This window comes from Exiguobacterium sp. NPDC077395 (assembly GCF_050269125.1).
GTDB lineage: Bacteria > Bacillota > Bacilli > Exiguobacteriales > Exiguobacteriaceae > Exiguobacterium > Exiguobacterium aestuarii_A.
The window spans coordinates 1-57671 of record NZ_JBNNHU010000002.1; the positions used below are offsets into that span (position 1 = coordinate 1).

Sequence of the window (57671 nt, forward strand, 5' to 3'; positions counted from 1 at the left end):
GATGACACATCCGGTATTAGCCCCGATTTCTCGTGGTTATCCCAGACCTATGGGCAGGTTCTTTACGTGTTACTCACCCGTCCGCCGCTCATTCCGCCGTCGTCCCCCCGAAGGGTTCAGACGGTTTCCTGCGCTCGACTTGCATGTATTAGGCACGCCGCCAGCGTTCGTCCTGAGCCAGGATCAAACTCTCCAAAGAATTTGATATAGCTCTTAGATTGACGAAGCTTGCGCTTCATTCAAAAATTGTAAAACTTATTTTTGCCTCATCGTTCAGTTTTCAAAGTTCGTCTGCCGCTCTTAGCGACTCATTTATAATAGCACCTGACTTTATATTCGTCAACTATAAAAATAAAGTTTTTTAAAAAAGAATAAATAAAGACGATTCCTCTCATTTTTAATGAAAGGAATCGCTAGTCTCTTCTTATTGAAACGCTACAATTTTCACTTCAGCCAAACGCGATAAATCATATTCAGTCTCATCCGTATCTTCTATAACGATAGGTCTCTCAATACGATTCGTATAGGCGTGAATCTTCCCACGCACTCCGCTACTCAATAAAACAGGTCGACCAATTTCATAAAATCCGAGCAACGTAGCGAGAAGCGACAAGGCCTCCTCGTCATAGGCTTTATTCTGCCACATATAGAAGTATGCTTCTTCTGGCGAAAGTGGTTTTCGAAACGTTCGTGGTGCGGTTAACTGACAGAATCGATCAGCGACAATAAATAAAGGAGACGCGGGATTCAACTCCCGCTCGGTCAGACGTTTTGGAAAACCGGATCCATCTAGACGTTCGTGATGCTCTGTGATTAATTGATAGACACGCCCTCGTAGCGTTTGATTACTTGGAAGCATCGCCGCCGAGACGAGTGGGTGTTGGTATAGTAGCTCCCGTTCCATTTTTGTGAAATAACGCATATGAGACCATTTTCGAATTTTAGCGTAACTCGCATCAGCGAAATAAGAAGCAATTCCGTAATCAAATTGAAGTTGATGCTCATCCCCTCGATATTTCGATAAGGCGCGTGCGACGAGTGCTCGATAAATCGCATGGTAGATGACATGGTTTTTTCGCAAAGGTTGATGCGTAAAAAAATGAACGACTGCTGAAAGCGGGAGTTCCTGACGAAATAGTTGATGAATGAATTCTAAACCCTCGTAAGGATTCGGGGCGATTCGCTCTTCCCACTGATTATAATGTTTCTCATATTGTAGAACCTGTTCGCAAAGAAGCTTTTCTTCTATAGAAGTGAAGATGAATTGTTCAACGGGTGCAACATCAATTGCTTCAATCTTTAAGAAACGGAGCAAACGTAGATGTTCATTTGTTAAATGAATTCCTGCCTCTAAGGAAGAAACGGGTGACAATAACGTCATACCAACATGTACAGCGGATAAGTTCAAACGCACGCGAATCCCTCCTATATATGAAAAAGGTCGAACGGAAACACCGTTCGACCTCTCGTCTTACTCATTCACATCAGACGATTCGTCGGCTTCAGGTGCTTCTACCTCAAACCCATTCTCCAAATCGACTGCTGATTCCTCTTCTAACTCATCTTTTTTCAATTTTGCGATAGTCGCTAGACGATCGCCATCTTCAATGTTCATCACTTTCACACCACGTGTGCTTCGACCCATCTGAGAGATGGTTTGCGAATCGATTCGAATCGCAACGCCGTGCTCAGTCATCAACATGATGTCATCATCTTCATCAACGACACGCATACCCACGACTGTTCCACGATCTGTCTTAATTCCAATGATTCCGGAACCGCCACGACCTTGTGTACGGAACTGCTCCATAGCCGTACGTTTCCCGAATCCTTTTTCAGTGATAATCAAGACGTCTTGCGTTGTGCGAACGATTTCCATTGAGACGACCAAATCATCGTCTTTCTTCAAACGAATCGCGCGCACACCACGTGCCGTACGTCCCATCGAGCGAACTTCTCCTTCGAGAGGGAAACGGATCGACATTCCTTGGCGTGTGACAATCAACATTTCATCATCGCTCTTCGCCAAGCGGACAGTGACGAGCTCATCTGTTTCATTCAAGCTGATGGCACGAAGACCGTTTTTGTTGATTCGAGCGTATGCCGAGAGTGGTGAACGCTTAATCAAACCTTCTTTTGTAATGAAGACAAGAGACAATTGCTCATCTGCCACTTCTTCTTCCGATTCATTTTGCGCATCTTCTGCCACCGTTTGGTTTGCCAGGTAACTGTTGAAATCGACAGGAATCATTGTTTCAACTTTTTCACCTTTATCAATTTGAAGCAAGTTAATGATCGGCATTCCTTTTGCGGTACGACTCATTTCAGGAATTTCATATCCTTTAAGACGGAAGACACGACCGAAGTTCGTAAAGAAGAGAATCGTATCGTGTGTCGATGCTGACAGCAAACGAAGTACGAAGTCTTCATCGTTCGTTCCCATACCTTGTTTCCCACGTCCACCCCGACGCTGTGCGCGGTATGAATCGGATGGAATTGACTTGATGTAACCTTCGCTCGTTAACGTGATCATCATGTCACGAACCGGGATTAAATCTTCATCCTCAAGTTCAACGATATCTGTACGAATCACCGTACGACGTGCGTCACCATACCGCTCTTTGATTTCAAGCAACTCGTTGCGAATGATGTCGAGAAGCAACTCCTCATCACCAAGAATCGCACGAAGTTCCTCGATCAACGCTTTCACTTCACGGTATTCGCCTTCGATTTTCTCACGCTCCAAACCAGTCAATCGTTGGAGACGCATATCTAAAATCGCTTGCGTTTGCTCAGTAGAAAGTCCAAAGCGAGCAATCAACTTCTCACGCGCCTCGTCACCAGTACGTGTACTACGAATGATGGCGATGACTTCATCCAAGTGATCAAGCGCAACACGAAGTCCCTCTAAGATGTGGGCACGTGCTTCCGCTTTATCCAAATCGAATTGCGTACGACGACGTACGACTTCTTTTTGGTGTTCGATGTAGTAATAGATGGCTTGTTTGATGTTCAACGTTTTCGGGCGACCGCCTACGAGGGCAAGCATGTTCACTCCGAACGTCGTCTGCATCGGCGTTTGCTTATACAAGTTGTTCAAGATGACACTCGCATTCGCATCCCGACGAACTTCGATGACGACCCGCATCCCGTTACGGTCGGATTCATCACGCAAGTCTGTGATTCCTTCGATTTTTTTATCACGTACCAAATCGGCAATTTTCTCAACGAGACGTGCCTTGTTGACTTGATATGGGATTTCATGAACGAGGATCCGTTCACGACCGTTTTTCAACGTTTCGATTTCGGCTTTCGCACGCATCGTAATCGATCCACGTCCCGTTTCATAGGCACGACGAATCCCGCTGCGTCCCAAAATCTCTCCCGCTGTCGGGAAGTCAGGGCCTGGGATGTGTTGCATCAATTCAGCAATCGTGATGTCCGGGTTATGAGTAAGAGCCAACACCCCATCGATGACTTCATTCAAGTTATGCGGAGGAACGTTCGTTGCCATCCCGACCGCAATCCCGCTCGTTCCGTTGACAAGGAAGTTCGGGAAGCGAGCCGGAAGAACAACCGGCTCTTTCTCTTCACCATCGAAGTTTGGTTGGTAATCGATTGTGTTTTTGCCAATGTCTCGTACGAGTTCCATCGCAATCTTAGACATACGTGCCTCGGTATAACGCATCGCAGCGGCCGAGTCGCCATCGACTGAACCGAAGTTCCCGTGACCGTCGACCAGTTCGTAACGATAACTGAAATCTTGAGCCATACGAACCATCGTTTCGTAAACGGCAGAGTCACCGTGTGGGTGATACTTACCGATCACGTCCCCGACGACACGCGCCGATTTCTTATGTGGCTTGTCCGCACGAATTCCGAGCTCGTTCATCGCATACAAAATACGACGGTGAACCGGCTTCAAACCATCTCGCACGTCCGGAAGGGCACGTGATACGATGACGCTCATCGCATAGTCCATGAACGACGTTCGCATCTCTTGGCTAATATTTATATCCTTGATATTTTCTTGTTCTGCCATTCGTTATTGCCTACCCTTCTTATTAAATATCGAGGTTCTTCACGTAATGGGCGTGAGATTGAATAAAGTCACGGCGTGGTTCGACGTTGTCACCCATGAGCGTTTCAAAAATCTCATCTGCCTCAATTGCATCTTGAAGATCGACGCGAAGCATCGAACGCGTTTCCGGGTTCATCGTCGTATTCCACAACTGTTCAGGATCCATCTCTCCAAGACCCTTGTAACGTTGAACGCTATAACGTGCGTTTTCAGGAAGTTGTGCAAGTGTAGCTTGTAACTCTCGCTCGTTTTGAACATAGATTGTTTCTTTACCGTGCTTCACACCATAGAGCGGTGGTTGCGCAATATAGACGTATCCACTCTCCACGAGTGGTCGCATGTAACGATAGAAGAACGTCAATAACAGCGTACGAATGTGCGCTCCATCGACATCGGCATCGGTCATGATGATCAGTTTATGGTAACGAGCTTTTGATAGATCAAACTCATCCGCAATCCCTGTTCCGAGAGCCGTGATAATCGTCCGAACTTCTTGGTTGGCTAAAATCTTATCAAGACGTGCTTTCTCGACGTTGATGATTTTCCCTCGAATCGGCAAGATTGCTTGGAAGTGACGGTCACGACCAGATTTTGCCGAACCACCCGCTGAGTCACCCTCAACGATGTATAGTTCAGATTTCGAAGCGTCTTTCGACGAACAGTCAGCCAATTTCCCTGGTAATGAACTGACTTCGAGAATACCTTTACGACGTGTCATCTCACGTGCGCGTTTCGCAGCAAGGCGTGCGCGTGCTGCCATCAATCCTTTGTCGACAATGAGACGACCGACTGATGGGTTCTCGAGCAAGAATTGTTCGAACGTGTCACTGAATAACGTATCTGTCGCCGTACGAGCATCGGCATTTCCAAGTTTCGTCTTCGTCTGTCCTTCAAACTGAGGTGCCGGGTGTTTGACGGAAACGATCGCCGTCAATCCTTCACGGACATCATCCCCAGAAAGACTTCCGTCGGCCTCTTTCATCAATCCGAATCGCTTCGCATAATCATTGATTGAACGTGTGAGTGCTGTCTTGAAACCAGTCTCGTGCGTCCCACCTTCATGTGTTGGGATGTTGTTCGTGAATGAGTAGATGTTACTTGCGAAACCTTCGTTGTATTGAAGGGCAATCTCTACCTCGATTCCATCTTTCGTTCCGTGCACATACACAGGCTCTTCATGAATCGATGCCTTCGAACGGTTCAAGTGCTCGACGTAAGACTTAATTCCGCCCTCGTAGTGATAATTGCGTTCAATCGTCTCATCGCTACGATCATCTTTTGCGACAATCCGTAACCCTTTATTTAAGAAAGCAAGCTCACGAAGACGTGTTGCTAGCAAATCAAAGTCATACTCGAGCGTTTCTTGGAAGATATCGCCGTCCGGGAAGAAGCGGACAGTCGTTCCTGTCGTATCTGTCGTTCCGACGATTTCAAGTTCGCCTTGTGGCACGCCACGTTTGAACGATTGATAATACACGTTGCCGTCGCGACGGACGAACACTTCAAGTTTTGTCGATAGTGCGTTAACAACCGACGCCCCTACACCGTGCAAACCACCTGAAACTTTGTATCCGCCACCGCCGAATTTGCCGCCGGCGTGCAATACCGTGAAAATAACTTCAACGGCAGGTCGACCTGTTTTCTTTTGAACGTCTACTGGAATCCCACGTCCGTTATCTTCGACAACGATGGAGTTTCCTGGCTCAACCGTCACTGTGATCGTGTCACAATAACCTGCAAGCGCCTCATCGATTGAGTTATCGACAATCTCCCATACTAAGTGGTGGAGACCGCGAGAGCTTGTGGAACCGATATACATCCCTGGACGTTTACGAACAGCCTCTAAGCCTTCAAGAACTTGAATCTGATCGGCGCCATACGCTTGTAATTCTTTTTCATTTTCATTACTCATCGGTTATTTTCACCTACTATACATGATTTGGTGTTCCTTCTTACCACGATTACACGGATTCTGTTTCGACTTCGCCTTGTTTCACGTGAAACACTTTGGCTTGTTGAATGGTTTCATGTGCGATTCCATCAATGTTTGTTGTCGTCAAAATCGTTTGTACTTTTCGTCCCATCGTATCGAGTAGATGGGTTTGGCGATGATCGTCAAGTTCAGATAACACATCGTCTAATAACAACAGAGGATATTCGCCCACTTCTTCATGAATCAATTCAATTTCAGCTAGCTTCAATGACAAGGCCGCCGTTCGTTGCTGACCTTGTGAACCGAACGTTTGAACGTTTCGATCGTTTACGTACAATTCAAAATCGTCACGATGCGGACCAAATAAGGTCACACCTCTTCTTCGTTCGTTCTCTCTTATTTTATCAAACTTTTGACGATACGTTTCAAACATCTGTTCTTTTGAGAAACGTTCTTTTTGGAACGTGTCAGAAACGTATTGAATCGTCAGTGTCTCTAACTCACGTGTGATCCCAGAATGAATCGGATTAGCCCATTTTTCGAGTTGATCGATGAAATGATAGCGTCTCATCACAATCTTCACGGCGAGTTCAATCAATTGGTCCGTCAATACTTCGAGTAACGTCTCGTCCCCCCCCTTTGTGGATAACTGCTTCAACAAGGCGTTTCGCTGTTTTAACGTCTTCAAATATTGATTGAGCTCATGTAAGTACACGGGACTGACCTGACCGATTTCCATATCTAAAAATCGCCGTCTCCCTTGTGGACTGCCTTTGACGATGGCTAAGTCTTCAGGGGCGAACAAGACGACGTTAAATGCGCCGACATAGTCACTGAGACGACGTTGTTCTAAATGATTGAGCTTTGCTTTTTTTCCTTTAGGAGAAAATGAGAGACTCTGCACCGATTCGCCGGTGCGTTTATGAATCCGTCCTTCGATACTTGCGGCATCAGCTTCCCAACCGATCAATTCTCGGTCTTGTGTCGTCCGATGCGATTTTGCGAGCGCAAGTACGTAAATCGATTCGAGAAGATTCGTTTTTCCTTGGGCATTCTCACCAATTAGAACATTCGTCTGTTCTGAGAAATCTAGCTCGAGGGTTTCGTAGTTGCGATAATTTTGCAATCGGATCGACTTTAAATGCACGTCAGTTTCCCTCGATTTGATATTCCCCGAAGCCTTCGACCTCGATTGTATCTCCATCTCTCAATTTACGACCACGGCGTTGGTCCTGCTCACCGTTCACTTTGATTAGGACATCTTCTAAAAAGAACTTTGCTTGTCCCCCACTTGAGATGATGTCTGCTAATTTTAAAAATTGTCCGAGCGTTACATACTCGGTTGTAATCGACACTTTTTCCATGTCGTCACTTCCTTTCTCACATGCTGATCTGAAAAAATCGCCATACATATTAGTTTATCGAAAATCGTCGAATAAGGCAAAAAGAGGGATGACAAGGTCAGACACCTCATCATCCCTATCCGCTGCTTACGATGTGCGGACTGGTAAAATCAGTTGAAGCACGCTATCTTGCTCTACCGGTCGTAGAATGAACGGTCGCATCGAACCCGTGAACTGGATTTCGATTTCAGATGCATCGAGCGCACGAAGCGCATCCATTACAAACTTAGAGTTGAAGGAAATTTTCAATTCTTCCCCTTCAAGCGATAAGATGCTGACACGCTCAGACACTTTACCGACTTCAGGCGAATGTGAAGATACTTCGACTGCTGTCGTATCTTCCGCGACAAATTTAATCACGTTGTTCCGGTCAGCACGTGCTAAGAGTGACGCACGGTCGATGGCTTGTAAGAATTCTTTCGCATTCATACGTACTGCTGTACGATATTCTTCCGGAATGAGGCGTGACGTGTCTGGGTACGCCCCGTCCAACAAACGCGAGAAGAATGAGATATTTTTCATGCGGAACAAGATCTGCTGGTCTGTCAGTACGATTTCAATCGGCAACTCTTCACGATCGAGCAATTTAGCGAGTTCGTTGAGCGAACGACCAGGGACGACGACATTTTGGAACGTCAAGTCGTTATCTGTCTCAAAACGAGCACGACGAAGCGCCAAGCGGTGGCTGTCTGTCGCTACACATGTAAGGAAGCCTTTCTCAGCAGAGAAGTTGACTCCTGTTAGAACAGGGCGTGTCTCTTGTGAGGAAACGGCGAAACTCGTCTGACGGATGATCGTCTTCAAGAGATCCGCTGGTAGATAGAAACGACGGTCGCTCGCAAGTTCTGGCAGGCGAGGATATTCGTCCGGATCGAGACCGTTCAAATGGAATTCTGCCTGGCCAGACTCAATTCGTGTCATGAAGTTTGGTGACACTTCGAGTGTGACTTCGTTCGTCGGCAACTTCTTCACGATTTCTCCTAAAAAGCGCGCATTTAATACGACACTTCCAGCACGCTGAATTTGAATGAGTTCGATTCCACCTTCTTCGATTGGGATCAAACGTTCAATCGAAATTTCAGTATCACTTCCTGTCAGTGTTAAACCGTCCGCATGAGCTTCAAGCTTTAAGCCTGTCAAAATTGGAATGGTTGTTCGTGAAGCCACAGCTTTTGATACATCTTGTACGGCTTGCATGAATACATCTCGTTGAATCGTTAAATGCATGTGGATAATTCCTCCTAAGGTGAAATGAGTCATTTACTAATAATAATAGTATTAATTAAGTCATAATAGTAATAAGGGCTGTGGATACTGGGGATAAGTCCCCTGAAGCATACGTATGAAGCCATTTCGCCTGTGAATAACTTGTGGATAACTAAGGTGGTTTATCCACAGGATATCCACAGAGAATCCATCATCAGTTAGACAGTGCTTTTTTCAACGTTTGAATCGTCTCTTGCATTTCCACATCGTTTTTCAGAAGCGTGCTAATTTTCTCATGTGCATGAATCACAGTCGTATGATCACGCCCTCCAAACTCTTCCCCGATTTTCGGTAATGAACTCTCCGTCATCTCACGAGATAGGTACATCGCGATTTGACGTGGGAATGCCAACGTTTTTGTGCGTTTTTTCGAGTTCAACTCTTCTACTTGAATGTTGAAGTGTTGACCGACGATTTCTTGAATGTCACGAATGACGATCTTCTTCGCTTCCTGGACCGGCATGATGTTATGAAGCGCTTCTGCTGCTACGTCTGGGTCAATCGGTCGCCCAACTAGTTTTGCGTAAGCGACAACGCGTGTCAATGCCCCTTCTAGCTCACGAATGTTCGTATCGATTTGATTCGCAATATAAAGCATGACCTCGTTTGAGATATCGAGACCTTCAGCAGTCGCCTTTTTACGGAGAATCGCAATTCGTGTCTCGAGGTCAGGTGGTGTGATATCCGTAATGAGTCCCCATTCGAAACGCGAACGTAGGCGATCTTCTAACGTCGGAATTTCTTTTGGTGGTCGGTCGCTTGAAATGACGATTTGTTTCTGATCATTGTGTAGCGCATTGAAAGTGTGGAAAAACTCTTCCTGCGTTTGTTCTTTTCCTGCTAAGAACTGAATATCATCAATCAGCAACACATCGATGTTCCGATAGCGATTACGGAACTCGCCTGTTTTATTGTCTCGAATAGAGTTGATGAATTCATTCGTAAACTTTTCAGAAGAGACGTACGCAATCCGAGCTCCTGGTTTTTGTCCTTTTACGTAATGACCAATCGCATGCATCAAATGCGTTTTCCCGAGTCCGACTCCCCCGTAAATGAATAGCGGGTTATATGCACGTGCCGGTGCTTCAGCGACAGCGAGTGATGCGGCGTGGGCAAATCGGTTCCCCGATCCGATGACAAACGTCTCGAAGATATATTTGTCATTCAGCTGTCCGAGATCCCCTTCCTCTTTTGAAGGTAATGGTAAAGGCTGTTCCCTTGTTTCCGTCATGGCAATGGATTCTTGTGACGATCCATCCGCTGGAGCATACTTGTGTGCTTGAGATTCTTCAATAAAATGAATTTCGAGCTTATTGTTTGTGATTTCTTCGACCGTATCTTGTAAAAGTGACAAGTACTGTCGCTCTAACCACGTAACGATAAAACTGGCCGGTGCCGACACAACGAGTGTCGTTCCCATCAGTGATATCCCTTCGGTTGATTTCAACCACATGTCAAAACTAGCTTTTGGAGTTCGTTCCTCTTCTTCAATCACAGATAAAACGTTTCTCCAAATCTCGCGAGCATTCTTCAATGAAAGACCTCCTTTACTCACATGTTTGGTAAAACTTATTCACACGATATACACATACACTATTCTATAGTAGAAACTAGGGTTATCCCCAAAGAACAAAAACTGTGGATAAAGTTATCCACATGGTGTTCATTATGGGGATAACACTTATCCACAGCCTGTGTATATCTCGGAATCACGAATTGTTCATCCACAAGTTTGTGCACATTCAGTTTAGCAAAATAAAATAGACGTGGCAATGCTTTTCGGTATTTATCCACAGACAAAGAAAAGTATCCACACCCACTTATCCACATGCTGTGTGTTTTGTGGATAAACTGTGGATATGTTGTGGATAAAGGGGTTTGGATAGAAAGGTCACTGAAAAAGTTATGCACAAAAGAGGAGGAAGTGAATTGAGAGAAAGTTTTTGTAAAAGAAGAAAATGAAAAAATAAAGAATTTAGACATGAAAAAAGAAGAGTTATTCACATATAAATGTGGATAACTTCGTGAATATGTGGATAAAATGGCTCAACATCGCTATTTATAAAGACCGTTTAAGAAATACGTAAAGGTTTCGTATCAATCTGGTTCCATACAAGCCGTTCTAGACAAAGCTGAATGATCCCAAATGATCCTTCTCAATCACGTGATCGACCTGATTCGAAAACCGTTCGAAAATACATTGACAATTGTTGATTCGATTTATATAATCTTAAAGACTGCCTTAAATGAAACTATAACTTGCTAATAGAGCGTTAATCTTGAGGAGGTGCTGTAACCATGAAACCAACTTTCAACCCTAACAACCGTAAGCGTAAGAAAGTTCACGGATTCCGTGCACGCATGGCGACTAAAAACGGTCGCAACATTCTTGCTGCTCGTCGTCGTAAAGGCCGTAAAGCCTTGACTGTATAATTTCGAATGAAGATTGCCCGGGGATCCTTTCCTCGGGCAATTTTTTAGTTTGTCACAGAAACGTAGCATTTCATGGATTCTCCCTCGTTCAAATGATGTGGATATGATATGATGTTAGTTGACGATTTTTGAAGCGAAGGATGGAGTGAGAATTTTGAAAAAAGAATACCGCCTGCAAAAGAATGAAGAGTTCCAAGCGGTGTTTCGCGAAGGACGCTCCGTGGCCAATCGTCAGTTTGTCGTCTACACGCTCAAAGCGGATCAAACGCATTTCAGAGTGGGTCTTTCTGTCAGCAAAAAGCTTGGAAATGCTGTAGAACGAAACCGCATGAAACGATTGATGCGTGAGTCGCTTCGCTTGCTTGAACCGAACGTTGCGCCGAATGATTATGTGATCATCGCTCGGAAGCCTGCGACCGCATTGACGCAGTCGGAAGTGACCGAGAGTTTGAAACACGTATTCAAACGAGCGAAGGTTTGGCAAAAACAAAGCCGGTGACCATGACAATCTGAATTTGTTCTCTCATATAATCAGAGTCTTATAAGATTGCCCGATCGACGTGTGCGTTAAAAAAGAATTGATAAAGAAAGCGTAGGAGGAACTATGAGCAAAAAGCTAAAATTAGGATTACTCGCTGCCATGACTGCGGTCATTATGCTGATGGCAGGCTGTGTGGATCCGTCTACCATCCAAGCCGAACCAATCACGGCTGACACAGAAGGTTTCTGGGCGAAGTACTTTGTATGGCCGCTCGCATGGCTCTTGAAGGAAGTTGCTTATTTAGTGGGTGGCCCATGGCAATATGGGATTTCAATCATCATCGCGACAATCATTGTTCGTTTGTTGATTCTCCCGCTCATGATCAAGCAGACGAAGAGTATGGGTGCGATGCAAGTCTTGCAACCGGAAATGTTGAAGCTTCGTGAGAAGTACAGCTCAAAAGACCAAGAAACACAACGTAAACTCCAAGAAGAGATGATGAAACTTTATCAAGAATACCAAATCAACCCGCTCGCAGGTTGTTTGCCAATCTTGATTCAAATGCCGATTCTCTTCGCGTTCTATGATGCGATTCGTCGTACTCCTGAGATTTTCGAAGCGGACTTCTTATGGTTCGACCTCGGTGCTCCGGACCCAACGTTCATCTTGCCGATTTTAGCGGCAATCTTGACGTTCGTTCAACAAAAAATCTCAATGGCGGGTCAAGAACAGAACCCACAATTGAAGATGATGCTTTACATCTTCCCGGTCATGATTTTCATCATGTCGATCAACCTTCCAGCCGCGCTCTCATTGTACTGGGTAGTCGGTTATATCATCTCAATCATCGTCACGATGGCAATCATGCTTCCGATGCGTGAGAAGATGAAGGTTGCAGCAGAAGCGAAAATCGCTGCGAAAGAAGCAGAGCGTGCGGCGCTTGCTGAAGAAGAGAAGAAAAACAAAAAGAAAAAACGTAAATAATCGTTAGGCTGGGTGTCATCTGACACTCAGCTTTTTTTGTGGGATTGTATGTCGAGAAGACGGGAATAATGAAAGAAACGGGTAAACGGAGGTGTGGAAACATGGAGGCATTTATTCATCGTGTAGAACGTTCGACGTTATGGCAAGCAATCATTTACTTTGTGCTCGGTGTTCTTATTCTACTGTACCCTCGATTTTTCTTTGATGTCATGGTGTACGTGATTGCCGGATACTTGGCGATCATGGGCATATGGATGATCTTTCAGGGAGTTCGCAGACGACAAGGCGGATTACCGCCAGCTTTCTTTATGGGTCTCATCTATTTGATTTTGGCAGCGGTCGTCTTTTTCTTCGCCGAGACGCTGGCTAGTCTACTCCCGATTTTAATCGGGGCGCTGTTTTTATTTGGAGGAATCATTCGCCTCATTCAGGCGCTCGGTTACCGTCAATCGATGGCGGGACGATGGCTCTGGTTTTTGATTGGCAGTCTATTGTGGATTGGTGTCGGGATTCTTATGCTGACGAATCCGTTCAGTAGCCTACTTGTCCTATTCCAGCTTTTCGGTGGAATCCTCATCGCCATTGCAATTCTAGAATTGTTCCTCTACTTCACGATTCGTTCGACGAAACGACAAGCACGTTACTAAAAAACAAACCGTCCTCTTTCAAAGGCGGTTTGTTTCTCGTTGAAGCAACTGTTCCATAAACGGTCCAAACACATTGTAGCCGGATAAGGATTGGAAGAAAGGGTGTTCTTCTTTAAGTCGCTCGATGTAGAATCGGGCGGCTTTTTCATGATTCGCTGGGGTCAATTGATTATAAAATGGATGTAGGTCGATTTCTTGTCGCTGCGTCATATCCTTTAAACCGAGGGAAGCCCGATCCGGTGTATGGTGAGCGGCTAACACATATGCAAAATGGACCATTCCTTGACGAAGCATTTCGGCTGCCCAAATTTCGTTACCGCGATTTCTTGATTTCGTATATTGGAAAAAGAACCAAACGGTGTCGAAGGCATGGTCACTGATTGCTGCTTCGTCTAACTGCAAGGAAGTGGCGTGTCTAGCAAGTCGCTGTTGTGGGTCGTAGATCACATGAATCGAGTCTTGATGGTTCAACGTATCTTGCGTGACCGTGAACAGGTCGAGGTGAAGAAAATCGTCGAATACGACGATGAGTTGTGGCGCAACGATGTGAATCTCATCTTTTAACAGAATCGGACGGTAGGCGTTTAAATGCTCGAGGCGTCTAGATAGAAAGGAGGCCTCCTCATCGGGGTGCACCATGACATAAAGGTCGATATCCGAATGTTCATCGGCTTCTCCCCTGCCGAAAGAGCCTTTCAAAAAAATTGCTTGAACTGCCTCATCCTGTTTTAATCGTTCCGTAATGAGTTGAATCGCTTCCTGTTGCTTCATGTTCATCCCTCTCGTCTCTGTCAATATATTCCTTTATTGTACGAAAATAATGATAGGAACTGCAACGACTTCATCGGCGGGTGAACTCTTTCGTTCAAGTCGAATATCGTGTATAGTAGGTTCGTTATGCATATGATAGAAGAAGATGGTTTAGGTTTGGAGGGAGAAAGATGCTAGAGTTTGACACGATTACAGCGATTTCGACGCCGATGGGTGAAGGTGCCATTGGAATCGTCCGATTATCAGGCGATTTGGCGGTCGAAACGGTGAACAATGTGTTTTCTGGAAAAGACTTAACACAGGTCGATTCACATACCATTCATTATGGAACATTAAAACGTCCTGATACGGGCGAAGTCGTAGATGAAGTCATGGTCAGTATCATGCGAGCACCAAAGACGTTTACACGAGAAGACGTCGTCGAAATCAATTGTCACGGAGGCGTCGTGGCGGTCAATCGTGTGCTAGAACTCATTCTCGACCAACCCGACATCCGCTTAGCAGAACCGGGCGAGTTCACGAAACGCGCCTTTTTAAATGGCCGCATCGATTTATCACAAGCCGAGGCGGTCATGGACTTGATTCGTGCGAAGACGGATCGGGCGATGAACGTGGCGATGTCTCAAATGGAAGGACGTTTGTCACGACTCGTTCGCGAATTGCGTCAACAGTTGCTTGAGACGATTGCGGCAGTCGAGGTCAATATTGACTATCCTGAGTATGACGCTGAAGAGATGACACAAGCAATCGTCGAAGAGAAGGCGGGCGAAGTCAAACGAATCTTAGAGCAATTGCTCGAGACGGCGCGACAAGGGAAAATCTTGCGCGAAGGTTTGGCGACGGCGATCATCGGGCGACCGAACGTCGGAAAATCCTCACTCATGAATACGCTCGTGCAGGAGACGAAAGCGATTGTCACGGAGATTGCCGGGACGACACGTGACACGATCGAGGAATATGTCAACGTGAAAGGTGTTCCGCTCAAGTTGGTGGACACCGCCGGTATTCGCGAGACAGAAGATATCGTTGAACGCATCGGCGTTGAAAAATCGAGGAAGGCGTTAGAAGCAGCGGACTTGGTCCTTCTCGTCTTAAACGGACATGAAGGGTTGACTGTCGAAGATGAGGCGTTGTTTGAGGCCGTCAAAGGGATGAATGCAATCATCATCATCAACAAGACAGACTTGCCACAAAACATGGATTCTTCTAAGCTAGAGAAACTAGCGGCAGGACGTCCAATCGTGGCGACGTCACTCTTACTAGATGAGGGAATCGATGCACTTGAAGCGGCGATTGCGAACCTCTTCTTTGCAAAAGGCGTCGAGTCACAAGATATGACATATATCTCAAACGCTCGACACATTCAATTAATCAAACGAACGATTGGTCAAATTGATGAGGCACTCGGTAGTGCTGTCATGAATATGCCAATCGATATGGTCCAAATCGATTTACGTCGGGCATGGGATACGCTCGGTGAAATCAATGGAGATACCGTACAAGAGAGCTTGATTGATCAGCTCTTTTCACAGTTTTGTCTTGGGAAATAATAAGGAGGAACAAATATGGCTTATACGGCAGGCGAATATGACGTAATCGTCATCGGGGCCGGACACGCAGGGATTGAAGCGGCACTCGCATCGGCTCGGATGGGTGCCAAAACAGCGATGCTGACGATGAACCCTGATATGGTCGGGTTCATGTATTGTAACCCGTCAATCGGTGGACCGGCGAAAGGGATTGTCGTACGTGAAATCGACGCACTCGGCGGAGAAATGGGTCGTGCGATTGATGCGACGTACATCCAAATGAAGATGCTCAACACGTCGAAAGGTCCAGCGGTACGTGCACTACGTGCACAGGCGGACAAATTCCAATATCAAAATCATATGAAGAAAGTGCTAGAAGACGAGCCGAATCTATTGCTTCGTCAGGCACTTGTTGAACGATTGCTCGTCGAAGACGGAGAAGTTCGTGGCGTGGTAACGAACACGGGTTCAGAATATCGCGCGAAAGCAGTCATCGTCACGACGGGAACGTTCATGCGTGGTCAAATCATCATCGGTGAATTGGCATACGAAAGTGGTCCAAACAACCAAATGCCATCGGTCGAGCTTTCAAAACATTTAGAAGAACTCGGCCTCGATTTAGTTCGATTCAAAACAGGGACACCGCCACGAATCGATGGGAAAACAATCGATTACTCGAAGACTGAGATTCAGCCTGGAGACGAGAATCCATCATTCTTCTCGTACACGTCGACTGACTTGAATCCAATTGAACAAATCCCTTGCTGGCTCACGTATACGAGTGAACGTACACATCAATTGATTGATGAGAACTTACACCGTTCACCGATGTATTCGGGTGCAATCAAAGGAACAGGACCACGTTACTGTCCATCGATTGAAGATAAAGTCGTCCGTTTCAATGACAAACCACGTCACCAAATCTTCTTAGAACCAGAAGGTCGCGATACGGAAGAAGTATACGTTCAAGGTTTCTCGACGAGTATGCCAGAAGACGTTCAACATCAGATGCTTCGGACGATTCCAGGTCTTGAAAAGTCAGAGATGATGCGTCCAGGTTATGCGATTGAGTACGATGCGGTCGTACCGACGCAACTTTGGCCGACTCTTGAAACAAAGGCAGTTCCAGGACTCTTTACAGCAGGGCAAATCAACGGGACGAGCGGCTACGAAGAAGCAGCTGGACAAGGAATCATGGCGGGAATCAACGCCGCATGCAAAGTGCTCGGTAAAGACCCTGTCATCCTTGACCGCTCTCAAGCATACATCGGTGTCTTAATCGATGACCTCGTGACGAAAGGAACGAACGAACCATATCGTCTCCTCACATCGCGTGCTGAGTATCGCCTCTTGTTGCGTCATGACAATGCAGATTTACGTCTCAGCGACATCGGGCATGAGATCGGCTTACTTTCAGAAGAACGCCATGCACATCTCAATGAGAAGCGTGAAGCGATTGAAAAAGAAGTGAAGCGACTTGCATCACTTGTCGTCAAACCGACGCCTGAAGTGAATGCGATGCTTGAATCGGTCGGTGCACACCCGCTGAAAGAAGCGACACATGCGAACATTTTGTTGAAGCGTCCAGAAGTGACGTATGAGGCGCTCATGACGGCCGTGCCATCTACGGACGAGTTATCGTTCGAAGTGAAAGAACAAGTCGAGATTCAAGTGAAGTATGAAGGTTATATCTCAAAACAACTCGAACAAGTCGAGAAGATGCGTCGCATGGAAGCAAAACGGATTCCAGAAAACTTGGATTACGATGCAATCGGCGGTCTTGCGACAGAAGCGAAACAAAAATTAAAACAAGTTCGTCCACTTTCGATCGGACAAGCATCACGAATCTCAGGTGTAAACCCTGCAGACGTGTCAATCTTGCTCGTCTATATCGAACAAGGACAATATGCGACGGTGGAGTGAAACGATGAACGAATCTCAATTTATTGAAGCGTTACGGGCGAAAGGGTTTGAACTGAACGAGACACAACTCGCTCAGTTCAAGCGCTATTTCGAGATGCTCGTTGAATGGAACGAAAAAATGAACTTGACGGCCATCACAGACAAAGAGGAAGTGTATTTGAAACACTTTTACGATTCGCTCAGCGCAGCGTTTCATTTCGATTTCACGAAAGTCGAAACGGTATGTGATGTCGGAGCGGGTGCCGGATTCCCGAGTCTCCCTCTCAAGATTTTATTCCCGCACTTACATGTCACGATCATCGATTCATTGAATAAGCGCATCACGTTCTTGAATGAATTGGCGCTCGCCCTTGGACTTGAAGGTGTCGCGTTCCATCATGGACGTGCCGAAGAGTTCGGGAAGAATAAAAAATTCCGTGAACAGTTTGATGTCGTCACAGCACGGGCGGTAGCCCGCATGACAGTGTTGGCTGAGTACTGCCTACCACTCGCAAAAGTAGGCGGAAACTTTGTCGCGCTGAAAGCAGCGAAAGTATCTGATGAGATGAAAGACGCCCAAAATGCGTTGGCTGTCCTTGGTGGGAAAGAAAAAGCAACACACCAGTTCCTATTGCCAGGAGAGATGAGTGAGCGTAATATCGTAGTTGTAGATAAACTACGAAAAACGCCCGGGAAATATCCGCGTAAGGCGGGGACACCGGCGAAAGAGCCACTTATCTGATGATGTCGTTTCACGTGAAACAAAAGCAGATTCCAGTGGTGGAGTCTGCTTATTTTTTTACATAAAAGGGGTGCCCGACGTTGAAGAATAGATTTGCGAAATTGTTCGGTGTGAATCGAAAAGACGAAGTTGCCGTGACGCAGATTGCAGAAGTTCGAGCGGACGACACGGTACAGGAGCTCTCGTTGTCACGATTGCGTCCGAACCGATATCAACCGCGTAAAGTATTCGAACCGGCTAAAATTGAAGAGTTGGCAACGACGATTTCGGAACACGGACTGCTTCAACCGATCGTGGTTCGTAAGGCAGACGGGGACTGCTATGAAATCATCGCCGGGGAGCGTCGTTTCCGAGCCGTTAAATCGCTCGGCTGGTCAGCGATTCCGGCAATCGTTCGCGATATGGATGATGATACGACGGCTGCGCTCGCCTTGATCGAAAACTTGCAACGGGAACAGTTGAGTCCGATTGAAGAAGCGGAGGCATACGACCGTTTACTCGCCTTGAATGGCTTGACGCAGGATGCGTTAGCGAAGAGTTTAGGGAAAAGCCAGTCTACGATTGCGAATAAGTTACGACTGTTGAAGTTGCCTGAAGACGTGAAACAGTCACTTCGCGATCGTCGCATCAATGAACGACACGCTCGTGCGCTGTTACCGTTAAAAGAAGAGGGACTACAGCTCCAAGTGCTCGTGGAAGTGTTGGAACAGGATTACAATGTTAAAGAGACGGAAGAACGAGTCGCCTTTTTGACAACGCCAATCGAAGAAGAAAAGCGTAAACCAAAAAAACAACGTCGCCGGACGAAAAGTTTTGCGCGCGATACGCGAATCGCCATCAATACGATTCGTGACTCGATCGATTTGATTGGGAAAACAGGGATTGATGTCCAAACTGAAGAAGTAGACGAAGAGGAATTTGTTGAAATTCGAATTCGCATCCCGAAAGCGCGGCCTCAAAAATGAGTCCGTGCTTTTTCATACGATGAAGGAGGTTTGTAGATGGAACGATTAGCATTAAAATTCATTCGCCCAAACCCGAACCAACCCCGGAAACAATTTGAGGTGGAGAAACTAGAAGAGTTGCGCCAGTCGATTGAACGGTATGGCGTTCTGCAGCCGATTGTCGTACGAAAAGCGACCGGCTACTATGAAATCATCGCTGGGGAAAGACGATTCCAAGCGGCAAAACTTGCCGGGAAAGAAGACATTCCCGCTCTAGTCGTCACGGCAGACTCGGATCGCGTCATGGAGTTGGCCTTGATTGAAAACATTCAGCGTGCCGACTTGAACGCCATCGAAGAAGCCGTCGCCTATGAACAATTGATGCAGACACTCGGCCTGACTCAACAACAATTGGCAGACCGGGTCGGGAAAAGCAGAAGTCATGTGACGAACAGTTTGCGTCTGCTTCGTCTACCGAGCGCGGTTCAGCACGCGGTCATGGTCGGCGATTTGACGATGGGTCATGCACGGGCGATTACAGGCATGAAATCAGAACAAGCGATGGAACAGATTGCAAAACGAGTGATTGCCGAACACTGGACGGTAAGACGGCTCGAGCGTTATTTACAAAAAGAGCGCACAGCAAAAAAGACGCTGAAGCAATCGAACGCGGATATCGAAGCGGTCGAAGCAGTGCTTGCAGAGCGTCTTCAAATGGATGTGTCGATTCGTCCTCGTCGAAAGGGAGGCGTGTTAGAACTAAAATACTTCTCACAAGACGATTTAGAACAACTCCTTACGTTGTTGTCGCCTCAAGACTTTGACTCGTCTCGTGATTGACGAAGTCTAGTGATCGCAGCCTCTTCGTGATGAAGGCGTCCGATGCGTGAATCGAAATCGACGAATCCTTCCGTGATGAAGCGTGCGAGTTCATAGACGAGATGGAGTCGTGTATTTTGAAGAATCATCATTTCCATAAAGCCACTGACGTTCACGACGGCTTTGATATTATAAGCGCCGACGGCAGGGAGTTCTTTTTGGACACCTGCACCGGGGGCGAGTGGTCCTTCTGAAAAGAAGACGTAACCGACGCTCGACAAACGTCCGAGACAGGCATCGATGGCAATGATGAGCGGTTGATGGAAGCGGGTTTGGATCTCATGTAACGTCTCCACTAAATTGAGTGCGTGTACGGGTTTCGTTAATGTACCGTATACGTGTAGGTTGCGGATGCGACGTTCTTCTAAAAACGTTCCGACGAGTGGACCAAGAGAATCACCGGTCGAACGATCCGAACCGATGCAAACAAGGACGATGGGGCGATGGGTTTCATTGACCAACTGTTCATGAAGCTGGTCCGCAAGTAATCTGGATCCACTCCGCTCAGTGTGTTCAATGAAGAAAGAGTATGGTTTATGAGGTTTTAGGCGAAACGGCATGAATCTCATCCTCTCTTCTGAGCTGCCTATTCCTAGTTGCAGTTAGGGGATTGATCTCGTATTAACCCATTCCCAAAAGTGGAAAACTTCTAAACTTCCGAATGCGGCGTTTGAGAAAAGTCGCGAAATATGTTTTGATGATTTAGAATCTACGACTTTTGAGGTGAAAAGATGGCTTCGCAAAATACAGAAAAAGATTTAAGCACGGTGGCAGACGAAACGATGGATAGCGTAAACCAATTCGTGGAGTACTTTAAAGATACAGACATGTGGATTGGTTTAGGGATCAAGCTCGCCGGTGTCGCGCTCATCATTCTTGGCTTATATATTGCAACAAGAATCTTGACGACGATGGTGGAGCGCGTATTTACGATTCGAAAAATAAAAGAACATGATATTGTCGCTCAGCGTCAAAACGAGACACTTTTGAAACTCGCACAAAATACGATCCGTTATGTGATCGGTTTGATTATGGTCCTGACAGTGCTCGGACAATTCGGCGTCAATATCGCCGGTTTAATCGCATCAGCCGGGGTAGCAGGTCTTGCCATCTCGTTCGGTGCGCAAAGTTTAGTGAAGGACGTCATTACAGGCGCGTTCATCATCTTTGAAAACCAATATAAAAATGGGGATTATGTCAGTTTGAATCAACAGGTCGAAGGAGTCGTCATCGAGGTCGGCATTCGCACTACGAAACTAAAAGGATTGAACGGACAAGTTTCTATCATTCCGAACGGACAGATCATGCAAGTGACGAACTACTCACTAGAAAATAGTGTGGCGGTTGTCGATGTCGGTGTCGCCTACGAAGAGGACATGGAACATGTCGAGTCGGCGATTAAAGAGATTGCGAAAGAAGTCGAGGCGAAGTATCATGACCTCTTCATTGAACCAATCACACTCGCAGGAGTACAGTCACTCGGGGCTTCAGAAGTCGTCTATCGCTTGATGGCAGAAGTACCACCGACTCAACATTTCGCAGCTGGACGAATTTTGCATAAAGAATTGAAGGCAGGATTCGACCAACGTGGTATTGAAATTCCATACCCACGTACGGTCATGTTGCCACCGAACCCAACTCCTAAAGGAGGAGAAGCAGAAAATGCACAGTAAAACTTATGCGTTGAACGATGTTGTGGAAATGAAAAAACCACATGCCTGCAAGACGAACCGCTGGCAAATCACACGTGTAGGGATGGACATTCGCATCAAATGTCAAGGTTGCGGAGCAAGTGTACTCATGCAACGCCGAGACTTTGATAAGCGATTCAAGAAAGTGCTTGAGCAAGGGAACGCCGCAGAATAAGCGGCGTTTTTCTTTAGGTTATGAACGTGAGTTGCGGTTTAATCGTGGACTATCTATAATTGTGAAGGATGTGACGGTGTGGTGTACTGAAGGTACCCACTCCACAGACGGCTTAACATTTCCCGGGAAACACCGGATGAGGAGGAACTACTAGTGGGATTAACAGCAGGAATTGTCGGATTACCAAACGTCGGGAAATCGACTTTGTTTAATGCGATTACACAAGCAGGAGTCGAAGCGGCTAACTATCCGTTCGCGACAATCGACCCGAACGTCGGAGTCGTTGAAGTACCAGATGCACGTCTTGATCGATTGACGGAACTCGTCAAACCGAAAAAGACGGTGCCAACAGCGTTTGAATTTACAGATATCGCTGGAATCGTTAAAGGTGCATCAAAAGGTGAAGGACTCGGAAACAAGTTCTTGGCGAACATTCGCGAAGTTGATGCAATTTGCCAAGTCGTTCGTTGCTTTGAGGACGAGAACATCACGCACGTTGCGGGACGCGTCTCACCGATTGACGACATCACGACGATCAATCTTGAATTGATCTTAGCTGACCTTGAACAAGTCGATAAACGAATCGCTCGCGTTCAAAAAATGGTAAAAGCAAAAGATAAAGGAGCGGTACAAGAGCTTGAAGCACTTGAAATCGTACGTGACGTTCTTGAGTCGGAGCGCCCGGCACGTGTCGCTGAATTAACGGACGACCAACTCGCCATCGTGAAACACTTCCAATTGTTGACGATGAAGCCGATGCTTTATGTGGCGAACGTGAGTGAAGACGAAGTGGCGGACGCGGACTCAAACGAGTACGTACAAGCGGTCCGTGACCATGCGGCAACAGAAGGGGCAAAAGTCATCGTCATCTGTGCACGTATCGAAGAAGAAATTTCAGAGCTCGAACCGGAAGAGCGCCTCGAATTCTTGCAAGATCTCGGTATCGAAGAGTCAGGACTCGATCAATTGATCCGTGCGGCGTATTCGACACTTGGTCTTGCGACATACTTCACGGCAGGTGAAAAAGAAGTTCGCGCTTGGACGTTCAAACAAGGGATGAAGGCCCCACAATGTGCCGGTGTCATTCACTCTGATTTCGAACGTGGATTCATTCGTGCTGAAGTTGTCGCGTATGAAGATCTTTCGGCAGCTGGCAACATGACGACAGTGAAAGAACAAGGGAAACTTCGCTCGGAAGGTAAAGAATATGTCTTCCAAGACGGCGACGTTGTCACATTCCGCTTCAACGTATAAGTTGATTTGCTGAAACGTGTTGTAAAAGTCAAGGAAGTTTGATAGTATATTATGACGTGAGTAAAACAATTGTTTGCTCCTTGCTCCTACAAACCGGTAGGAGCCGTTAGTCCAAGAGGAGGTGAAAGATAATGCGTAAATACGAACTTCTTTACATTATCCGTCCATCAGTTGATGAGGAAGCGAAGAAAGCTTTAATCGAGCGCTTCAACAACGTCATCACTGAAAACGGTGGTACTGTTGAAAAAACAACAGACATGGGTAAACGTCGTTTCGCTTATGAAATCAACAAGATGCGCGAAGGACACTACGTTCTTCTTAACATCGTTGCTGAACCTAAAGCGATCCAAGAAACAGAGCGTCTCATGAAGATCTCTGACGACGTTGTCCGTCAAATGACAACAAAAGACGAGCGTTAATCCTTAACGTCTCGTATCGTGAAAGGGGAGCTTGGAGATGATTAACCGAGTTGTGTTAGTTGGTCGATTGACTCGCGATCCGGAAATGCGTTACACGCAGAGCGGAATCGCCGTAACACGCCTTACTCTCGCTTGCGATCGTCCATTCGCTGGACAAGATGGGAAGCGCGAGACGGACTTTATTGATTGTGTCGTTTGGCGCAAACAAGCAGAGAACGTAGCACAATACTTGAAAAAGGGCAGCATGGCCGGCGTTGACGGTCGCCTTCAAATCAGTAGTTACGAAGGACAAGATGGCCAACGTCGTTACCGGGCAGAAGTAGTCGCCGACAGCGTACGCTTCCTTGAACCACGCGGAGCCTCAGGGCAACGTGAGCAAGCACCATCTGGAGATGTCTTCGGTGGTGGTGAATCAAGTGGATCAGGATGGGGCGCAGGAGCTGCTTCGACTTCATCTCAGTCCTCGAATTCGAATAAAGGTTTTGACGCAGATCCGTTCTCGGGTGGCGGCAAAATCGACTTGTCAGATGATGATTTGCCATTCTAATCATTGTTGACAATAAAAACTAACTTATAAAGGAGGTCTTCACATGGCACGTCGTCCAGGAGGTCGTCGTCGTCGTAAAGTATGTTTCTTTACGTCGAACAACATCACTCATATCGATTATAAAGACGTAGAATTGCTCAAACGCTTCGTTTCGGAGCGTGGTAAAATTCTTCCACGTCGTGTGACTGGTACTTCAGCGAAATACCAACGTCCACTTACTGTCGCTATCAAGCGCTCACGTCAAATGGCTTTGCTTCCATACGTTGCAGAGTAATGTTTGACGAACGGCTTATCCTTTTGGATAAGTCGTTTTTTTGTATTTCATCTCGTTTGTAAGTGTGTAAGTGAAACCGACGAATATGGTATGATAGAGCAGAAACCTTTACGATTCCATGGGTGAACATTACTCATTTTAGGAGGCATACATGCACAGTGGTGAAGCAATAACATCCGTGAAGAACCAATACGCGCGGCACATGATTCCATATGTGATTGGATTTCTTGTCTCGTTAGGATTGGCGTTCTACAGCATTGTGGCGGCAATCACCCTGTTTATGGGCACGCTGATCTTTTTCATCTATCAGCAAGTGACGATGCGACGGGAACGTAAAAATTGGGAACAGTATGTCCTCTCACTCTCTCATCAAATCGAAGAGGTCGGAAAAGAAGCGTTGACGACGATGCCGATTGGGATTTTAGTCTTCGATCAAGACCGACGCATCAGTTGGTATAACGAGCAATCACGATTGATCTTTGAACTCGATATGGCGATTGGTGTACCGCTTGATGCGCTCCATTCCGCATTCGATGAGTTGATTGAAGAGGAAGAGGATGAAGCCACGATTGAAGTGGGTGACCGCGTATATCGTGTTTTTTACAATCAAACACATCAAACGCTTTATTTGTTTGATATGACCGAAGAAGCAGAGATGGAACAAAAATATGTTCAAACGCAAACGGTCATTGGCATCTTGTATCTAGATAACTACGACGAGATGTCGACCGCGGTGGATGAGCAAGTACGAAGCGAAGTAAACCGTCGTGTGACGGTGCTTCTCAACCAATGGGCGCAACGGCATCACATCTACATGCGTCGTACGGCAGCAGACCGCTTTTTCCTCGTGATGAACGAGCGAACGTTATCTGAACTGGAGAATAATCGCTTCTCGATTTTAGACGAGGTGCGAGACGCGACGAAGGAACAAAGGATTCCGTTGACGTTATCGATTGGGGTTGGATGTGGAGAAACGACATTGACGGAGCTCGGCAACCTATCGCAGTCGAGTCTAGACCTTGGACTTGGTCGTGGTGGTGACCAGGCAGTCGTCAAACGTCATAACGGAAAAGTTCGTTTCTTTGGAGGGAAGACGAACCCGACGGAGAAACGGACGCGCGTCCGGGCACGTGTTATCTCGAACTCGATGCGTGATTTGATTCGGGAATCGAGCCGTGTTCTCGTCATGGGGCATAAAAACCCAGATATGGACTCGCTCGGGGCTTCCATCGGAATTATGAAGTTGGCTGAGTTTGTCGGACGTGAGGCGTACGTGGTGGTGCCGTCAGGTGAGACGAGCATCGGCATTCAGCGACTCGTTCAAGAGGTAGAAAACGATGACTCGTTATATAGCCAGTTCTTGACCGAATATGAAGCACAACCACTCATCGATGAACAGACGCTTCTCGTCGTCGTCGACACGCATCGTCCTTCACTTGTCATTTCAAAAGACATCCTGTATCGGGCGGAGCGTGTCGTTGTGATTGACCATCACCGACGTGGTGAAGAGTTTATCGAGGACCCGGTCCTTGTGTACATGGAACCTTATGCATCGTCGACGTGTGAGCTTGTCACAGAGCTGATTGAGTATCAGGCAGGAAGTCGCAAGCTTTCGATTCTAGAGGCGACGTCACTTCTTGCAGGAATTATGGTCGACACGAAAGGCTTTACGCTCCGTACAGGTTCACGTACGTTTGATGCGGCGTCCTACTTACGTATTCAAGGAGCTGACACGGTGCTCGTGCAACACTTTATGCGGCAAGACCTCGATGCCTATATCGAACAGTCACAGATTTTGAAAAACACCGAGATTTACGCAGATGGCATGGCGATCGCGGTCGCTTCTGACGATGAGGCCCATCACCAAGTATTGATTGCCCAGTCTGCAGACCAGTTGCTGAATATGGAAGGTGTCAAAGCCTCGTTCGTCATCGCGATTTTACCGGATGGACGAACCGGGATCAGTGCAAGGTCTCTCGGTGACGTCAACGTTCAAGTCATCATGGAAATGCTCGATGGTGGCGGACATTTGACGAATGCAGCGACACAACTCGAAATGAGTCGCGAACAAGCAAACGTCTTGTTAAAAGAAGCGATTGATCATTATATGACAGATGATACTGAAGGAGAGGAATTAGAATGAAAGTTATTTTGAAAGTAGATGTAAAAGGGCAAGGAAAAGCTGGAGAAGTGAAGAACGTGGCAGACGCTTACGCCAAAAACGTCTTGTTCAAGAAAAACTTGGCGGTTGAAGCGACACCTGGAAACCTAAAAGCGTTCGCGGCGAAAGAACGTCGTGCTGAAGAGGCTGCAGAAGAAGAGTTGAAAGAAGCGCAGCAACTGAAAGCAAAACTTGAAAAAGAGACGATCGCCGTCACGACAAAAGCCGGTGAAGGCGGTCGCGTGTTCGGATCGGTCACGAGCAAACAAATCGCGGATGCCCTCAAATCAATGGGCTACAAGATTGATAAGCGTAAAATTGAACTCGAGCACCCAATCAAGGCGCTCGGTTTCACGAAAGTGCCAGTGAAGTTGCACCATGACGTCGTTGCGACGTTGAATGTACATGTACAAGAAGCTTGAAGGTGAGGTAGAGACGGATGAGTGATGCGATTCAAGTCAATACACCACCACATAGCGTGGAAGCGGAGCAAGCCGTCTTAGGGGCGATCATCCTCGATTCGGACCGGTTGATCACGGCCTCAGAGCGGGTCGACCCGGACGACTTTTATCGCGTCAGCCACCAGCGCATCTTTGAAGCGATGTTAAAAATTAATGACCGGGGTGAGCTTGTCGACTTGGTCACGCTCAGTTCAGAGCTCCAGGCGCAAGGTATTTTAGATGAAATCGGCGGTCTCAACTATTTAGCGGAGGTCGCTGAATCCGTCCCGGCCATCGGGAACATCGGCTATTACTTGAATGTCGTCGATCAAAAAGCGGCACTTCGTCGTCTCATTCGAACGGCAACGAACATCGTTTCAGATGGTTATGAGCGTCAGGACGAGGTCGATTCTGTCCTCTCGGACGCGGAGCGGAACATTCTAAAAGTATCGCAACGGAAAGGGCAGTCCAGCTTCCACCCGATTGGTTCCGTTCTATCGGATGCCTATTCGACGATTGAAAAACTGCATCAGTCGAGCGGTGAGATTACCGGGATTGCCACAGGCTTCACGGATTTAGATAAGATGACGGCCGGTTTCCAACGAAACGATTTGATTATCGTGGCCGCTCGTCCATCTGTCGGGAAGACCGCGTTCGCCTTGAACATCTCGCAAAACGTTGCCGTTCGTACGGGCGAGAACGTCGCCATCTTCAGTTTAGAGATGGGGGCGGAACAGCTCGTCATGCGTATGTTGTGTGCAGAAGGAAATATCGATGCCCAGCGCCTCCGGACCGGACGTCTTGAAGCGGAAGACTGGGGTCGCTTATCACTTGCGATGTCATCGCTCTCACAAGCGGGCATCTACATCGACGATACGCCGGGTCTTCGCGTCAACGAGATTCGGGCGAAGTGTCGTCGCTTGAAGCAAGAGCATGGTCTCGGGATGATCATGATTGACTACTTGCAGCTCATCGTCGGGAACGGGAAACCGGGAGAGAACCGACAACAGGAAGTATCGGAAATCTCGCGTACGCTCAAAGCGATTGCGCGTGAACTTCAAGTACCTGTGATCGCCTTGTCACAGCTCTCGCGTGGGGTAGAGAGCCGTCAAGACAAGCGACCGATGATGTCGGATATCCGTGAATCGGGAGCGATTGAGCAGGATGCCGATATCGTAGCCTTCCTCTATCGTGATGACTATTACGATAAAGAGAGTGAGGACGCCAATACGATTGAAATCATCATTGCGAAACAACGTAACGGTCCGACCGGTACGGTCAAGCTCTCCTTCCGGAAAGAGTACAACAAGTTCGTCAATATGGAGACACAGGCCTTCGCACCACCGATGTAACGTCGGTGGTGTCTTTTTTTATATAGGTAAGTCGCAAAATAACGAACGAATCATTACATGTTATATAAAACGTTCGGTATTGGATTGACTTTCTCGCTTTTCAAGTGTACACTTACGGATGGTTTGAACAGAACGTTGATCAATAAGGAGGATTCATTATGTCATCAGTAGTCGTAGTGGGAACGCAGTGGGGCGATGAAGGGAAAGGGAAAATCACCGATTTCTTATCGAAACAAGCCGAAGTCGTCGCGCGTTATCAAGGGGGAGACAACGCTGGTCATACGATCGTCTTCAATGATACGAAATATAAACTTCACCTCATTCCGTCGGGTATCTTCTATTCGGATAAGACGTGTGTCATCGGGAACGGAATGGTCGTCAACCCGAAATCACTCGTGACCGAACTCGCTTACTTACATGAGCGCGGTGTGAGCACGGATAACCTTCGTATCTCGAACCGGGCGCACATCATCTTACCGTATCATCAGCTTCAGGATCGTTTAGAAGAAGATGCGAAAGGTGATGCGAAAGTCGGGACAACACTTAAAGGGATTGGTCCAGCATACATGGACAAAGCGGCGCGTATCGGGATTCGTATCGCAGATCTTCTCGACAAAGAAGTGTTCGCAGAGAAATTAAAGACTGTTCTCGAGTTGAAAAACCGCATGTTCGTGAAAATGTACGAGGTCGATCCAGTAGAATTTGATGATATTTTCGAAGAGTACTACGCGTATGGCCAACAGTTTGCGAAATACGTGTGTGATACATCTGTCGTCTTGAACGATTCACTCGACGAAGAGAAGAAAGTTCTCTTTGAAGGAGCACAAGGTGTCCTTCTCGATATCGACCACGGAACGTACCCGTTCGTCACATCGTCGAATGCGGCGTCAGGTGGCGTATCAAGTGGTGCCGGAATCGGTCCATCAAAAATCCATCACGTTGTCGGTGTCTGTAAAGCATATACGTCACGCGTCGGTGACGGTCCTTTCCCAACACAACTCGATGACGAGATCGGTCATACGATTCGTGAAGTCGGGAAAGAATACGGAACGACAACAGGTCGTCCACGTCGTGTCGGCTGGTTCGACTCGGTCGTCGTTCGTCACTCACGTCGTGTCAGCGGGATCACAGATCTTTGCCTCAACTCAATCGATGTATTGACAGGTCTTGAGACGCTCAAGATTTGTACATCGTATGAGTACGAAGGAAAGCATCTAGATGAATATCCTCCGAACTTCCGCGTCCTTGAGAAGTGTGTACCAGTATACGAAGAACTTCCTGGTTGGACGGAAGACATTACGGGCGTCCGTAACTTCGACGACCTTCCAGAAAACGCGAAACGTTACGTGCGTCGCATCGAAGAATTGACGGGTATTGAGTTATTGACCTTCTCGGTCGGACCGGCTCGTGAGCAGACGGTCATCTTGCGTGACATTTACGAAGCATAAGAAAGGAGAGCCATTGCGGCTCTCTTTTTCATTTCCACGGAAATGGACCACGCTTTCTAAGCTGTATAAAAAGAGTTACAATGTAGGCATGTACGTTTAATGATAAGAGGAGGACTCACTGAATGGATCGTACGATTTTAGTGGTAGATGACGAACAACCAATCGCAGATATATTGAAGTTTAAACTTGAAAAAGAAGGTTACCAAGTGCATGTCGCCTATGACGGCGAAGAAGCGCTCGTGAAAGTAGAAGAGATTCAACCGGATCTCATCTTACTCGACATCATGCTTCCACTCAAAGACGGCATGGAAGTATGCCGCGAGGTACGGAAGAAGTATGACATGCCGATCATCATGTTGACGGCAAAAGACTCAGAAATTGATAAAGTGCTCGGACTAGAGCTCGGTGCGGACGATTACGTCACGAAACCGTTTAGCTCACGTGAGTTGTTGGCTCGCGTCAAAGCGAACATGCGACGTCATGCGACGGCGCCTGCGCCTGAAGCAAAAGGGGCGAACGCGAACGATATCGTGATCGGCGACTTGACGATTCACCCGGATTCGTACATGGTGACGAAGCGGGAAGAGAAGATCGAGCTGACGCATCGCGAGTTCGAATTGATTCATTACCTCGCGCAAAACATCGGACAAGTGATGACGCGTGAGCATTTACTCCAAACGGTTTGGGGCTATGATTACTTCGGGGATGTTCGTACCGTGGATGTCACTGTGCGTCGCCTTCGTGAAAAAGTAGAGGACAACCCATCGACACCGACGTATATCATTACGCGTCGCGGGGTCGGGTATTATTTGAAGGCAGGAGAAGAAGATTAAACGATGAAACGGACGAACTTCTTTAAATCAATCCAGTGGAAGCTCGTCGTCATCTATGCGCTGCTCATTCTCGTTGCGATGCAAGTCATCGGCGTGTACTTTGTGCGTTCTTTGGAACGGCAATACATCAACAACTTCTCGCAGTCACTCGTCGACCGGGCGAACCTACTGAGCTATAACGTCAGTGAGGGGATCGCCGCGAACGAGAGTGACTCGACCACGGACCAGCAGTTGAACCAGTTACTGGATCAGCTGCTGTCTGACTTTACCGAGAGCACGACGCTAGCTGACGACATTCGAGAAGTCCAAATCATTGATACGAACAGTGTCGTACGGGCGACCTCGAACCAGAACAATCAAAGTCTCGTCGGACAACGGACGGCAAGTACGTTTATCCAGAAGTCATTCGCGACAGGCGGCGCCCAAGAGACGCTCGTCTATGAAGATTCGAATGACCGGATGCGCGTCGTCGCCGTTCCCGTCAAGTCAGAAGTAGACGGGACCACAATCGGCATGATCTACATCGAGGCATCGATGCAGTCTATCTATAACCAGATGGAACAAGTCATTCGAATCCTCGCAACCGGGACGGTCATTGCCTTGATCATCACATCCTTCCTCGGTATTTTGTTATCTCGAACGATTACACGACCGATTGCCGATATGCGTCGGCAAGCCGTCGAGATGCGAAAAGGGAACTTCTCGCGGAAAGTTAAAGTGTATTCGGATGATGAGGTCGGTCAACTCGCCTACGCGTTTAACGAATTGACGGACGAGTTGATGGAAGCGAATGCGACGACAGAAGCAGAGCGGCGTCGGTTGACGAGTGTCCTCGAAAACATGTCGGACGGTGTGGTTGCGACCGACCGTTCGTTACGGGTCATTTTAATGAACGATCAAGCTCGTGATATGATCGGGGTAGATGAAGAAGAGGCGATGGGCATGAACTTGCAGAGCCTCCTCGCGTTCGAAGAGGAAATTGTCATCCCTGAGGATGGGACGATGCCGGCGAAACTGATTGACCTCAGTACGGATGAGGAACTGTTCCTTGTTCGAGCTTATTTCTCACCGATTCAAAAACATAGTGGACCAATCACAGGTCTCATCGTCGTCTTGCATGACGTCACTGAACAAGAGCAAGTCGAACAAGATCGCCGTGAGTTCGTCGCAAACGTTAGTCACGAGTTGCGCACGCCGCTCACGACGATGCGTAGTTATTTGGAAGTCCTTGCGGAAGGGGCTTATCAGGATGATGAGTTGGCGCCGCGCTTCTTAGAGACGACGCAAAACGAGACAGAGCGAATGATTCGCCTCGTCAATGACTTGTTGCAACTCTCGAAGATGGACAGTAAAGAATATAAGATGCAGAAAGTGAAGTTCGACTTTGTGCAGTTCTTTAACGATATCATCGATCGTCATGAGATGACGAAAGGGGACGCGATTCAATTCCGTCGGAAGCTGATGAAACGTCGCGTGTACGTGCATGCCGACCAGGATAAGATGACCCAAGTGATCGATAACATCATCACGAACGCCATCAAGTTCTCACCAGAAGGCGGTACGATCACGTTTCGGACGATGCTTCGGGCGAAACGCCTCGTCATCGGCATCAAGGATGAAGGAGTCGGGATTCCGAAGTCGAACTTGAAGAAAATTTTCGAACGCTTCTATCGTGTCGATAAGGCGCGGGCGCGTAATATCGGTGGGACCGGACTCGGTCTATCGATTGCCAAAGAAGTCGTATCCGCTCACGGTGGAGACATCTGGGCAGAGAGTGAATTTGGCCGCGGTACGACGATTTACTTCACGATTCCGTTCGATACGATTGTGGAGGTGAATGATTGATGAAACGGTTTACGATTGCAAAGCCAGAACTGTGGAAGTCGTTCCTTTTGCTCACGTTAATCGTCACGTCGATTGTTCAAACCATCATTTTGTGGGATTATCATCCCACCTATCAGTCAGTCCAATCGGAGACGCAATTGACGACGGTGGATGAGTCGCTCCAACGCCGAGCGAATCAGGTCGTGATTCCGGTTCAAGCGGTCGTTCATGACAACAACGCCGTCTTCGCTTCGAAGAACACCCCGAAGCAGTTGATGCGGGTCATCCGGGATACGTTTGAAGCAAGTGAATTCAAACCGCTCGCCACGAAGAATGTCCCGAGCTTTTACACGGATATCAACGAAGGACTCGAATTGATTTTGCCGGAAGCCTACTATGCGGACACGCTCAGCTATATGCTTCCGGGCACGTACAGTCTGTCTGGGAAAATCCCGCAACGTGTGCTCATCTACATGGAAGACAATGCGTTTACCATCCGAACGATCATGAGTGACCAATCGATTTGGGAAGGGAAGCTGACGAAGGTCGGAAACGGTGACGTGAACAGTCTATTCCTAAAAAACTCGAGTCGGACGATGAAGCGAGTGACGTATACGGATGAGCGCGTGAACTATATCCCGGTCGTCGGACCGGAGATGAATGAGTTGTTCGCATATGACGTATCGTCGATTCAAATCGATGCGCGCCTCGACTGGATGCGGGACACATTCTTCCCAGGCGACCCGAACGTCCAAGAAGTCGACCCGGCGAGTTCAGTGGGGGCATTGACGAACGGTGTCAGCGTGGCGGAATATGACGCGAAGCTGAACGCGAGTCGCTATCGGAACTTATCGCGTAACAGCACCGAGCGGGAAACGGCACTCGGATTGGATTCGATCGTCGAATTCGTGAATTTCCACGGTGGATGGGTCGACGAGTCTTCTGAGAATCAAGGACTCTCGCTTCGTTTCGATGCCATCACACCGGCGAACAAAGGCTTTGAAACGACCGTATTCCGTTTTCATGTGAAAGGATTCCCGGTCTTTAGCCAGCGTGAGGCGTTTATCAACAATGACGCCATCGACTTATCCACATTGCGTGTGGAAAACGACGGGGCGCAAGTCCGGTCCATCACACGACATCACTTAGAGATTGACCGCTTGATCACAGTCGGCACGACGCAGCTGGCTGACGCGGACGAAGTACTCGGGACACTCATCAACTCTGGACGGTTTGAGAACGTGACTGAGATTCGAATTGGTTATGAAATTGAGTATAACGAGGATACGAGCCGATATGTGACGTTCTCGCCGAATTGGTTCGTACGTGAAGCGGGACGTTGGGTTCCGTACAACCAGTCAGAAGATTGGACAGAAAGGATGATGTATCGTGGATTGGAGTAAAGCGAAAACCATTTTAATCTTCGCCTTCCTCGCCTTGAACATCTATCTGTTGTTCCAATTGGTGACTGAGACATGGGCGACCGAAGTCGTGACGAACGACAACACGTCGATTGCACAAATTTTAGACCAACGAAACGTCGACCCGGCAAAACTGCCACGAATGGGTCGGGATATCGGCTATTTGACAGGGTCGTCTGAAGAGATGTCGGCCGCGATGATCACGAAAAATCGGGAGGCTCAACTGGCGACGACGCTCGACAATATGCAACTCGAAGTCGAGCTGAAACAGCCCGTGCCGCTCGATGCCAAAGATTTGCGAACGACGGCTTCGACGTTTGTTGCGGAATATGTTCCGTTTGGCGAAGAGTATGCCTACTGGCGATACGATGAAAAGACGAAACAAATCGCCTTCGTCCAAACGTTTGAAGACAACAAGATTTTCTCGGCACCTGAAGTCGAGGGAGATTCGGAGATGTATATCGGACCGTCCCTCATCTTGATTCAATTGAACGAGGAATATGAAGTGACGGATTATAAGCAACGTCATTTGAAAGACATCTCATCGAAACCGCAAGACGATCTCGTGTTAACGGCCAGTGAAGCCATCTCTCAACTCGCGTCACGGAAGTATTTCCAACCGAACCAGGAGATGCGGGCCATCAACACAGGGTTTTATAGCTTACCACTCGACAGCTCTGGCGGTTTGATTATCATGCCACCGCTCTGGTCGGTCGCGATCGACGATCATGTGTATTTCGTCAATGCCATCGATGGGACGGTAGAGCGCGTCGAGTTCGAAACGAAAGAATGAAAGGAGTGATGGTGTGAGTTTACAGTATAGTGTGTTAGCGAGCGGATCGACCGGGAACGCCCTCTATATCGAGACGGAACGGACGAAGCTGCTCGTCGATGCCGGATTGACCGGGAAAGCGATGCAACAACGCATCGAGGCCATCGGTCGGTCGTTTGATGGGATCGATGCACTGCTCGTCACCCATGAGCACTCCGACCATATTAAAGGTGTAGGGATATTAGCACGAAAGTATAACTTACCGATTTATGCGAATGCGAAGACGTGGGCAGCGATGGAATCACTCATCGGAAAGATTGACCCAGCTTTGAAGTTTCACATCGAGGTAGGGGACGTGAAGCAGTTCGGTGATATTGAAATCGAGACGTTCAACGTGAGTCACGATGCAGCAGACCCGATGTTTTATCAGTTTGCCCACGATGGGAAACGCTTAGCCCACATCACGGACACTGGTTACGTCTCGGACCGCATGAAAGGGGTCATCCGTGGGGCCGACGACTTCATCTTCGAGTCGAACCATGACGTCTCGATGCTCCAGATGGGGCGTTATCCGTGGAGCGTCAAACGACGAATCCTTGGCGATTATGGGCACGTCTCGAATGAGGATGCGGCGATTGCGATGAGCGAGGTCATCGGTGACCGGACGAAACGAATCTATTTGGCGCACTTAAGCAAGGACAACAACATGAAAGAGCTCGCGCAAATGAGCGTCTCGCAAACACTCGGCATGCGGGACGTCGACTTAGGTCGTATCAAATTGTGCGATACGGACCCAACAATCCCAACTTCGCTCGTTTCTTTATAAGGAAACTTGGGAAAAGACAGTTATCACACTGTCTTGAAGGGGGGACGCGTCGTGAACGAAGAGAGACACCATGAGTATGAACCTCAAGACGTCGAACCTGAAGCACACGAAGCAAAAGAAGAAAAACCGACGTATCCGTCTCGGAGTGAATGGCGTCCGAAGCAAGAAGAGCACGTACGCCACAAGCCGAGACCGAATATAAAACCGTTGTTACTCGGAGGGGTTGGCGGATTCTTAGGAGCGGCTTTGTTTTTTGTCACAGTGATGCTCTGGGATTCGCCGACCTCTCGTTTTGTGACGAACGAACTGACCCGGACCGAGCAAGCCGTGACCGTCACCGAATCTGACGTCACGACCGCTGTCCTCGGGGCGAAGACGTCCGTCGTCAGCATTACGAACATCCAGCGTGCCTTCACCTCGGACTCGCAGTGGGAGGCGGGCGCAGGCTCTGGCGTCATTTATAAAGTCGAAGGGAACACGGCGTATATCGTCACGAACTTCCACGTCATCGAAGAGGCGGACGAAATCAACATCGCTTTCTCCGACGGTCAGATTGCGTCAGCGACCATTTTAGGCGAGGACCCGCTCAACGATTTGGCGGTTGCGGAAGTCGAGTTGCCGGACAATATCGATGCGAAACCGATCGTGCTTGGCGATTCCACCGTGCTACAGGCCGGTGAGACCGTCATGGCCATCGGAAATCCGCTCGGTGTCTTCTCAAACTCGGTCACCCGTGGTATCGTCAGTGGTGTCGAACGGACGGTGCCGGTCGATACGAATAGCGACGGCTTGATGGATTACAACGCAGAAGTCATCCAGACCGACGCAGCGATCAACCCAGGAAATTCGGGCGGTGCCCTTATCAATGTTCGTGGGGAGCTCGTCGGGATCAATTCGATGAAAATCGCCGAAGCGAGCGTGGAAGGGGTCGGCTTCTCGATTCCGGTGAACGTGGCGCTACCGGTCATTGACATGTTAGAGCGTGACGGCAAAGTGACACGGGCCCAGCTCGGGGTCACGATTCAAGAAGTCATTGCCGTACCCGGTAACGTCCGGGAAGAATACGGCATCTCATTCGATCAAGAAGATGGTGTCTTCGTCGAAGAGGTGACACCAGGTAGTCCGGCTGAAGATGCGGGACTCCGCGTCGGTGATATCATCACGCAAATCGGAGATCGGGAGATTAAACGATACGTCGATTTACGCGATGCGCTCTATCGAGATGCGACGGTCGGTGATACGATTACGATTGAGTATTTACGTCGCGGGGAAACGAGAGAAACCGAGGCGACTTTAACTGAAGCAACTTAAAGAAGCGGCAACGCTTCTTTTTTAAGGAGGAAAAACTGTGGAAAAAAAAGTATGCAAGGAACATGTTGAAATCGCTTTAGACATCATTGTGGATGAAACAGGGGAGTACCCGTTGTTAGAGGAATTATCCACAAGTGAACACGTGACATGTGAGTTCTGTGAAGCCGATGCAACATATGTTGTGTCAAGCAAAAACTAATTATCAACATGTGGATTTGTGGATAACTCTGTGGATAACCCTATGGATAACTCCAAAAAAACTGTGGAAAAAGGAAGAATTGGATGAATATTTCAATTATCACGGTCGGCAAACTAAAAGAAAAATATTTAAAGCAAGGAATTGCCGAGTATACAAAAAGGCTCTCTGCCTACGCAAAAGTGCAGGAAATCGAGGTCTCAGACGAAAAAGCACCTGAGCATTTGAGTGAGGCAGATATGTTACTAGTAAAACAAAAGGAAGGCGAGCGGATTTTGGCGAAGATATCCCCAGACACGCATGTCATTGCCTTGGCGATTCAAGGGAAGCAACGAACGAGTGAAGAGTTCGCCCGTGAACTCGATCAACTCGCGACGTATGGCAAGAGTAAAATCGCCTTCGTCATCGGAGGATCGCTCGGTCTGTCGGATGATGTGATGAAACGAGCGGACGATACGATTTCGTTCTCGAAAATGACGTTCCCGCATCAACTCATGAAGCTCGTATTGTGCGAACAGATTTATCGGGCGTATCGGATCAATCGGAATGAGCCGTATCATAAGTAAGTGAGAAATTTACGCTGGTTTTCATATAATGTTCATGAGGTGCCGCTTCATCTTTAATAATTACGAATAAGCTCTCGAATCTTTGATATAGATTTGAGAGCTTATTTTATATCAATTAGCTAGTTTGTACAAAAAATACTTAAATCTGATAATAATAATCTTTAAAGGTATTAAAATTTTTAAATGATTAATTATTGATAATTAATCATATAATTGCATTAGAGAATCTAGGTTATTGGTAAGAGTCGCCTTTTTAATAGCACTGTTTATAAACATCGAATAGGAGGTAGAAAATGAGCTTTTTAGTATACATAGCAGGAACTTTAATAGCACCAAATATTGCGGGTTATATTTTATCAAGTGGGCTATCAAATAAAGAGGAAAAAAAGTTGATTAAAGAAATAGAGGATAAAGTTAGTGACTTCAATTGGAAATTTGATGGTACTGAGGTTGATAGTAAGTATTTTATAGATTTTCTAGAACAAGATCATATTAGAAATAAGATAATGCAGAGGATATTTAATGCTTACAATGTCCCAAGAGGAAATTATAAAGAATTCTCTAAAGAATTGGGAATAGAAGCTGTCGAATTTGTCAATTATAAGAGAGATAAATATGATCATGCACACATTAAAAAACCAGATGATTTTGAAGAGTACTTTTCTAATTTGTTCGATGTACTAGTTGATTTTCGTGAATCATTATTGAGTGTTACAGATAAGGCTACTCTATCAATATTTGATGAGTCAATTGGTAAATTAGAAAGTAATCTTGTAAAAACTATTGAAGAAAAATTTAGTCCAGAACCATTTCTAAGTAGTTCTAAAAACCTTGAAGTAGATGAACTAATAAAGCTCAGGCTTATGGAATTAAATCAGGAATATAAAGCAGCATTTATTCCATTGAAAAGTGGGTTAATCAATCGAAAAGAATTTTCTATGTGCAGAGAAACGATAGATTCAGGTAATTCCTTGATAATACATGGAAAGGCTGGTAGAGGAAAAAGTGGATGTACATTAGATATTATTAATTTCTGTGAAGAAAAAGCATTACCGTATTTGGCAATAAAATTAGATAAACGGATTCCAAGCATGACTGCAGAAAAATGGGGGGAAGATTTAGGATTACCTGCATCGGTTACATACTCTATTCACAATATTTCTAAAAATGAAAGAGCAGTAATCATTCTAGATCAATTGGATGCACTACGCTGGACTGTGGCACATTCTAGAGATGCATTATTGGTATGCGCCGAGATTATAAATCAGGTTAGGAAATTGAATATTGAGAGGGAAAATAAAATATCCATCGTTTTCGTATGTCGAACACATGACTTAGAAAACGATAATAATATAAAATCATTATTTAAAAAAGGTGATTCGGATGAGGATGTCATTCAATGGTCTAGGATTCAAGTTAATGAGTTAGACGAGGATTTAGTAAAAAGTACTGTTGGGAAGCGTTATGAACAGCTTACTTATAAACTAAAAAAAATGCTGAAAATTCCAAGTAATTTGTATATATGGCAACGATTAGACCCAACTAAAGTTTATGAGGAATGTTCTACTGCGAGCCATTTGGTGTCCAAATGGTGGGAGCAGTTATCATATAAATGTTTCGAGTATGGATTAGAAGAAAACAATCTAATTCATATTAAAGATAAAATGGTAAATTTTTTAGAAAGAAACGGTAGAATATTCATCCCTTTAACTATTTTAAACGAAAACAAATCATCTTTAGAATTTTTATCTTCAAATGCTTTTTTAATAATTCAAGATAATAAAGTATCGTTTGCCCATCAATCTATATTGGATTATTTTTTGGCTGAAAAAATGCTTCAGAGATATTATAACGGTGAAGATGTCATTGATATTATTGGAAGTAAAGAAAAACAAACTCCTGGAAAAAGATATCAAGTTCAGATGTTTATGCAGAATTTATATGAATTCGATAGCCAAGATTTTGTTAGTGTCGGGCAAAGGATATTTGAAGCAGAGCAAGTTCGGTATTTTTTTAAATTTGTATTCTTAGAAATATTAAGTCAGATAGAAAATCCAGATAGAAATATACAGTATTTTATCTTGAACTCCTGTGAAAATGAAATTTACAATAGTCCTCTTATAAATAACGTATTATATTCAAGACCTAAATATATTCAGTTGCTTCGGGAACACGGGATTTTAGAAAAATGGCTTAACAATCCGTCAAAAAAAGAGCTTGTTATAAAATTACTTGTTAGTATGAGCCCCAATTATGAAACTGACGATATTAATTTCATTGAAAAATATTTATTTAATTCACGGGAGGATGATAATAAGCTCTTAAAATTTTTTATGTATGATATAAATCAAGATACAGACGAGTTATTTGAATTACGAATGAAGTTTTATAATCGATTTCCTGAAATGGCTGATACTTACCTTGATTTAAAATCGATGCTTGAGAAATGTGAAATAAGATCAATTCGACTATTGGCATTATTATTGAAAAATAAAATTAAAAGTAAGGGGAAAATAATTTATAAATATGAAGAAGAATTTCTGAATGAAGACTCTGAAATTTTTATTGAAAATGGAGAAGAAGTTCTAAATTTATTAATGCCATACATTCCTGCTGAGAATGAGGAGAGTTTGCTTTATAGTGATTGGTCAGAGAGAACTTATAGCAAAGGAAGTCTTGAAAGAGCTTGTATTCAAATTATAAAAAAAGCAAATGCAACAATTATTCGCCAAGAACCAGAAAAATTCCTTGAAAGCTATGAAGAATTCTTGGGAAAAGGTAATTATTTATTTAATGAAATCATATTAGATGGATTATATAGAATGCCTGAGAGATACAGTGACTTTGTAATAACTTATTTATATAGTGATTTTGATAGCAATATTTTCGATAAGACAAGTGGCAATGGTGATGAGCTATTTATTGCCAAACAAATATTGAAAAAACATTCGAAATACTGTAGTGAGTATAATTTTAAAGAATTAGAGAAACAAATTGTTCGATATGTATCACCAAAAGCTAAAGATAGTTACATGAGTAGAATTAATTACAATAGAGAAAGAAATGGTTACACGGTTTATTGGAGCTTCTGGGGTGATTTTCAAAAAGAAATATTAGAAGTTCTTCCCAATGAACGAGTAAGTAATCAAACAAAAGACCTTATAGGTACTTTGAGTCGTAAGTTCTCTAATGGAACAACTTTATATAAAAATTTCAATGGATCTGGCGGCGGATGGGTAAGTTCACCAGTTACAGGGAAGAAATTAAGTAACAAAAATTGGAGTAAGATTGTTACCAATTCAAAAATTAATTATAAAAGGTCTTCCCGTTGGAAAAAAGTCTCAGGTGGAATTATTGATAATTCTATTGAAGGGTTTGCAAGGAGTTTCGGCGATGCCGCTTCAGAAGAACCTGAAAGAATGATTAATATAGCTCTTCTAAATAAAGATACGATTAAGGATGTATATATAGATTTCTTATTTAGTGGGGTCGCATATAGTGAAGATTTGGATAAGGTACCGAAAAAATTGTTAGAAAAAATGATGATGACTTTTTCATATGATTATACGTCATATCGTGCGAACTACATTTGCGCTATCATGCGAAACAAAAAAAACGTTAAATGGTCTCAATTGGTATTGGATACTCTTAAAGATATTGCAGTAAACCACAAAAATCCGGAGATTGATAAACCAAATGTAACTAGTAGCGATGATAAAGAAATGAACAGCTTTGATATGCTGCAAAGTAATGCGATAAATTGTGTAAGGGGTAACGCTGCTCAAGCAATAGAAAAGCTATTGTGGAACGAGAGTACTTTATTTAAACAATTTAAAGAAACTATTGAAAAGTTGACGGTTGATGAAAATCCAGCGGTAAAGTTAGCAAGTATATTTGCATTATGGCCGTCTTATAATATTGAAAAAGATTGGGCATCAGAAAAGATCCTAAATCTATATGAACAGGATCATAGATTAGCAGGCTTCTATGATACAAAAAATATGCTTTTCAGGCTATATCCGAAATATCGTGAAAGAGTATTAGAAGTGATTAGAGTATGCTACGAATCAGAAGATGAAACACTAATTGAAATGGGTTCATATTGCCTAGCAGAGATGTTTATTCTTAAAAATGAATTTGTTGAAGTAATAAATAATGTGGATAAAATGAGTGAAGATCAAGCACGTTGGATTCTCCAAATGACTACTAATTATTTTAATAGTGATGAATTTAATTCATTAGCAAAAGAAATAATTAGCAAATTTAAATCAAGCACATTAGATTTGGAAATGCCGATATCAAGGCTATTTTATGACAACCTTATTGATTTAAAGAGAGATAAAGATTTTATAATTGAAATAATGAATTCTCGCTTAAGTAGAAGAACAGTATATGCTTTTGTTCATTATCTTGAAGAAAACTCAAAATCATTAGTTGATTACAAAGATATTATAATATCAATGAGTTATTATCTATTAAAAAATACCGGTAGTATGATTGAGGATATGTGGGGAATAGAAGATGATATTTCTAAATTAATAATTGGATTATATGACGAAACTTCTGATTCTCAAATACCTTATATTATAGATATTGCCGAAGAGTGCCTCGGTATATGGGATTTAATGTTTGAAAAGCAAATTGGACCGATTAGATCTTTGAGCCAAAAACTTATGGATAGATAGTTATTACATAACGTCTATGTTCAACAGTGTGCGAGCCAGCTTACAGTTACTATTTTTTTAAAAGTAGTAACTGTAAGAACATGAAAAATAGAAAATTGAATAAACATCTAAATAAATCGAAAGTGAGGAAAATTAAATTGGGCCCCAATTCATTAGAATATCAAAAATCTATTGCTCTCGAATTTAATGCAAATAAAAACAGAATAAGACATTTAATAGGTTCGGCGCATTGGGGAGAAGATGGTAGACATAAGGAAGTAATTTTAATGAATTTCTTAAAGCGATTTCTACCTAATAATGTAGCAGTAGGAACGGGCTTTATAAAAGAAGGTGACAGTATATCTACACAAATCGATATTATTATTTATAATCCTTCAGTACCCCTGTATTTTAAGGAAAACGACTTTATAATTGTTCAACCTGGAAGTGTTTTAGGGGTTATTGAAGTAAAATCAAACCCTGATAAATACACAATTGGGGAAGCTATTCGTAAGGCTAATAAGGTAGGACCACTAATTCGAGAAAAATCGATTTTTAATGGCTTATTTATATTTGGACAAAATGGAAACAATGAAGATTATTCATCAGAAATGTTAGGTAGACCACAAAATGGAATGTTTAAAAATTCTTTACTAGAGGCCCTATCAAAAGACAATGGTGTAAACCATATTGTCTCGATGGATGGTGTATTTATAAAAAAGTGGAATGAAGATAAGCAGTTTAGTTGTTATAGAATAAGGGATTTGGCAGTAAGTTACTTTTTCTCAAACTTGCTAGATTTTATTAATGGTAGTACTGAATTATTAGGTATTACAGAATCCATGTATGAACACCTTTACCCTCTTCCTAAGGGGAAAGAGAATTTTATAAAGTGGAAGCTAAGTAAGCCAGATCCAGAAACGGTATAGCTTATATTTTATTCAAAACCTCATTTAGGTATAGTACGGGGAACCGTATCATAAATAAATATTTTTCAAAGAGTCATGTAGAACATTGTTTTATACTTGTTCTAGATGACTCTTTTTAGGAGTTGAATCATATGGGTGTTTGGGGAGTGGCGATTTTATCGAATGATCTTGCCGAAGATATTCGGTTTAGCTATAAAGATTTACTAGGGGACGGCTATTCGAATGAACAAGCGAGTGAACGGGTCATTCAAGAACATATCGATGAATTAGATGACGAGGAAATGATACTTTTTTGGCTTTCCTTTGCACTTATTCAATGGAAACTAGGACGATTACAAGATCACGTAAAACAAAATGCTGTAGAGATTATTGACAGTGGAATCGAGCTAGAAAATTGGAACGATGATTTAAAGTTAAAGAAGAAAAGAGAGGCCGTTCTTCTTAAGTTAAAACATCAATTGAATCAGCCTCAGCCACTTGCTAAAAAGATTCCTAAGCGCTTTGTAGCGAATACGACGTTTAAATCAGGAGACATTGTCAGTTTTCAAATGGACTCTTCCGAATATATCCTGTTAAAAGTGATTGATATTATTGAGCAATGGACACGTGATCGGTACCCACTTTTTGAGATATACGATTGGCAGGGAAAAGAAATTCCTTCATTAGATGAAATCAGTACATTGAGATTAAAGACAGAACCTTATGATGACGATGAGGACATGCCTCGAAAAATTGCCGTGTATCAGTCTGGCAAAAGGGATCCATTCGTCAAACGAGCTAGTCTCATTGCTGAAGGTTTTCCTATAACGAGTGATACGGAACCACCTTACACCTTATTATCTTGGAAAGGCCTGAATGCGTTTATTTGTGATATGCATCTAAATGGAAATGAAACTTGACTATGTAAAATGCATTAAGGAAATAGAGCGATAACTAAATGCGAATTTCACCATCAATCTCTTAAAAGGAATGACTTGAAGAAAGACTATCTCCAATTGAATTGCAATTAGTGGAGGGTGGTACAGGATTCATATAAAATTATCTAAGTTTGACCTCAAATTTATGTTGTTATCTGGTTATTAAAAAATTTGAGGCCATAGATGATATATGACTTACAAAAAGTTGATGGTGCACTACAGATTACACTAAGATACTCTTCGCTACTTTATCTAAAAATTTCTTTCTTCGACGATCTTTCCCGCTACTCGTAAATGAGCTGTTCACCCATTTCACATTTTTAAGTCCAATTCCTTTAAATGTTCCGCGAATAAGAGTCCCCTTAATGGGGTTCCCGGCTAAAAATCTTAAATACCACGTAGGCACTTCCGAAGTGGTAATGACAGTAGTCTTTTTTATATGAGTGAGTAATCCTTTCAATCCGGTAGATTCCTCTACATAGGCAAAATTTTTCAACATAACCTTGTCAAAAAAGCCTTTTAAAATAGCTGGTACGTCAAACCACCAAATAGGAAAAATAAAAACTAATTCATCGCTATCGCTCAGCATCTTCTGATATTGGTTCACTAGTTGATCTCGAGATTGACCTTTCGAATAAAGAGATAAATCCGATTCATTTAAAACAGGATTAAATTGATCTTTATTTAAGTCAATGATTTGGTAGTCTTTTTTCTTGAGTACTAATTGTTCGATTGTTGTATCCATGATGGATTTATTGAAACTGCCATGCCATGGATGAGCCAAAATAATCGTTGTTTTCATAAGTGATCCTCCTAGTATGATTAGAATTTGAATAAATTAAATTTGAGCATTTGATATTATTTGAACAATTGCTCAAATAATATACCTGCAATATAATGTTAGTGTAGACATTGCGTCAATACGTATTGAGGTATTCATACAAATCTCTCATTCTGTACAAATTAAGGAGTACTTATGCTAAAGCAAAAACCTATAAATACGAATTCTAAGAGGTCAATCAATCTTTTAGTGGATACTATGTTGGAATTAATGCGTCGAACGAACTTTACGAGTATTACGATATCAGAACTTACTAAAACTGCTGGATTGGCGCGAAATACATTTTATGCTCATTTTGATACGAAAGAGGATGTACTCACCTATCACATGTATGAAATATTTAGGCAGAGAATTCAACTTGCATTAACAGAAGCGGGACAGGAGCAGCTTGATTTCGATACGTTATATTTTGAGATATGGAGTGACAACCTCGAATTCTTGAATCTCTTAAAAGAAAATGATTTACTTCCGCTTTTGAACCGCTTTGAGGAACATTTCGATTTACTTTGTACGGATTTTCAAATTTATGAGCATTGCAACGTGTCCGTAAAAGCGGAAGTGTATGCGAATGCGGTATACGCAGATTCATTAGCCAGTATTGTGAAAAGGTGGATGAAGACCGGTATGAAAGAAACACCACAAGAGTTAAGTGACATTTTTAAAGAATTCATTCGATGAACATTTTTTTAGTTTGCTTGGAATCGAAGTAGGAAATGAAGTCACATATTCGGTTTCTTAAATAACTGATTAAAATAATAGGAGAGTTTTATGAATCACACTATCAGTCTTCTAACAAATCAAATCGCTCCCAATTTTTTAACAACCTTTGAACGTTTTCAGGAAACACATCGTATCTATGCCGTGGATTCAAATGGTGAGCTTTATCAAAAAGACGAGCATTACATCGATGAATGGGATGATACGAAAAAACAACAGGTCATTGAGATTCTTAACTACTACATCGACCGTGGCGGCGTTGTTGTGGCAATCCAAAAAAGTGAAACGTTACTTGGCTTTGCCGGACTGGATGGACACCCGCTCGGAACGGAAGGACAGTATTTGAATCTGGGCTTTATTCATGTGAGTCGTCCTAATCGTGGACAGGGGATTGGTAAAGTATTGTTTGAACAGGTCTGTCAGGCAGCGGTCGATCGAGGTGCGAAGAAACTCTACATCGGGGCGAACCCAGCCGTCGATACGTATCATTTCTATGAAGCGATGGGATGCATAGTAGCCGAAGAAATCGTGCCAGAAATCTATAAAGCAGAACCACTCGATTTGCAACTCGAATATGTTTTATCGTCTCCTGAGACCAGATCGTAACGATGTGGTCTTTTTCATGCAGAAAATCGCTCAACTCCAAGCTTTTTCTCCTATGAAGAATTGACCGATTTCAAAAAATTGTGATAGAATCACAAGGCAAATGATTATCATTATCAGTCGATAAGAATAGATGAAATCGAACAGTTGGAGTGAATGTGAAAGGATGAATACAATGAGCACACTTGAAGCATATAATAGAGCATTTAAAAACGGATTGGAATTAGAGGACGATGTGGTTCTCGAGGATATGAAGCTCGGAGAATCGACGGAATGGGATTCTATTGGACACATGACGCTCATCGCAGAAATCGAAGATGCGTTTGACGTCTATATCGACTCGGATGAAATGACGGAGTTCCATTCGTATCAGTCTGGCATCGCGTTGCTGCAGCGCCTCGGTGTGGATATCCAGTCATGACGCTTTTTCAAACACTCGAGCAGTACACGGATCGTGAGGCGGTCTATGCGGACCGTTCTTACACATACGGTGAGATGTTAGAAGTCGGCGACTCGATTTGTCAGGAAGTCGGAGAACGGTCGCTCGTCTTCTGTCTATGTGCCAACCGGGTCGAGTCGCTCTTCGGCTATGTCGGTTTCATTCGGGGACGCGTCGTACCCGTCTTGTTAGACGCGGATATCCCAGCCGAGCAATTACAGAAGTTGATGGAACGCTATGAACCGACACACGTATGGGCACCGGAATCGAGAGACGATTTGGCGAACGCGTTGGATGCTTACTATGGTTACGGTGGTTACGCCTTGTTTGAAACAGGAGCAACAGTTCACCATGAACTTCATGAAGAGTTGGCCCTTCTGTTGACGACTTCAGGGAGTACCGGAAGTCCGAAATTTGTCCGTCTCACGTATAACAATCTATCAGCAAACGCCACATCGATCATCGACTATCTCGATATCGATCAAACGGATAAACCAATCACGACGTTGCCGATGAACTATTCGTACGGACTCTCGATTATCAACAGTCATCTGTTGAAAGGGGCGACCATCATCCTGACAGACCGTTCGATTGTTCAAAAAGAGTTTTGGGAGTTGTGTCGTGCCGAGCAGGCGACCACGTTTGGTGGGGTACCGTTTCATTACGAGATATTAAAACGTTTGAAGTTTGAGACGTATGATTTGCCAAGTTTGAAGAAGGTGACGCAAGCGGGTGGGAAGTTGGGCCCGACGCTCGCTCATCATTTTGCGACGGTATGTGAAGAAAAAGGGATTCAATTTATTATCATGTACGGTCAAACGGAGGCGACGGCCCGAATGTCGTATTTACCCGATCGGATGCATGCGGAAAAAGCAGGGAGTATCGGTATCGCCATCCCAGGTGGAACACTCTCGTTACGAGACGAAGCCGGAAACGACATCAAAGATGCAAACGTGACGGGCGAACTGGTGTATCAAGGTGATAACGTGTCGTTCGGGTATGCGACCTCATTAGCTGACCTTGCGAAAGGTGACGACAATCACGGTGTCTTACGTACAGGTGACATGGCGTATCGCGACGAGGATGGGTATTTCTTCATCGTCGGCCGCATGAAGCGCATGATTAAACTATATGGAAGTCGAATCAGCCTGGACGAAGTCGAGACTCTCCTTCGAGAGCACGGACATGACTGTGTCTGTGCCGGGGAAGACGACCAACTATATGTGTATACGTTACAAGATGACGTCGCACGCATTCAAAAAATCATCAAAGAACAAATCAAGGTGAAAGGTGTTCGGGTGATGCAGATTGACGAGATTCCACGTAATTCGTTCGGAAAGATTCGTTATGCCGCATTGCCGAAGCGAGAACTTGTGACCACCTGATTGTCAGGAATCGGTACATCGTCAAGTTTCATAACATCAGGTGGTAAATATGACTTTTATTTCGATTGAATTTCTCTTATTTTTAACAATCATCGTTGGAACCTATTACGTGGTCCCGCATCGAGTCCGATGGGTGCTCCTCCTCTTAGCGAGCTATGTCTTTTACGCCACGTTGAGCATTCAATTCATCCCGCTCCTGTTGATCAGTACCGCCTTTACTTATGTGATTGGGATTCTGATTGAGAAGCAAGAAAAGAAAGAACAGAAGAAACGGCTCATGTGGGTCGGTGTCTCCGTTCTCGTCTTCTTCCTCGGATGGTTCAAATATTTTAATTTCGTCAATGATTCGCTCCGTTCGTTCGCCGCATGGAGCGGATTTGATTATGATGTGCCTTATAAAGAGATCGTGTTGCCGTTGGCCATCTCGTTCTATACGTTCCAAGCCATCAGTTATGTCGTGGACGTCTCGCGAGGGAAGCAAAAAGCAGAGCGTCATTACGGCTATTTCTCGGTCTATTTCGCCTTCTTCCCGCAACTCGTGGCGGGACCGATTGAGCGGGCGAAAAAACTGCTTCCCCAGCTGAAGACAGAGCAACATCTCGACTACGACAATATCAGCTATGGGATTCAGCGCATCATCTGGGGATTCTTCAAGAAGACGTTGATCGCTGACCGGTTAGCCCCAATTGTCGCAAGCGTGTTCAACAGTCCAGATCCGACCGGTTCAGAGATTGTCTTAGCGACGATGCTGTTCTCGATTCAACTGTTCGCCGACTTCTCGGCGTGTAGTGATATCGCCATCGGTTGTGCACGATTGCTCGGGATTCGGTTATCGGAGAACTTCAAACAGCCACACTTTGCCGTATCGATTGCCGACTTTTGGAACCGCTGGCACATCACACTCTCGATGTGGTTGCGGGATTATATCTTCATGCCGCTCGCGAAAGGGAAGAAAAAGCGCGAGCAGATTTATGGTGCCATCCTTGCGACTTTCTTAGTGAGTGGAATCTGGCATGGTGCCGCGTGGAACTTCGTCTTATGGGGACTTATTCACGGAATCTATCGTGTGTTCGGAGACCATACGAAACAGCAGCGCGAAAAAATGGCGTCATGGGTAGGGTTTGACCGCGTGCCGACACTGCATCGATGGTGGAAAATCGCCATCACATTCCAGCTCGTCTGCTTCTCGCGCGTCTTCTTTCAATCGCATTCGATGGCAGAGGCGTTCTCGCATGCCAAACTGTACGTGACACCCTCTTCATGGGCACCGTCAGGCATGATACAGGCAATTCAAATGTTCTCGTTGCTCGATTTAATCATCTTCCTCGTCGTCTTTATCGTGGTTCACCTGTTCCAACATATTGAACGGACGAAAGGTTCGGCTTGGGACTGGATGGCACGTCAGTCTGCCGTGACGAGTGTGGCGATCAACTTGTTCTTGATTGTCTCAGCCTTCTTGTTTGGGGTGTCGAGCCAAGGATTTGTGTACGGTGGGTTTTAAGATGCACGGAAAGGAATTAGCATGAAACGTTTAGGAATCAAAATCGTCGTTGTGTTACTCGTCATGATCGCCATCTTTATTCCCGTTAACGAGTTCGTGAAGGACTCGTGGGAATACAATAATAACCGGCCCGTTCTTGCCTTCAAGGAGGACCCTCACCCTGTCGACATCATCAATCTCGGAACGTCCCATGCGATGTACGGGTATTATTTTAAACCGACCGGATTGTCTCATCTCGACTTGGCGTTACCGAGTCAACCGATTGAATATGATTTGAAGATGCTAAAAGAATACGATGAGCACCTGAAACCAGGCGGGGTCGTGATCGTGTCCTTATCTCAAATCACATTCAGCAATTCGGACGTTGGTCGGAAGGCGAATTACTATCGCGTCTTGGACCGTAAAGACATCGAGCCGGTCAGTCTGTTTCAATATTATACGCATGAGGAGTTCCCAGCATTGAATAGTGGCAGTGTTTATGCCGCGATTTCCCGGGAAATCCGAGATTTTCGGTTTGATGCGCATAAGCCATGGGAAAATGGTGGGCTGAATTACTCAGAGCGTAAGTATGAGGAAGTGGCCGCTCAACATGAGAATGCCGTGAACCATCATGAGATTGAAGAGAACATGTCTCATTTACAAGACATCATCGATTACTGTAAACGACAAGGGTATCGTGTCGTCTTGGCGATGGAGCCGGTCCATGCGTCGTATCATACGTATTTTGATGAGGAAGTCATGGAGCGCCTCGTGTTTCAGCATGTAGAGAAGTTGGATTTAGATGTCCCGTTCCTCAATTATATGGGGGATGAACGATTCATTCATGAGCAGTCATTCTTCCATAACCCGGACCATTTGAACGGTGATGGGCGGACGTTGTTGTCTTCACTCGTTTATGAAGATTTGAAGCGGTTGGGGTATGTTCAAGAAAAGTGACATCGTATTCAATCAAAAAGAATGCCTGCGAATGTCCATAGTATCACTAGCATCGACAGGAACGAGACGAATACCGTCTGATTCGATACCCGTTGCTCCGCAAAGCGTCGAAATAATCGTTCAAGGATTGTTTGGCCAATGACGACCGCTATAAAGATGATCGCCATTTCAGCGAATAGAGAATAGTCGTTACGAAAAATAAAGATCATGGCAAAAAAGAGGATGATGGAGCTGGTCAATGTGGTGAGAAAACGTTGTTTATTCAATCAAATCTCTCCCTTCTCTTATCATTACGTGTATGCTTTAGAAAAGATTCAAATAGACGGGGAGTGATTCACATCGAAACAATCTATTTAGCGGGCGGATGCCTGTGGGGCGTTCAAGAATTTGTGAGGACATTACCTGGCGTCCTTTCAACTGAAGCAGGACGCGCGAACGGGACGACCGATACGTTAGACGGAGAGTATGACGGTTACGCGGAGTGTGTCAAAACAACGTTCAATCCGAACGTAGTGATGATCGAGGATTTGATGCATTACTTGTTCGAAATCATTGATCCATACAGTGTTAACCAACAAGGGATGGATGTCGGGGAGAAGTATCGAACTGGCATCTACAGCGAGAAGTCACGACATTTGATGGAGGCGCAAGCGTTTATTGATCGACGCTCGGATGCGGAACGAATCGCTGTTGAAGTCAAACCGCTCACGAACTATGTGCGAAGTGCGGACGAACACCAGGATCGCCTGACGCGTTGTCCGGATGATTATTGTCACATCCCGAAAGACTTGTTAATAAAATATCGGAAAGACGAAACATCGCCAACCCCTTGATTCGGAGTTGGCGATGTTTTTACGTCCGCTCGAGAATGTTCACGAGCAATTGATGAACGACGTCATGGTCGTTCGGGTCATGCAGCTGATATGGACTCCCGGGGAGCGTGTATACATCTTTCGCTCCGACGTACGTGATGTGGAGTGCCAAGGAACCATCTTCCTGACACGCCGTCGTCAATTCCAAATCGCCACTGATGACACCGACTTCTTCCGTCATGACGCCGTGGGTTGCTTTAAAGGTAGAAGTAAGTTTGTTCATGAATGACTCCTTTTCTAACTTAATAAATACAAGCATTGATGGCTGTCGTGAGTGCTGACTTCTCTGCTGATTGAAGGCTCAAGCCCCAACGGCTCTTCGTCTCAACCCACATCTTCGCATATGCACAGCGTGCCCCGGTACGAGGGGGTTGCCATGTCGACGGGTCTTGGTCTCCTTTAGAGCGGTTCGATGAAGCGGACACCGCAATCAATTGAGGACCGTTCAAGTCGTTCGCAAAGCTTTGACGTTTGGTTGTCGTCCAGCTGTTTGCGCCAGAGCGCCACGCTTCAGCGAGCGGAACGACGTGGTCGATATCAATGTCAGATGCCGACGTGAACGTCAAACCGTCATAGTAACTGTACCATGAGCCGGTCGTTACCGGACATTCGTCGACGACCGAGTCAGCGTCCCGTTTCAAGACGATGTGACGCGTGTTACAACCACTTCCTTGACTCGACCAGTGCGGGAAGAGGTCTCGACTGTATCCTGTCATCGACCCTTCATTTTTGACCGTGAGGGCATTCAGTTTCGTGAGCGCATCCGCTTTCGATGGGATATTCGGCGGGAAAGCAGATACCGGTGTGGCGTCAAATGACGCGGCCACCCAAACAAGCAATGTGACGAGTGCGACAGACATGAGTTTCTTCAACATAAAAAGCCTCCTACTATGTATTTGGAATGAACACTTGTCGAAGCAAGTGGGCAACCTTTCATCAACCAAAAAGTGAGACAAACATCACACAATAAATTCAACTTGATCATACACAGGACGATTTTGAAAAAGTGTGAAAATCTGCAAAATGATTAGAAAGACTATCGCAAATCCTTCTCTAGCATTAGCGAGCGATCTCGTGTTATTTCTTTGGAACTAGTGAGCGATCAGGACTGGTATAATGAATGACATGGATTGAGAGAAAAGAAGAGGTGGATGGAATGAACAAGAAAGAGATTGCCGCGATTCGCCGACAGTTTAAAGTGAATGCAACGAAGCTGAAGATTGCTGACTTATATACGATTTACATCCGGCAGGAAACGAATGAGATTTACTACGAAGAGTTGCGTCCGTTCCCGTTCCTTGAAGAAGAACAGCAGGAACTGTTTTTGACGAACTTCAAAAAAGTGCTCGGTGGGAAACTTGATGAAAAGTTATTCGAAGTGAAGTTCCAATATCCGGAGGAAGGTCAAGTCGACCATACGCAAGGATTGCTCTATGAAGGACTTCGTACGGAAGAGACTGACGTATGGACGGACTATATGCAGCGCATCGCCTTGAAGATGGTGAAAGACACGCCATTTGAAAAAGACATGGTCGTGACGTTCATCCGGGGGAATTATAATAAGCCGACGAACCGATATTCGGAAGAGTCTGAGATTCACGCGAATGATGAAGTGTATACGACGAAGTTCATTCTTGGCAGTATCAGCCCAACAGAACTTCCGAAAAAGTCACTTGTCTTTGACTTCGTCGAGCGTGAATTCAAAGCGAGTTTGATTGTGAATCCAATCATCAAACTCGAGGCGCCAATCGGTGGATTCTTATTCCCGTGTTTCACGGATAATGCGGCCGATGTGAACCACGTCCTCTATTCGGCATATAAAGCGCACCAACCGGATATGACGTTCATTGAGAACGTGCTGAACGGTTCGGAAATCGTTACGGCAGTGGAAGAGAAGGCGGTCTTCGAAGAAGTGGTCAAAGCGGTTATCGGAGAAGAAGTCAATTCCCGGACGCTCGCGACCGTTTATGACGAGATCAATCAAATCATTGTCGCCGAAGAAGAGAACGAACAGGAAGAAGAGAGGGTAGCGATGCTCGACTCCCGTGCGGTCGAGGTCGTCCTTCGGGCGAGCGGTGTTGAAGACGTGACGACAGAAAAAGTCGAGCAGGCGTTCAAACAAGTCGTGGATGACACGAAATATGAGATGAAAGCGACGAGCGTCGTTCCGAAATATACGTCAAAATCGATTAAAATCAATACGAAAGTCGCCAACATTTCCGTCAGTCCACAAGATTTGAAATACGTGAAGCAAGTGAACTATAAAGGAAAACCATGCTTGTTGATTGAAGTGGAAGAAGAGACGGAGATTGAAGGCTTCAAACTCATCTCTGAAGAGTCGCTAGACTGACTGGAGGAAAATCGATGCATCCGCTCGAGTTGATTGAATATCTTGTTGTTTTTGTCTTGCTTGCGATCTCGCTGTTACTCGCTTTCGTATTGCATGGAAAATGGAGAATCGGGATGATTAGTATTACATTACTGTTTATGATGACGTATGCTACGTTCTATCTTTCACGTCCTGTCCTGATCGCAGAGCGGGTGGCAGAAAACAGGAAACTTGTTGAGAAGTATCTCGCTGAGCAGTATCCGGACGAAACATACAGCATAAAAACAATACCATTTCGAACGGATGGTTTCGAACATACGAATCCGTATACCATCTACGTCACATTTACAAATGAACCAAACACAGAATACAATTATCGAGTCGATGAGAAAAAACATGTGGCTATCTCGGGATACACAGGGGATGTTCAAGATTTTCGATTCCAGCAATGAGTCCAAGACACAACTCTTGGGCTCTTTTTTTGACAATCGAGTGAGGAAGGTTGAATTTGAGATTTGATACAGGTATGATGCAGGTGAAAACGTTTTCCGAAGCCCATATTTTTTTAATGTTCATCGAAAGCGCTTTCGGTTATTGCGAGGTAATAAAAAACCCCAAAGACGAATATCATCTTTGAGGCTGAATCTGCATTATTTACGTGCTTTGCTTACTTTTAATTTCTTCCCTTTGACAGGCGTCGTCTCCATCGCTTGAAGGACAATCGAACCTTTTCCGTTGAGGATATCAACGTACGTCATCTGATCATTGATTGTAATGATGCCGATGTCGTCAGCGGATACGCCAGGGATTTTGGCAATCGTTCCGACGAAATCGACAGCGCGAAGTTTTTTCTTCTTCCCGCCACTGAAGTGGAGCTTCATGATGTCCTGGTTGATGCGAGCTGTCTTGTTATTGCGAACGACGCGTCGGCTACTTAATTTTTGCTCAAAGGCATCTTGGTTAGCTGCTACTTCCGCTTCTGTCGGAGCATCGATCATGGGAATTTCGAATTGAACGTATGATTCGATAGCTCCGATGAGACGTTCTTCCTGACGGGTCATGAGTGTGATGGCTGTTCCTTGTTTACCGGCACGTCCGGTACGACCCGTACGGTGCACGTAACTTTCCTTTTCGACAGGAACGTCATAGTTGATGACGAGTTCGACGTTGTCGACATCGATTCCACGTGCTGCGACGTCTGTCGCCACGAGGTAGCGGAAGTTACCCATCTTGAAGCCGTTCATGACGGCGAAACGGTCCTCTTGCTCGAGTCCGCCGTGGAGACGTTCAGCCGAGTAACCGGCTTTGTCGAGCTCAGCGTACACCGTATCGACATTCTCTTTCGTCCGACAGAAAATCATACAGCTGTCCGGGTTCTCGACGACCGTGATGTCTTGAAGAACAGCAAGTTTCTCATTCCGATGAACGGGAAGTAAACGGTGTTCGATTGTCGAAGCGGTCATACCTGTTGATTCGATAGCGACACGTGCCGGAGCATTCATATGCTTCTGGCAGAGACGTTCGATATCTTGTGGGAATGTTGCTGAGAAGACCATTGTGACGCGATTTTTCGGCAACTGTTGAAGGATTTTCTCGACGTCGGCGAGGAAGCCGCGATTGAGCATCTCGTCCGCTTCATCGATGATCAAGTATTCGATGCGGTCGAGTGAGAGCGTCTCGCGCTCGATGTGGTCCATGACGCGACCAGGTGTACCAACGACGATATGTGTCTTTTGTTTCAATTCTTCACGCTGTTTCGAGAACGGTTCTTTCCCGTAGACGGCAGTTGCTTTGATTCGTTTGAAACGTCCGATGTTCGTCATGTCTTCTCGAACTTGAACGGCGAGTTCGCGTGTCGGCGTCAAGACGAGCACTTGCGGTTTGTTTTCGGCCCAGTCGATGAGCTCGATGACCGGAATCCCGAAAGCAGCTGTCTTTCCGCTTCCCGTCTGTGCTTTGACGATCAAGTCTTCGCGCTCGAGCGCACGTGGGATGACCTGTTGTTGTACTTCGGTCGGTGATTCGTATTTCATAATGCCTAACGCACGAGTAATCTCGTCGCTCAGGCGATAATCCGTAAATTGCTGTTTGTTCATGGGTAACCTCATTCTTTCGTGAAAACTTCTGCTTCAGAAAATTTCAATGTCTATTTGCAATACAGTCCATTATAGACCGAAAGACGGTAGGAAAGCGAATGAGAATCCATTATCCGAAGTCAGGCAACGTCGGGTCGGGTTGAATCACATAAAAAATAAACTGGTCATGAACATCTTCTAACTGTTCGATCAGCTCTTCATTTTGTTGTTGATACGCTTCTAGCATTTGAGGGCATATGTAATGAACTGTTCCATCTTCACGAGCCAGGCTAGCGGTTTCTTCCTGATCAAATTGTAAAACTAACGGTTGTTGGCATGCTGTGCAACAACCAATCTCCATCTTGTGAAAACCGATTTTTGCTCCCTCAATGAAACAAGCATCGCAATAATGCTTGATTGGATCACCGAAATGACCGAGTTCATCTGTATGGATGACTTCATGTTCGTTCAATGATTTATTGCAGCTGACGCAGTTATACATCAATAACACTCCTTTAGTGATCTGTTCCAACAACGTATCATGCGATGAGCCGATGTACAACTTTATCCAATAACAATATTTTATCAGGTTCAGAAATGTTGAAAGAAAGGGGCTTACATAATGGAATCCGATGATAAATATCTCATCCAACACCTTCAACAAAGCCAATATCGAACGCACGCGAACCATCTCGAAACCATCATCAAACCCATACCGGATTCAGACCGCACTGGCGATCTCGACCCACGCGTGTTCGAAACGCTGACCGCAAATCATTCTTCACACGATGAACCGGATACAGCATTTGACCTCGAGGCGGCACGCGCCAGCATGGGTTGGCCGAACCGGGATCGGACAACGACTGACATCAAAACCGAATATGTAAAGATTCCAAGTAAAGACGGGGATATCACGGTCCGCTTGTATCGCCCGCATCATACTGAAGCCATCCCAGCTATCCTCTTCTTCCATGGTGGCGGGTTCTTTGGAGGAACGGTCGATACGGTCGAGAATCCTTGTAAATTGCTTTCGGAACGGGCGAACGCGGTCGTCATCTCCGTCGATTATCGTCTCGCCCCGGAGCATCCGTTCCCGGCTGGATTGAACGATTGTTACCGAGCCTTTGAATGGGTGTATGACCATGCGGGTGAGTTGAACATTCTCCAAGACCAAATCGCCGTCGCCGGAGACAGTGCCGGAGGGAATTTGGCGACCGCTTGTTGTCTGATGGAGAAAGAACGAGGGGAGGGGCGCATTTGTTATCAAGCACTCGTCTATCCCGTCGTCAATCTGGGATCGATTCCGACAGATGATTTTGAATGGACACTCGATGCGTACGATATCTCACACAATCACGACCTGATTCGAGGTGTCGTACTCGCTCTTGCAGATCCAGATTCGCTACTAAATGACCTCTATCTTCAAGGGAAGACGGATGTCACGCATCCACTCGTCTCACCACTTTTGGCAGAGGACGTCACGACTTTACCGCCAGCCTTGATTGTGACAGCCGAGTACGATTACTTACAACTTGAAGGGGAGGCATATGCCCGAAAACTTTCAGAAGCTGGTATTCCGACTCGACTGATTCAATATCGGGGTATGGATCATGCCTTTATGGACAAATTAGGAGACTACCCACAGGCAGAAGATTGTATGAATGAAATCGCAAAAGGACTTAAGGAGCTGACGAAATGAAACAGTATACATTGGATTGGAAACGTTATGAGGAATTGGCACGTCAAGCGGTCGCGGAAGGGATCGTGTTAGTCAAAAACGAACAAAAAACCCTCCCGTTACAGTCTGAAGCGAAGCTCGCCGTATTTGGTCGTAGCCAGTTCCATTACTATAAGAGCGGTACGGGCTCAGGCGGGATGGTGAACGTCGGGCACGTCACGACGCCGCTCGAGGCACTACGTGAACGTACCGACATTCACATCAATGAATCGCTTTATGC

At 45.3% G+C, this 57671-nt stretch carries 56 protein-coding genes and 1 rRNA gene (1 of these 57 running past the window's edge); 41 read left to right on the forward strand and 16 right to left on the reverse strand.

Going from position 1 to position 57671, the window contains the following annotated elements:
- From ACQKD4_RS10480 to dnaA, 8 genes are all read right to left on the reverse strand, one after another.
- A 16S ribosomal RNA gene (locus ACQKD4_RS10480) occupies nucleotides 1-199 on the reverse strand; the annotation flags it as partial.
- Nucleotides 200-424: 225 nt separating this feature from the next.
- Complete coding sequence (locus ACQKD4_RS10485; RefSeq protein ID WP_427373295.1) at nucleotides 425-1414, reverse strand: HD-GYP domain-containing protein; 990 nt, start codon at nucleotides 1412-1414, stop codon at nucleotides 425-427.
- A gap of 57 nt (nucleotides 1415-1471) precedes the next feature.
- Nucleotides 1472-4042, reverse strand: coding sequence for a DNA gyrase subunit A (gyrA, locus tag ACQKD4_RS10490; protein WP_214696483.1), 2571 nt, complete (start codon nucleotides 4040-4042; stop codon nucleotides 1472-1474).
- A 22-nt stretch (nucleotides 4043-4064) separates the two neighbouring features.
- Entirely contained in the window at nucleotides 4065-5993 is a 1929-nt protein-coding gene (gene gyrB / locus ACQKD4_RS10495) for a DNA topoisomerase (ATP-hydrolyzing) subunit B (protein WP_214696486.1), read from the reverse strand.
- A 49-nt stretch (nucleotides 5994-6042) separates the two neighbouring features.
- Complete coding sequence (gene recF, locus ACQKD4_RS10500) at nucleotides 6043-7161, reverse strand: DNA replication/repair protein RecF (protein WP_074034078.1); 1119 nt, start codon at nucleotides 7159-7161, stop codon at nucleotides 6043-6045.
- Nucleotide 7162: 1 nt separating this feature from the next.
- Nucleotides 7163-7378 (reverse strand): S4 domain-containing protein YaaA, encoded by a 216-nt coding sequence (gene yaaA / locus ACQKD4_RS10505; RefSeq protein WP_427373296.1) that lies wholly within the window; start codon nucleotides 7376-7378, stop codon nucleotides 7163-7165.
- 126 nt (nucleotides 7379-7504) lie between these two features.
- Complete coding sequence (dnaN, locus tag ACQKD4_RS10510; protein ID WP_026824743.1) at nucleotides 7505-8644, reverse strand: DNA polymerase III subunit beta; 1140 nt, start codon at nucleotides 8642-8644, stop codon at nucleotides 7505-7507.
- Nucleotides 8645-8837: 193 nt separating this feature from the next.
- Complete coding sequence (gene dnaA / locus ACQKD4_RS10515) at nucleotides 8838-10217, reverse strand: chromosomal replication initiator protein DnaA (protein ID WP_427373297.1); 1380 nt, start codon at nucleotides 10215-10217, stop codon at nucleotides 8838-8840.
- Nucleotides 10218-10981: 764 nt separating this feature from the next.
- Between dnaA and rpmH the strand changes: the two genes are divergently transcribed.
- From rpmH to ACQKD4_RS10535, 4 genes are all read left to right on the forward strand, one after another.
- A complete protein-coding gene (gene rpmH, locus ACQKD4_RS10520; RefSeq protein ID WP_015880216.1) occupies nucleotides 10982-11116 on the forward strand; it encodes a 50S ribosomal protein L34 in 135 nt (44 codons plus the stop codon).
- Nucleotides 11117-11270: 154 nt separating this feature from the next.
- Nucleotides 11271-11615 carry a ribonuclease P protein component gene (gene rnpA / locus ACQKD4_RS10525; protein ID WP_147537828.1) on the forward strand — a complete coding sequence of 115 codons (345 nt, stop codon included), beginning with the start codon at nucleotides 11271-11273 and terminating at the stop codon, nucleotides 11613-11615.
- A 105-nt stretch (nucleotides 11616-11720) separates the two neighbouring features.
- The gene (gene yidC, locus ACQKD4_RS10530) at nucleotides 11721-12581 is read left to right on the forward strand and encodes a membrane protein insertase YidC (protein WP_214696490.1); all 861 of its coding nucleotides are present in this window, start codon (nucleotides 11721-11723) and stop codon (nucleotides 12579-12581) included.
- Between the two features lie 101 nt (nucleotides 12582-12682).
- A complete protein-coding gene (locus tag ACQKD4_RS10535) occupies nucleotides 12683-13228 on the forward strand; it encodes an HdeD family acid-resistance protein (RefSeq protein WP_427373298.1) in 546 nt (181 codons plus the stop codon).
- An 18-nt stretch (nucleotides 13229-13246) separates the two neighbouring features.
- Here the strand turns inward: ACQKD4_RS10535 and ACQKD4_RS10540 are convergent, their stop codons facing one another.
- A complete protein-coding gene (locus ACQKD4_RS10540; RefSeq protein WP_427373299.1) occupies nucleotides 13247-13999 on the reverse strand; it encodes a nucleotidyltransferase domain-containing protein in 753 nt (250 codons plus the stop codon).
- Between the two features lie 170 nt (nucleotides 14000-14169).
- Between ACQKD4_RS10540 and mnmE the strand changes: the two genes are divergently transcribed.
- The 5 genes from mnmE to ACQKD4_RS10565 all read left to right on the forward strand — a co-directional run bounded on the left by mnmE (nucleotide 14170) and on the right by ACQKD4_RS10565 (nucleotide 19956).
- Nucleotides 14170-15549, forward strand: a complete 1380-nt coding sequence (gene mnmE, locus ACQKD4_RS10545; protein ID WP_214761219.1) for a tRNA uridine-5-carboxymethylaminomethyl(34) synthesis GTPase MnmE — start codon at nucleotides 14170-14172, stop codon at nucleotides 15547-15549.
- Between the two features lie 15 nt (nucleotides 15550-15564).
- Nucleotides 15565-17451: a tRNA uridine-5-carboxymethylaminomethyl(34) synthesis enzyme MnmG gene (mnmG, locus tag ACQKD4_RS10550; protein ID WP_427373300.1), complete on the forward strand. Its 1887-nt coding sequence runs from the start codon at nucleotides 15565-15567 to the stop codon at nucleotides 17449-17451.
- Nucleotides 17452-17455: 4 nt separating this feature from the next.
- A complete protein-coding gene (gene rsmG, locus ACQKD4_RS10555) occupies nucleotides 17456-18172 on the forward strand; it encodes a 16S rRNA (guanine(527)-N(7))-methyltransferase RsmG (RefSeq protein ID WP_214696505.1) in 717 nt (238 codons plus the stop codon).
- Between the two features lie 80 nt (nucleotides 18173-18252).
- On the forward strand, nucleotides 18253-19137 hold the full coding sequence (gene noc, locus ACQKD4_RS10560; protein ID WP_074034050.1) for a nucleoid occlusion protein: 885 nt from the start codon (nucleotides 18253-18255) through the stop codon (nucleotides 19135-19137).
- A 36-nt stretch (nucleotides 19138-19173) separates the two neighbouring features.
- Nucleotides 19174-19956 carry a ParB/RepB/Spo0J family partition protein gene (locus ACQKD4_RS10565; protein ID WP_074034048.1) on the forward strand — a complete coding sequence of 261 codons (783 nt, stop codon included), beginning with the start codon at nucleotides 19174-19176 and terminating at the stop codon, nucleotides 19954-19956.
- On the opposite strand, the gene yyaC is transcribed toward ACQKD4_RS10565, so the two are convergent.
- Complete coding sequence (gene yyaC / locus ACQKD4_RS10570; RefSeq protein WP_214696519.1) at nucleotides 19929-20555, reverse strand: spore protease YyaC; 627 nt, start codon at nucleotides 20553-20555, stop codon at nucleotides 19929-19931. The two genes, ACQKD4_RS10565 and yyaC, sit on opposite strands and share 28 nt — an antisense overlap.
- A 171-nt stretch (nucleotides 20556-20726) precedes the next feature.
- On the opposite strand from yyaC, the gene ACQKD4_RS10575 reads away from it, so the two are divergent.
- The 21 genes from ACQKD4_RS10575 (at nucleotide 20727) to ACQKD4_RS10675 (ending at nucleotide 43997) form a co-directional block, all read left to right on the forward strand.
- Nucleotides 20727-21668, forward strand: coding sequence for a mechanosensitive ion channel family protein (locus ACQKD4_RS10575; protein WP_214696521.1), 942 nt, complete (start codon nucleotides 20727-20729; stop codon nucleotides 21666-21668).
- Nucleotides 21658-21861 (forward strand): DUF951 domain-containing protein, encoded by a 204-nt coding sequence (locus ACQKD4_RS10580; protein ID WP_214696523.1) that lies wholly within the window; start codon nucleotides 21658-21660, stop codon nucleotides 21859-21861. The genes ACQKD4_RS10575 and ACQKD4_RS10580 overlap by 11 nt, the downstream gene beginning before the upstream one ends.
- A 153-nt stretch (nucleotides 21862-22014) precedes the next feature.
- Nucleotides 22015-23115 (forward strand): redox-regulated ATPase YchF, encoded by a 1101-nt coding sequence (gene ychF, locus ACQKD4_RS10585; RefSeq protein ID WP_214696529.1) that lies wholly within the window; start codon nucleotides 22015-22017, stop codon nucleotides 23113-23115.
- Between the two features lie 131 nt (nucleotides 23116-23246).
- The gene (gene rpsF, locus ACQKD4_RS10590) at nucleotides 23247-23534 is read left to right on the forward strand and encodes a 30S ribosomal protein S6 (RefSeq protein ID WP_074034039.1); all 288 of its coding nucleotides are present in this window, start codon (nucleotides 23247-23249) and stop codon (nucleotides 23532-23534) included.
- 37 nt (nucleotides 23535-23571) lie between these two features.
- The gene (ssb, locus tag ACQKD4_RS10595; protein WP_015880231.1) at nucleotides 23572-24081 is read left to right on the forward strand and encodes a single-stranded DNA-binding protein; all 510 of its coding nucleotides are present in this window, start codon (nucleotides 23572-23574) and stop codon (nucleotides 24079-24081) included.
- A 43-nt stretch (nucleotides 24082-24124) separates the two neighbouring features.
- Nucleotides 24125-24355, forward strand: a complete 231-nt coding sequence (rpsR, locus tag ACQKD4_RS10600; protein WP_015880232.1) for a 30S ribosomal protein S18 — start codon at nucleotides 24125-24127, stop codon at nucleotides 24353-24355.
- Between the two features lie 151 nt (nucleotides 24356-24506).
- Nucleotides 24507-26498 carry a DHH family phosphoesterase gene (locus tag ACQKD4_RS10605; protein WP_427373301.1) on the forward strand — a complete coding sequence of 664 codons (1992 nt, stop codon included), beginning with the start codon at nucleotides 24507-24509 and terminating at the stop codon, nucleotides 26496-26498.
- The gene (rplI, locus tag ACQKD4_RS10610; RefSeq protein WP_214696532.1) at nucleotides 26495-26938 is read left to right on the forward strand and encodes a 50S ribosomal protein L9; all 444 of its coding nucleotides are present in this window, start codon (nucleotides 26495-26497) and stop codon (nucleotides 26936-26938) included. The genes ACQKD4_RS10605 and rplI overlap by 4 nt, the downstream gene beginning before the upstream one ends.
- Before the next feature lie 17 nt (nucleotides 26939-26955).
- On the forward strand, nucleotides 26956-28308 hold the full coding sequence (gene dnaB / locus ACQKD4_RS10615) for a replicative DNA helicase (protein WP_015880235.1): 1353 nt from the start codon (nucleotides 26956-26958) through the stop codon (nucleotides 28306-28308).
- Nucleotides 28309-28466: 158 nt separating this feature from the next.
- Entirely contained in the window at nucleotides 28467-29756 is a 1290-nt protein-coding gene (locus ACQKD4_RS10620) for an adenylosuccinate synthase (RefSeq protein ID WP_074034026.1), read from the forward strand.
- Nucleotides 29757-29878: 122 nt separating this feature from the next.
- Entirely contained in the window at nucleotides 29879-30589 is a 711-nt protein-coding gene (gene yycF / locus ACQKD4_RS10625) for a response regulator YycF (RefSeq protein ID WP_214696534.1), read from the forward strand.
- A gap of 3 nt (nucleotides 30590-30592) precedes the next feature.
- The gene (walK, locus tag ACQKD4_RS10630; protein ID WP_074034022.1) at nucleotides 30593-32434 is read left to right on the forward strand and encodes a cell wall metabolism sensor histidine kinase WalK; all 1842 of its coding nucleotides are present in this window, start codon (nucleotides 30593-30595) and stop codon (nucleotides 32432-32434) included.
- On the forward strand, nucleotides 32434-33816 hold the full coding sequence (gene yycH, locus ACQKD4_RS10635; RefSeq protein ID WP_214696535.1) for a two-component system activity regulator YycH: 1383 nt from the start codon (nucleotides 32434-32436) through the stop codon (nucleotides 33814-33816). The genes walK and yycH overlap by 1 nt, the downstream gene beginning before the upstream one ends.
- Nucleotides 33803-34627 carry a two-component system regulatory protein YycI gene (locus tag ACQKD4_RS10640; RefSeq protein WP_427373302.1) on the forward strand — a complete coding sequence of 275 codons (825 nt, stop codon included), beginning with the start codon at nucleotides 33803-33805 and terminating at the stop codon, nucleotides 34625-34627. The genes yycH and ACQKD4_RS10640 overlap by 14 nt, the downstream gene beginning before the upstream one ends.
- A 13-nt stretch (nucleotides 34628-34640) precedes the next feature.
- On the forward strand, nucleotides 34641-35432 hold the full coding sequence (locus ACQKD4_RS10645) for an MBL fold metallo-hydrolase (protein WP_214789958.1): 792 nt from the start codon (nucleotides 34641-34643) through the stop codon (nucleotides 35430-35432).
- 51 nt (nucleotides 35433-35483) lie between these two features.
- Nucleotides 35484-36743, forward strand: a complete 1260-nt coding sequence (locus ACQKD4_RS10650) for a S1C family serine protease (protein WP_214789960.1) — start codon at nucleotides 35484-35486, stop codon at nucleotides 36741-36743.
- Nucleotides 36744-36780: 37 nt separating this feature from the next.
- Nucleotides 36781-36942, forward strand: a complete 162-nt coding sequence (locus ACQKD4_RS10655; protein ID WP_214789962.1) for a CxxH/CxxC protein — start codon at nucleotides 36781-36783, stop codon at nucleotides 36940-36942.
- A gap of 83 nt (nucleotides 36943-37025) precedes the next feature.
- Nucleotides 37026-37505 carry a 23S rRNA (pseudouridine(1915)-N(3))-methyltransferase RlmH gene (gene rlmH, locus ACQKD4_RS10660; protein ID WP_074034007.1) on the forward strand — a complete coding sequence of 160 codons (480 nt, stop codon included), beginning with the start codon at nucleotides 37026-37028 and terminating at the stop codon, nucleotides 37503-37505.
- A 293-nt stretch (nucleotides 37506-37798) separates the two neighbouring features.
- On the forward strand, nucleotides 37799-42190 hold the full coding sequence (locus tag ACQKD4_RS10665) for a hypothetical protein (protein ID WP_427373304.1): 4392 nt from the start codon (nucleotides 37799-37801) through the stop codon (nucleotides 42188-42190).
- Nucleotides 42191-42270: 80 nt separating this feature from the next.
- Complete coding sequence (locus tag ACQKD4_RS10670) at nucleotides 42271-43098, forward strand: DUF6602 domain-containing protein (RefSeq protein ID WP_427373305.1); 828 nt, start codon at nucleotides 42271-42273, stop codon at nucleotides 43096-43098.
- Nucleotides 43099-43229: 131 nt separating this feature from the next.
- A complete protein-coding gene (locus ACQKD4_RS10675; protein WP_427373306.1) occupies nucleotides 43230-43997 on the forward strand; it encodes a hypothetical protein in 768 nt (255 codons plus the stop codon).
- 241 nt (nucleotides 43998-44238) lie between these two features.
- Here ACQKD4_RS10675 and ACQKD4_RS10680 read toward each other — a convergent pair whose 3' ends face one another.
- A complete protein-coding gene (locus ACQKD4_RS10680; RefSeq protein ID WP_427373307.1) occupies nucleotides 44239-44817 on the reverse strand; it encodes an NAD(P)H-dependent oxidoreductase in 579 nt (192 codons plus the stop codon).
- Between the two features lie 174 nt (nucleotides 44818-44991).
- Between ACQKD4_RS10680 and ACQKD4_RS10685 the strand changes: the two genes are divergently transcribed.
- The 6 genes from ACQKD4_RS10685 (at nucleotide 44992) to ACQKD4_RS10710 (ending at nucleotide 50437) form a co-directional block, all read left to right on the forward strand.
- Nucleotides 44992-45534, forward strand: coding sequence for a TetR/AcrR family transcriptional regulator (locus ACQKD4_RS10685; protein WP_427373308.1), 543 nt, complete (start codon nucleotides 44992-44994; stop codon nucleotides 45532-45534).
- A gap of 90 nt (nucleotides 45535-45624) precedes the next feature.
- The gene (locus ACQKD4_RS10690) at nucleotides 45625-46179 is read left to right on the forward strand and encodes a GNAT family N-acetyltransferase (RefSeq protein WP_427373309.1); all 555 of its coding nucleotides are present in this window, start codon (nucleotides 45625-45627) and stop codon (nucleotides 46177-46179) included.
- A gap of 172 nt (nucleotides 46180-46351) precedes the next feature.
- Entirely contained in the window at nucleotides 46352-46597 is a 246-nt protein-coding gene (locus tag ACQKD4_RS10695) for an acyl carrier protein (protein WP_427373310.1), read from the forward strand.
- Complete coding sequence (locus ACQKD4_RS10700; protein WP_427373312.1) at nucleotides 46594-48000, forward strand: AMP-binding protein; 1407 nt, start codon at nucleotides 46594-46596, stop codon at nucleotides 47998-48000. The genes ACQKD4_RS10695 and ACQKD4_RS10700 overlap by 4 nt, the downstream gene beginning before the upstream one ends.
- A gap of 49 nt (nucleotides 48001-48049) precedes the next feature.
- The gene (locus ACQKD4_RS10705) at nucleotides 48050-49501 is read left to right on the forward strand and encodes an MBOAT family O-acyltransferase (protein ID WP_427373313.1); all 1452 of its coding nucleotides are present in this window, start codon (nucleotides 48050-48052) and stop codon (nucleotides 49499-49501) included.
- 21 nt (nucleotides 49502-49522) lie between these two features.
- The gene (locus tag ACQKD4_RS10710; protein WP_427373314.1) at nucleotides 49523-50437 is read left to right on the forward strand and encodes a hypothetical protein; all 915 of its coding nucleotides are present in this window, start codon (nucleotides 49523-49525) and stop codon (nucleotides 50435-50437) included.
- Between the two features lie 8 nt (nucleotides 50438-50445).
- Here the strand turns inward: ACQKD4_RS10710 and ACQKD4_RS10715 are convergent, their stop codons facing one another.
- Complete coding sequence (locus ACQKD4_RS10715; RefSeq protein WP_427373316.1) at nucleotides 50446-50703, reverse strand: hypothetical protein; 258 nt, start codon at nucleotides 50701-50703, stop codon at nucleotides 50446-50448.
- A 72-nt stretch (nucleotides 50704-50775) separates the two neighbouring features.
- On the opposite strand from ACQKD4_RS10715, the gene ACQKD4_RS10720 reads away from it, so the two are divergent.
- Nucleotides 50776-51270: a peptide-methionine (S)-S-oxide reductase gene (locus tag ACQKD4_RS10720; protein WP_427373495.1), complete on the forward strand. Its 495-nt coding sequence runs from the start codon at nucleotides 50776-50778 to the stop codon at nucleotides 51268-51270.
- 19 nt (nucleotides 51271-51289) lie between these two features.
- Here the strand turns inward: ACQKD4_RS10720 and ACQKD4_RS10725 are convergent, their stop codons facing one another.
- Nucleotides 51290-51532, reverse strand: coding sequence for a hypothetical protein (locus tag ACQKD4_RS10725; protein ID WP_427373317.1), 243 nt, complete (start codon nucleotides 51530-51532; stop codon nucleotides 51290-51292).
- 19 nt (nucleotides 51533-51551) lie between these two features.
- Nucleotides 51552-52184, reverse strand: coding sequence for an HNH endonuclease family protein (locus tag ACQKD4_RS10730; protein WP_427373318.1), 633 nt, complete (start codon nucleotides 52182-52184; stop codon nucleotides 51552-51554).
- 281 nt (nucleotides 52185-52465) lie between these two features.
- Here ACQKD4_RS10730 and ACQKD4_RS10735 point away from each other — a divergent pair, with 281 nt between their 5' ends.
- Together ACQKD4_RS10735 and ACQKD4_RS10740 are read left to right on the forward strand one after the other, a co-directional pair.
- Nucleotides 52466-53659 (forward strand): DUF4317 domain-containing protein, encoded by a 1194-nt coding sequence (locus ACQKD4_RS10735; RefSeq protein WP_427373319.1) that lies wholly within the window; start codon nucleotides 52466-52468, stop codon nucleotides 53657-53659.
- Nucleotides 53660-53673: 14 nt separating this feature from the next.
- Complete coding sequence (locus ACQKD4_RS10740; RefSeq protein ID WP_427373320.1) at nucleotides 53674-54090, forward strand: hypothetical protein; 417 nt, start codon at nucleotides 53674-53676, stop codon at nucleotides 54088-54090.
- Nucleotides 54091-54288: 198 nt separating this feature from the next.
- Here the strand turns inward: ACQKD4_RS10740 and ACQKD4_RS10745 are convergent, their stop codons facing one another.
- A complete protein-coding gene (locus ACQKD4_RS10745; RefSeq protein WP_427373321.1) occupies nucleotides 54289-55734 on the reverse strand; it encodes a DEAD/DEAH box helicase in 1446 nt (481 codons plus the stop codon).
- Between the two features lie 109 nt (nucleotides 55735-55843).
- Nucleotides 55844-56215, reverse strand: a complete 372-nt coding sequence (locus ACQKD4_RS10750) for a hypothetical protein (protein ID WP_214696593.1) — start codon at nucleotides 56213-56215, stop codon at nucleotides 55844-55846.
- 120 nt (nucleotides 56216-56335) lie between these two features.
- Here ACQKD4_RS10750 and ACQKD4_RS10755 point away from each other — a divergent pair, with 120 nt between their 5' ends.
- Together ACQKD4_RS10755 and ACQKD4_RS10760 are read left to right on the forward strand one after the other, a co-directional pair.
- Nucleotides 56336-57412 carry an alpha/beta hydrolase gene (locus tag ACQKD4_RS10755; RefSeq protein ID WP_427373322.1) on the forward strand — a complete coding sequence of 359 codons (1077 nt, stop codon included), beginning with the start codon at nucleotides 56336-56338 and terminating at the stop codon, nucleotides 57410-57412.
- A protein-coding gene (locus tag ACQKD4_RS10760) for a glycoside hydrolase family 3 C-terminal domain-containing protein (RefSeq protein WP_427373324.1) crosses the window boundary here: on the forward strand, nucleotides 57409-57671 show its start. The gene runs 2512 nt beyond the window's last position; only the first 263 of its 2775 coding nucleotides appear in the window; the start codon lies at nucleotides 57409-57411; its stop codon lies off the right edge, out of view. The genes ACQKD4_RS10755 and ACQKD4_RS10760 overlap by 4 nt, the downstream gene beginning before the upstream one ends.

What these genes read in the sequence shown, in the direction of transcription:
- gyrA (WP_214696483.1), bottom strand. Translation starts at nt 4,042, where the DNA reads ATGGCAGAACAAGAAAATATCAAGGATATAAATATTAGCCAAGAGATG.
- gyrB (WP_214696486.1), bottom strand. Translation starts at nt 5,993, where the DNA reads ATGAGTAATGAAAATGAAAAAGAATTACAAGCGTATGGCGCCGATCAG.
- yaaA (WP_427373296.1), bottom strand. Translation starts at nt 7,378, where the DNA reads ATGGAAAAAGTGTCGATTACAACCGAGTATGTAACGCTCGGACAATTT.
- dnaN (WP_026824743.1), bottom strand. Translation starts at nt 8,644, where the DNA reads ATGCATTTAACGATTCAACGAGATGTATTCATGCAAGCCGTACAAGAT.
- rpmH (WP_015880216.1), top strand. Translation starts at nt 10,982, where the DNA reads ATGAAACCAACTTTCAACCCTAACAACCGTAAGCGTAAGAAAGTTCAC.
- yidC (WP_214696490.1), top strand. Translation starts at nt 11,721, where the DNA reads ATGAGCAAAAAGCTAAAATTAGGATTACTCGCTGCCATGACTGCGGTC.
- ACQKD4_RS10535 (WP_427373298.1), top strand. Translation starts at nt 12,683, where the DNA reads ATGGAGGCATTTATTCATCGTGTAGAACGTTCGACGTTATGGCAAGCA.
- ACQKD4_RS10540 (WP_427373299.1), bottom strand. Translation starts at nt 13,999, where the DNA reads ATGAAGCAACAGGAAGCGATTCAACTCATTACGGAACGATTAAAACAG.
- mnmE (WP_214761219.1), top strand. Translation starts at nt 14,170, where the DNA reads ATGCTAGAGTTTGACACGATTACAGCGATTTCGACGCCGATGGGTGAA.
- mnmG (WP_427373300.1), top strand. Translation starts at nt 15,565, where the DNA reads ATGGCTTATACGGCAGGCGAATATGACGTAATCGTCATCGGGGCCGGA.
- rsmG (WP_214696505.1), top strand. Translation starts at nt 17,456, where the DNA reads ATGAACGAATCTCAATTTATTGAAGCGTTACGGGCGAAAGGGTTTGAA.
- ACQKD4_RS10565 (WP_074034048.1), top strand. Translation starts at nt 19,174, where the DNA reads ATGGAACGATTAGCATTAAAATTCATTCGCCCAAACCCGAACCAACCC.
- yyaC (WP_214696519.1), bottom strand. Translation starts at nt 20,555, where the DNA reads ATGCCGTTTCGCCTAAAACCTCATAAACCATACTCTTTCTTCATTGAA.
- ACQKD4_RS10575 (WP_214696521.1), top strand. Translation starts at nt 20,727, where the DNA reads ATGGCTTCGCAAAATACAGAAAAAGATTTAAGCACGGTGGCAGACGAA.
- ACQKD4_RS10580 (WP_214696523.1), top strand. Translation starts at nt 21,658, where the DNA reads ATGCACAGTAAAACTTATGCGTTGAACGATGTTGTGGAAATGAAAAAA.
- rpsF (WP_074034039.1), top strand. Translation starts at nt 23,247, where the DNA reads ATGCGTAAATACGAACTTCTTTACATTATCCGTCCATCAGTTGATGAG.
- ssb (WP_015880231.1), top strand. Translation starts at nt 23,572, where the DNA reads ATGATTAACCGAGTTGTGTTAGTTGGTCGATTGACTCGCGATCCGGAA.
- rpsR (WP_015880232.1), top strand. Translation starts at nt 24,125, where the DNA reads ATGGCACGTCGTCCAGGAGGTCGTCGTCGTCGTAAAGTATGTTTCTTT.
- ACQKD4_RS10605 (WP_427373301.1), top strand. Translation starts at nt 24,507, where the DNA reads ATGCACAGTGGTGAAGCAATAACATCCGTGAAGAACCAATACGCGCGG.
- rplI (WP_214696532.1), top strand. Translation starts at nt 26,495, where the DNA reads ATGAAAGTTATTTTGAAAGTAGATGTAAAAGGGCAAGGAAAAGCTGGA.
- dnaB (WP_015880235.1), top strand. Translation starts at nt 26,956, where the DNA reads ATGAGTGATGCGATTCAAGTCAATACACCACCACATAGCGTGGAAGCG.
- ACQKD4_RS10620 (WP_074034026.1), top strand. Translation starts at nt 28,467, where the DNA reads ATGTCATCAGTAGTCGTAGTGGGAACGCAGTGGGGCGATGAAGGGAAA.
- yycF (WP_214696534.1), top strand. Translation starts at nt 29,879, where the DNA reads ATGGATCGTACGATTTTAGTGGTAGATGACGAACAACCAATCGCAGAT.
- walK (WP_074034022.1), top strand. Translation starts at nt 30,593, where the DNA reads ATGAAACGGACGAACTTCTTTAAATCAATCCAGTGGAAGCTCGTCGTC.
- yycH (WP_214696535.1), top strand. Translation starts at nt 32,434, where the DNA reads ATGAAACGGTTTACGATTGCAAAGCCAGAACTGTGGAAGTCGTTCCTT.
- rlmH (WP_074034007.1), top strand. Translation starts at nt 37,026, where the DNA reads ATGAATATTTCAATTATCACGGTCGGCAAACTAAAAGAAAAATATTTA.
- ACQKD4_RS10665 (WP_427373304.1), top strand. Translation starts at nt 37,799, where the DNA reads ATGAGCTTTTTAGTATACATAGCAGGAACTTTAATAGCACCAAATATT.
- ACQKD4_RS10670 (WP_427373305.1), top strand. Translation starts at nt 42,271, where the DNA reads ATGAAAAATAGAAAATTGAATAAACATCTAAATAAATCGAAAGTGAGG.
- ACQKD4_RS10675 (WP_427373306.1), top strand. Translation starts at nt 43,230, where the DNA reads ATGGGTGTTTGGGGAGTGGCGATTTTATCGAATGATCTTGCCGAAGAT.
- ACQKD4_RS10680 (WP_427373307.1), bottom strand. Translation starts at nt 44,817, where the DNA reads ATGAAAACAACGATTATTTTGGCTCATCCATGGCATGGCAGTTTCAAT.
- ACQKD4_RS10685 (WP_427373308.1), top strand. Translation starts at nt 44,992, where the DNA reads ATGCTAAAGCAAAAACCTATAAATACGAATTCTAAGAGGTCAATCAAT.
- ACQKD4_RS10690 (WP_427373309.1), top strand. Translation starts at nt 45,625, where the DNA reads ATGAATCACACTATCAGTCTTCTAACAAATCAAATCGCTCCCAATTTT.
- ACQKD4_RS10695 (WP_427373310.1), top strand. Translation starts at nt 46,352, where the DNA reads ATGAGCACACTTGAAGCATATAATAGAGCATTTAAAAACGGATTGGAA.
- ACQKD4_RS10700 (WP_427373312.1), top strand. Translation starts at nt 46,594, where the DNA reads ATGACGCTTTTTCAAACACTCGAGCAGTACACGGATCGTGAGGCGGTC.
- ACQKD4_RS10705 (WP_427373313.1), top strand. Translation starts at nt 48,050, where the DNA reads ATGACTTTTATTTCGATTGAATTTCTCTTATTTTTAACAATCATCGTT.
- ACQKD4_RS10710 (WP_427373314.1), top strand. Translation starts at nt 49,523, where the DNA reads ATGAAACGTTTAGGAATCAAAATCGTCGTTGTGTTACTCGTCATGATC.
- ACQKD4_RS10725 (WP_427373317.1), bottom strand. Translation starts at nt 51,532, where the DNA reads ATGAACAAACTTACTTCTACCTTTAAAGCAACCCACGGCGTCATGACG.
- ACQKD4_RS10730 (WP_427373318.1), bottom strand. Translation starts at nt 52,184, where the DNA reads ATGTTGAAGAAACTCATGTCTGTCGCACTCGTCACATTGCTTGTTTGG.
- ACQKD4_RS10735 (WP_427373319.1), top strand. Translation starts at nt 52,466, where the DNA reads ATGAACAAGAAAGAGATTGCCGCGATTCGCCGACAGTTTAAAGTGAAT.
- ACQKD4_RS10740 (WP_427373320.1), top strand. Translation starts at nt 53,674, where the DNA reads ATGCATCCGCTCGAGTTGATTGAATATCTTGTTGTTTTTGTCTTGCTT.
- ACQKD4_RS10745 (WP_427373321.1), bottom strand. Translation starts at nt 55,734, where the DNA reads ATGAACAAACAGCAATTTACGGATTATCGCCTGAGCGACGAGATTACT.
- ACQKD4_RS10750 (WP_214696593.1), bottom strand. Translation starts at nt 56,215, where the DNA reads ATGTATAACTGCGTCAGCTGCAATAAATCATTGAACGAACATGAAGTC.
- ACQKD4_RS10755 (WP_427373322.1), top strand. Translation starts at nt 56,336, where the DNA reads ATGGAATCCGATGATAAATATCTCATCCAACACCTTCAACAAAGCCAA.